Source organism: Bacillus cereus (genome assembly GCF_007678085.1).
GTDB lineage: Bacteria > Bacillota > Bacilli > Bacillales > Bacillaceae_G > Bacillus_A > Bacillus_A cereus_BE.
Genome location: NZ_VEDW01000001.1, coordinates 692,057 through 749,727, shown reverse-complemented (window position 1 = coordinate 749,727; position 57,671 = coordinate 692,057). Strand labels below are relative to the sequence as shown.

Genomic DNA, 57,671 nt, shown 5'->3' with positions numbered 1-57,671 from the left:
AATTTTTAATGTCTTTATTAATTGTTTAGATTGATACATTCCATTTTCCTTCCTTTCATTCAAAGTTTTTTACATTCAATGAGACTTTTTTTGCATCCTGCTTCATTCTTTCGTACAATAGAAAATGAAAGGTGTGAAAAATATGGTAAATAAAAATGTGGAAGATTATCTCCAAGAAGGCATTTACGGCCAAAAGCAGAACAAACCAGAAGAACGTAATATGTATTTAACTACATTACGTGAGCGTGTAGAAATCGCTTTAACTATCGGTCAAGTAATGCAAAGTAATGTATATTCTGAAGTAGCCAGTAGCATGCGCTCTTCTCAATCATTACAAATATTCCTAAATGGTGGCATTGCTTACCCACATTTATCAAAATACATTAAATTAGCAAATGAAAAAAATGTTCCTTTTACAATTGTTCAAAATAAAGGTATAGAAACACCAATCGGTTTAGTATTATCTCATAGCACTGCTGTTGACAAAGAACAAATTTATGTAGAAGATGCTATTTTCAAACAAGAAATGAAGTAAAAGGTACACTTCATTAAATGAAATCGTTCCGAGAAACGTAAAACAAACAATAAAAAAACGAGTATGGAATCGTAAACATTTCCTACTCGTTTTTTTATTGGAATGTTTTAGCTCGATCTACTTTATTTTTTAATACACACTAATTTCATTTCTGTCATTTCTTCTATTGCATATTTAATTCCTTCACGCCCCGTACCACTTTCCTTCACACCACCGTAAGGCATATGATCTACCCTAAACGTTGGAATATCATTAATCATGACACCACCAACCTCTAGCTCATCAATTGCACGCATTGCTTTAAACAAATTATTTGTAAACACACCTGCTTGTAGACCGTAACGTGAATCATTTACTTGCTCTATCGCCTCATCAAATTCTTTAAATGTATTTACTGTCATGAGTGGACCGAATACTTCTTGGCACTGAACAGATACATACTCTGGAACATTTGTTAATATGGTTGGTTCAAAAATCCTTGTATCACGTTTCTTACCACCGTATAAAACATCTGCACCTTCCTTAATAGCTTCTTGCACCCACATGTCTATTCGCTCTACATCTTTTTTCGAAATTAAAGCCGATACATCCGTTTCTTCAAGCAGTGGATCACCAACAACAACTGTTTCCATCGCTTTATTTAGCTTTGATAGAAATTCATCCATTCTCTTTTCATGTACAAAAACACGTTGTACAGAAATACAAACTTGTCCATTGTTTACAAATGCTCCCCATTTTACACGTTCAATTAATTCATCTGTTAATTCTACATCTTCATCAATGATAACAGCAGCATTTGATCCAAGTTCCAACGTAACTCGCTTTAACCCAGCCTTTGCCTTTATTCCAATTCCAACTTTCGGACTTCCCGTAAAAGTAATGGAAGCAACATCATCATTTGTAACTATCGCCTCACCTACAATTGAACCAAGACCAGAAATAATATTTAAAGCTCCTTTTGGCAATCCTGCCTCTTCAAATAATTCAACTAATGCGTAAGACGATAATGGCGTTTGATCAGCTGGTTTTAACACAACTGTATTTCCGGCAGCAATTGCAGGGCCGACTTTATGTGCTACTAAATTTAATGGGAAATTAAATGGTGTAATAGCTCCTATAACCCCAATCGGTTTACGTATTGTATAAGCAATACGCCCATCTGCACCAGGTGCTGCATCAAGTGGTAGTGTCTCGCCATATATACGTTTCGCTTCTTCCGCTGCAAATTTGTATGTCTGAACGGTACGATCTACTTCTCCTCTCGCAGCACGTATTGGTTTTGCAGCCTCTTTTGCAATAATCTGTGCAAACTCTTCTCTTCTTTCATCCATTTTTTGTGCAACCTTCTCTAAAATGGTCGCACGATCATATGCAGATAATGTATTCATTTCTTTCATTGCATTTTTTGCAGCAGTAACAGCCTCTTGTACATCTTCTTCCGTTCCCTGTGCAATTTCCGCTAACGTTTCTTCAGAATATGGTGCGTATAATGGTTTATACGTGTTTACCGACTTCCAATCTCCATTTATATATAAATGCTTTTTCATAATTCTTCCCCTTCCAAATATATGCATACAACAATACTTAACCTAGTGAAAGGTCTGACTTATGTCATTGTATCATAGCCCTTATTCTGCCAAAAACATTATGCTCAAAAAAACTCTGCCATATAGCAGAGTCTACGAACTAATTTGTTCTTGTAATGAAATTTGCTTTTCATCTTCTAATACAATAATGGATTCTACACTTTTTGTAACTTCTAATCTCTTTATATAGTGTCCATCTAATTCTTTCACGCAAAACTTATAATTTTCAATTTCAATGAAATCCTCTTCAGCAATTTCTATATTCTTCGTTAAAATCCATCCACCTATTGTATCAACACCATTATCATCAATCGTTAATCCTAATAACGTATTCACTTCACTTACGAGCACTTTTCCCTCTAATATCGTTTTCGTTTCACTAATTTGTTGAATTTCTGGCTGTTCATCTGTATCAAACTCATCTTGAATATCTCCAACTATTTCTTCTAAAATGTCTTCAACAGTAACAAGTCCAGACGTACCACCATATTCATCTATCAATATAGCAATATGCGTTCTTTCTTTTTGCATTTTTAAAAATAAGTCGTGTATTGGGATAGAATCGATAACTAAAATGATCGGCCTCATATATTGCTCTACTTTCTTATTACTTACTGCACTATGCTGCACAAAATCTGTGAAAATATCTTTAAAGTTTACAAAGCCTATTACGTGGTCTTTGTCCCCATCAACAACTGGATATCTCGTATATTTTTCCCGAGACATTTTTTGCAAAGCTTCTTCAGCAGGCATTTCTTTACTTATAATATGCATTTCAGTTCGGGGTACCATTATTTCTTTTGCTATGCGATCATCAAATTCAAAAATTTTATTTACATATTTATATTCAGACTGATTAATCTCTCCGTTTTTGTAACTTTCTGAAACTAATAACCGTAATTCTTCTTCTGAATGAACTTCATCGTGTCCTTTCGGTGGTTTCAGCCCTAACAACTTCGTGATAATTCGGGCTGATCCATTTAATAGCCAAATAAATGGAAACGCCATACGATAAAAGGAAATTAACGGTTTAGCAACAAATAAACTCACTTGTTCAGCTTTTTGAATCGCTAATGTTTTTGGGGACAATTCCCCTATTACTACATGTAAAAATGTAATAAACAAAAACACTAAAATTACAGCAAAAATGTCCGCTAGTTGAGTAGAAATGTTCAAATTTACAAAAAGAGTGTCGAACATTTGCTTTAACGCAGGTTTACCAAACCACCCAATCCCCAGAGCTGTAACTGTTATTCCTAGCTGACAAGCAGATAAATATTCGTCTAAGTTTGTAATGACTGTTTTGACAGATGTTGCACGATTATTTCCTTCTGCAATTAAATAGTCAATTCGTGAACTTCGTACTTTAACAATTGCAAATTCTGCTGCAACGAAAAATGCCGTTAAGGCAATTAAAACAATCACTATACTTATACTATATATGTCCAAATACTTTTCCTTACTTACATTGTAAGCAAGGAAGCCACCTCCTACTTAATTTTATTCAAGTGAAGTAAGCATTCTAATACTCTAACAAAATTCTACATTAGCAACCACCTTTTTATATATTATATGCATACATAAAAAAGATATTTATCATTATGATAATCTAATTCATTTCCCTCAGTCAAATGATTCTAAATCTTAAGATAAAATATTTTTATATACACGATATATTCTTCATAGTTTCATTTCGTGAAAAAACACTTTCTTTGCCGATTCCACACTTCTTTTGTCACACTAGAAGGGAACTTACTTCATAGATCGAAATCATTCAACAGGATATATATAGGAGGGATTATTTTGGAATATAAAACACCATTTATCGCAAAAAAATTAGGTGTTAGCCCAAAGGCTGTTGTCCGGATTGCACAACAATTAAATCTTTCGATAGAAAAAAATAAATATGGTCACTTTATTTTTACACAAGACGATTTAGATCAAATGCTAGAATACCACCTTTCACAAATAGAGCAGTCTCAAAATTCTCACCCTACTCAAAAAACATCATCAAACGATGTTGAAGAATTAAAAACTCAAGTAAATACAATTGTTCAAAACATATCATCGCATGATTTGGAACAATTAGCCGATCAATTAAACACAATTACGAGAAGGCTAGATCGAATGGAAGAACAAATGCAAGATAAGGCGAATGATGTTGTTACGTACCAACTTTTACAACATCGCCGTGAAATGGAGGAAATGTTAGAGAGAATTCAAAAGCTAGAAGCTGCCCTCAAGAAGGAAGAACCAATATATATTACTCCTGATTCAAAACCAACGTATGAACGAGAAAAGAAGCCGAAGCGCCGCAAAATGATTTTTAGTATATTTGGATTATAATTTTTAGACCCTTATTAAAATAATAAGGGTCTTTTTTTCTTGAAGAATGATTTCACATTAATATAGCATTCTCTTTATTATACATATTCATTTCGCTTTATTTGGTTAACATAATATTCTTACTGTATTCTGCAATTAATGACTGTGCATGAGCATTCCCTTGAATCACATCTCGAAATTCTTTTAAAGAATACAAATGCGTAGCCCCTTTTCGAGCGTGTATTCGTACTGGTACACCTTGTAAAGTATCATGAAACTGAAATGGCTTATCTATCGGTTCAATTGGGAAACCGAGTGTTAATAAATACATATACATTCTTTTTGTAACTGCTGCAATATACCATTCTGCTTTCGTTTCTAATGCATGCATAAATAAAATAGCTGTTAGTCTTTTGAAGTGTCCTCTCCCACGAGACGTTTTCGCAATACTTAACTTGCCTATTTCATATACATTTTTCAAATCTTTCACTAAGTCATTTTTAGAAAACGGATAGAAAAACTCAGAATTCGATTGCTCTGGTTTCGTATATTTAATACATTCTACTGTACCAATATGATGTTCATCTTCTATTAATAAAAATCGTGATGGATTTAAATTACGTTCTACGAACATTAAGTTTCTTTCTTCACAAAAATCTCCCCATAGTTGCTCGAACCAAAAATGTTCTTCCTTTGTTTGAACACGCTGGAACATATTTACCCGCCTTTCCCATCGCCGCTCTGTTTTTGTTAACGCTTTCACTATCTATCATATAAGAACAAATCTTCGTATGCAACTAAAAATATTTATGACTTATTATATTCTGCAAAACGAATTAAATTCCAACTTACTCGTCTTTTATCCCTCATGTCCCGTTCTTCTAACAACATATTTATATTACTTTCAAATTCAAATTGTATGAAGTTGTTTTCCATACAGCATATATTTCTTCTTAATCTAAAAAAACCCTTTATAAAAAAGGATTTTTTTACTTCTTCATGCTTTTTAACCACTTCTCAAAAATTTGTACCATTCCATGCTTTCCGGCTAATTTCTCTTCTCCTTGTTTCGTTTTATATGGATATAATTGCAAGAACACACCACATCCAGACTCAATTTTTTTACTGTGCATATGGCTTCCAGGATATACACAAATAACTTCATAAATGGCCCTTCGATAATAGACTCTCTTTCCATCCTGTTCTTCTACATATTTTATAGACCAGTACTTATACATTTGCTCAGTTGCTTTCGTATTTCCAACGTGCTGAAAAATATTGTACATTGGACTATACTTCACTTCAATAATAATAGAAGATTGGTATACGTATTTCCCTTCTTCCTTTACATAACAGTCTAAGCGAATGTCTGGCTTCTTCGTATCTTCTCCATTATAAAAATTACTCCCTTTACTTAATGCAATAAGAGGATGTGTTTCAATTAAATCATTAAATGCGACATGTACCCTAATATCATCTCGATGTAAAACTACTGTCGTTCCATCCTGTAATCCATCTACATAAAAATGTTCTTGTATTTGTTCACGAATGGAATTTCTAGCCTCAAAACCAATTTGCTCTAACATGGAAATAACGATAAAAAAAGCGTAATATTCATACACTAAAAATGTTGGTTTATAAACAAATAATAAAGATGGAGATTGATTTGTATATTGTGGAAGTAACTCAAAATGCTGTAGTAGTTGTTGATGTGGTATCGGTAAATTATGTGAGTTCATCTTACCCGTTTCAGAAACTTCTCTCCAAAATGGAGAATGCATTAAAGTTTGAAAGTATTGTACACTTTCATGTACAAAATGCGCTAATATTTTATATTCTTGTATCTTCATAGAACTTTTTCGTAAATCCGCCTCTTTTAGTAAATGTATATTTTTATATTTTTGTTTTTCTCTATCGGTCACTGATCCATTACGCTCAATTGTTTGTATAATCGTTTTTACAGCTTGAAATTCTTCTGATTTCTTCTTCTTCGCTCTTTCTAATATTTCAATTGTTTGACGTAAAAAACTTTCAGCTTCAAGTAAATAGAGATAAAATTGCATCGCTTTAAATTTAAGAAACGCATTTTCCTTACTATTTTTTTGTTCTATACACTTACGGTTATAATATTTTGCATACGGTTTTCTTTCCGCCACTACGGCTCCTTTTCTCGTTGATTTCCGCTCTTTTTCTTCCCACTTATATTCGTGTATAAACTTTGAACTCGATTCTATTTTCTTAAAAATTTGCTTTATCTTTTTCATTTTTTGCGGCAACTTTCTAAGTAACACTAAATATGAAGAATCTTCAATATCACTGAGCGCAGAGAAAGTCTTTTTATAATAACCTCTATCTAAAATCAACTCATTTAAAATTGACTTTACATAGTTTTGAATCATTTCAAATTGATCATCAAAAAAATTTTTCGGAACGACTTGAAAAGCACCATAATACGTTCTATCTTCTATATTCACTTCAAAATGATATAATCCACAACGCCATGGATAAAAGAATTCCGTTTTTCCATGTTCATATATTAATACCTTTTGTTTTTTTTCATTTATTTCATATTTTGACTCTTTTATATTTTTCTGTCCCTCATATACTTTATTCCATATAAAAGTAATATTCATTGGACTTTCATAATGATAATGCAATCTAATTGGTTTTAATTCTTGCACTTTATAAATACATTGAACTAATGCTGTAGTAGATGTACAAAGACGATTTAATAAAACATATTCCCCTTTTGCCTCAGATCCAATGATTAACTTTAATACAAAAGGGAGTGTTTCTCTCGTATCAACGATTTCTGTTTCATATCGCCCTTCATTTTGCATAACCATACAACTCCAGTTCTCTACGCTTTTCTCTTATATATGCTAAAGAGTGTTCAAATGTAGATACTCTGTTTGCAAGTGGCGATTGCAAAAGAGGTACTAATGTCGCCCCCCTTTTTACTTCTTCAGAAAGTAAAGACCCCACCATCATTTCAGTCCCTCTTATTTTCGTCAATACACGTTGCTTGATTTGTAAATCAAATCCCTCTTCTCTACTGATCATATAGGAATGATTATTTTGGAACGGTATATTTTGCAAATAAACAGCTATTGCGTTTGCACATCGAAAAGAAATTCCCTTTGACGAATCGTGTGATGATAATACAGCATGTAACTTATCTAATAGTTCTAACTCTTCTTCAGAAAACACCTCAATCATCGCTTTATTCCTAACCCAACTTATTCGGAATTCTCCTGCAGTTACTTTCAATGGTGGCTGTAATACAACTTTCTCTTGTTCCATACACATCTCACAAAACGGAATCTTTTGTAACGATATTAAATTCGTCCGATCTAATAGTCGATCTGAGAGCTCTTTCGTTGTTTCATCAAAATTTACAGTACCTACAAATATAATATTTTCTCCAATTTCAATTGTTGATGGAATTGGATTTTCTTTTTCTTGTACACCCTCATACAAATTTAAAATACGATTTTGCTTTTCAAGTTGAAGAACAGATAGAAATGGAGTAAACCAATGCTCAATATGTGACATATTCATTTCATCAAAAACGATTATATATAGCTGATTTTGATTTTCTTTTGCCTTCATTAACGCCCTAACTAATTTTGTTTCACTTTCAATAAAAGTACCATTTGGGTGAAGGTAACCAAGTAAATCATGTGGTTCTTGATACGATGGTGAAATCGGAATCCAAACTAATTCTTCCCCATACTGCAATCCAAGTGATTCTGCATAAGCTTGCACAAAACGAGATTTCCCAGCACCTGGTATACCACCAAGAATCGTCAACATATTTGTTTTGGCACTTATATGAAAATTGTAAATGTCCGTTTCATCCAAATATAGTCCTTTATTACGCACAAAACTTTTTACATACTGTAAAAAGACGGATTCACGCTCATCCCACTCCCATTCATCCTTTTGCACTTTTATTTCCTCTACCTCTACAAGCTTACCTTCTTCATTCATTCGTTTTTTTAATTGCTCATACACATGATTACTTACAAAATACAATTGATCTTCTACCGCTATTTCTACATGCTTCATCCAGTCATTAAAGTCTATATACTTACATTCCCGCTGCTGTTCAAAATATGCGATTGAACTAATTGATGATGATTTTAAAGATATATTTCCGTATAACCTTCCATCGTGCCACAATAATTCAGGAGACTCAAAGTCTTTCGGATATTTTGGCATTAAAAATGACAAATAGCCATTTCCAAGTTTTCTTTCTAAAGACTCTCCTTTTTTATAATCGGAAACTTTAGGTACTGGAATCATTTTATAGCCATTTGCCATTTCTCGCGGTTCTTCTGCACAAATTAACTCCACATATATATTTCCTCTCTCGTAATAGAGACGAAACATAACCAGTTGCTTTTCTAATTTTCTTTTCTTTAATTCCGAAAAGATTTTTTCATTCTTTTTATTGCTACATAAACCTTCAAATACGTATGGTTCATTTTTTAATTGCTCTTGTAACATGAATGGCATTGGCGATAGGCATTGTACAAAGAAGTTCTCTCCATTCTTCTCTCTCTCTGCTTTTGTAAACTTTCCGATAAACCTCATATAGTACATTCGTTTTATAAAACTTGGCTGAAGAGCTTTATGTAATTTCACCTTCGTCACCTTCTTTTTTCATACTATTCTTAGTGTATGAAAGAAAAGAAAAACTAGAAACAAAAAACCTGACTTTATCTGCCAGGTTCAAAATGAAAACGTATATTAATGAGATGGAAATGCTTTTTTCTCTTGTAAAATGGCATTATGTGCAATTTTCATTTTAGCAAGTACATATCGTAATCGATCTTCAGCGTTTTCATCTGTATTTTGCTGTAATTCCGCCAAATTCTCTACAGCACTCGCTAAATTTTCAATCACTCCTCGTAGTTCAGGATGATGATTAAAAAAGGATTCTTGCACTAATACTTTCCTTACTTCACTCGCTAAATCAACAATTCTGGTTAACTGTTCTTTTTCTTCCATTTTCATCCCTCCTGAATATCTTATGTATTAAATATTCTCTAGACAAAGAAAAAAGCCCTTTATTTAAAAGGACTTTTACATTTTTATATTTCCAGTCAATAACATATAGATTGATGTGATAGCTGCAATAACAATTGCCCACATTACATATCTCTCAATACCTCTAAAACAACGATTTCCCTTTTCTTTTCTTGCATACATGTAAACAATAATCCCGATTCCATATACGATTGAAACAAGTAATAAATTTTTCAAACCTGCTGCATATAGAAGCCATATAGAATAAATAGAAGCAATTAAAGCTAACGAGCCGTTTTTTACTTTTGCATCTTTTAGTTCGTTTGTAATAACTAATTTGAATTGGAATAACGCTGATAATAAATATGGTACTAAAATTGATGTTGACGCTATGAAATACATAATTTGATATGTTGATTCTGAAAACAGAACGATTATAAATATAATTTGGGCAACGCCATTTGAGATCCATAATGCCATATGTGGCGTTTGTTTTTTATTTGTTTTCGTAAAGACCTTCGGAAACACGCCATCTTTTCCTGCTACGTGGGAAATTTCAGAAACAAGTAAAAACCAGCCTATTAATGTACCTACAAGTGAAGCAACTAACCCGATGTTAATCGCAACTGCGCCCCATGTCCCAACAACATGTTCTAATACATGTCCCATCGACGGGGTTTCTAACACGGAAAGCTCTCCTCTTGTCATCGCTCCCATTGACAAGACAGAAATTAAAATATAAATAGACATTACTAAAATAAGTCCAAGTACTGTCGCTTTACCAACATCTCGGCTATTTTTCGCTCTACCAGATAATACAACCGCTCCTTCAACCCCAATGAAAACCCAAAGAGTTACAAGCATTGTATTTTTCACTTGTCCAAGAATAGAGGAAACTGAGATTGTTCCTTCTCCCCAAAAATCATGTGTAAATGTATCCCAACGAAACGCTGTTACCATTACAACAATAAATAATACGATTGGAACTAATTTCCCTATTGTTGCAATAACATTCATAATAGATGCTTCACGAATTCCAAATAAAATTAGAAAATGAAGTGTCCATAATAAAAGTGATGCTCCAATGATAGACGCAACATTATTCCCACCTTTAAAAATTGGGAAGAAATAACCTAACGTACTAAACAGTAACATGATTGTTGCAACGTTTCCTAAAATTCCTGCTAACCAGTATCCCCAAGCACTGTTAAATCCAATATATTCACCGAAACCAGCACGTGCATAACTATAAATTCCGCCCTCAAGCTCTGGTTTTTGTCTTGCTAACGTTTGATATACGAGCGCGAGTGGGATCATTCCCATCGCTGTAATACACCAGCCAATTATTATAGAGCCGCTATTTGCTCCTACTGCTAAATCATGCGGTAAACTAAATACACCGCCACCAACCATTGTTCCGACTACTAATGCAATTAATGGAAAAAATCCTAACTTCTTTTCTATTTGTACCACCCCATCTGTCATTCTAGGTGTTATGTTCGTTCAACTATTAAAGTCACCTTTTTCTCTAATAGACGTTTCTTTTATATTTTTTCAGGAAAACATTACTTATTCTAAAAGAAAATGAACAAAAATGGAATACTTTTTTGAAAAAATGTATAAGTATGCACAAAAAAACCGTTCATTTTGTAATGAACGGTCATTTCATACATATAAATTTGTATATTTCTTGTAAAATTAACGAAGTAAATTCTCTTTTTGTAAAAATTGTTTCGCTACTTCTTCACTACCTTTTCCATTCACATTTACTTCATAATTCATTTTTCGCATTTCTTCATCTGTAATCTTTCTAGATAATTTATTTAATACTTTTTCAAGTTCAGGATATTTTTCTAATGTCTCTTTTCTTAATAACGGTGCACCTTGGTATGGTGGGAATAATCCTTTATCATCTTTTAGCACTTTAAGTCCGTATTGCTCAAGTTCACTATCTGTTGAATATGCATCGATTACGTTAACATCCCCTGATTGAATAGCACTATAACGTAGTTTCGGTTCCATCGTTTTCACATTTGAAAACTTATAGTTATATACTTTTTGCATTCCTTTATAACCGTCTTCACGATCAGCAAATTCTAATGTGAATCCTACTTTAGCATCTTGTGCCATTTTTCCTAAATCAGAAATTGTATTTATATTATTTTGATCTGCTATTTTTTTCGGCATAGCTAGTGCATATGTATTGTTATACTCCATCGGCTTCAACATCACCATATTATACTTCTTGTCCATTCCAACGCGGGCTTGCTCATATACTTCATCCCGATTTGTGCTTTTTGGCTCTTCTTTCACGAAAGTAGATAAAGCTGTTCCTGAAAATTCTGGGTAAATATCTACTTCTCCTGATTTCAATGCTTCAAATACAAATGCTGTTTTTCCAAGACCTGGTTTTAATTCTACGTGTAAATCGGTATCTTGTTCAATAAGTTGCTTATACATTTGAATTAAAATTTCAGGTTCTGACCCAAGTTTGCCGGCAATAACAATATCTTTCTTTTGTGTGTTCCAAAGAAAGGGAGAAGCAATCATGATACAAATAATACTTATCGTCAATATAACACGCTTAGAAGAGCGTTTTGGACTCTCAAGCACTCGAAGTACTACATCAAAGAATAAAGCGAGTAACGCGGCTGGTACGGCCCCTAAAATGATAAGTGCATGATCATTTCGATCGATACCTAGTAATATGAGTTTACCGAGCCCACCAGCACCTATAAGAGCTGCTAATGTAGCTGTTCCAACAATTAATACCATCGCCGTTCGAATACCGGCCATAATAATTGGTAGTGCAAGAGGAAGCTCTACCTTCCACAGTCTTCTCCAACTATTCATCCCCATAGCTCTCGCTGCTTCAATTAAAGATTCATCTAACTCCCTTATGCCTGTGTATGTATTGCGTAAAATAGGTAATAGTGCATACACAACTAACGCAATTATGGCTGGAAGTTTTCCAATTCCTACTAACGGAATTAAAAGTCCGAGTAATGCAAGTGATGGCACTGTTTGCATTACTGCAGAAGTGCCTATAATAAACTCAGCCACTCGTTCTTTTCTCGTTAATAAAATGCCAAGCGGTACTGCAATAATTACTGCAAAAAATAGTGAAATAAGTGATATTTGTAAATGCTCACTTAATGCAGCTAATAATTCTATTTTTCGTTCTTGGAACGTTTGTATAAAATCAGTCACTGTTTAGCCTCTTTCCTTCATTTGTTCAACAATGTAATTGACAATATGACGGCTTGTTAAAGCTCCAACATATTGTCCATTTTCTTCAACTGGAACGACTTCGTCAGCTCGTACACGAACTAGAGCTTCTTGTAAAGAAGAATGTAATGATAGCGTATCTCCTTCTACCCGCATACTTTCATCAAGTGGCAATACATCTTCTATACTTTTCCCTTCATACCATGGTCGTCCACGATTTCCAATGAACTCTTCTACAAATTCATTTTTCGGATTATGTATAATTCCTTCTGGTGTATCTAATTGAACAACTTTCCCTTCTTTCATAATACAAATACGATCTCCAAGTGATAATGCTTCTTGCATATCATGTGTTACGAATACAATTGTTTTTTGAATCTTCTTTTGCAATTGTACAATATCCTTTTGAAGCTGCTCTCTACTTAACGGATCTAATGCACTAAATGGTTCGTCCATAAGAACGATTTTCGGATTTGCGGCTAATGCCCTTACGACACCAACGCGCTGCTTTTGGCCTCCTGACAATTCATCAGGCATACGATCGCGATATACGTCTGGATCTAGCCCGACCATCTGTAGCAATTCATCGACACGGGCTTTTGTTTTTTCTTTGCTCCATCTTCTCATTTCAGGAACAACTGCAATATTTTCTGCAATTGTCATATGCGGGAACAAAGCGATTTGCTGCAACACGTATCCTATATTCCAACGTAATTCGTTTATATTATATTGTTGAATATCTTTTCCATCGATTAAAATCGATCCTTCAGTCGTTTCAATTAAACGATTAATCATTTTCATTGTCGTTGTTTTCCCGCAACCACTCGGACCAATAAGGACAAAAAACTCTCCCTTTTTAATTTCTAAATGCAATGAATCCACTGCTTTCGTGCCATCTTCATACGCTTTTGACACATGATTAAATTGAATCACAAATACAACTCCTTTAATGTTGTTTCTTTTATTTTGATGGAAGATGGCATTCATTTCAAATGATACGCTTTATTCTACAAAAAAAGAGCTCTCTTATGAGCTCTAACGGTCGAACAATATTGTTTTCATTATTGCAGCATATTCACGTACATACATTTTCCTCTTAGAACGCATTGGTGTTTCAGCAGCTAGCGCCTCCATCTTCATGCCTAAACGCTTTGCAATTATTTTCGTTCTATACAAATGATACGTATTACTTACAACTACCGCATGTTTCACATCATATAAATCCATACTAAACTTTACATTCTCATACGTATTTGTAGATTGATCTTCTATTAAAATACGACTCTCATCTATACCATGTACCATTAAATAGTTTCTCATACTATGAGCTTCCGGTATATCTTCATCTTCCCCTTGACCTCCTGAAACAATTACTTTCGCTTCAGGATGGAAATATAAATATTCCAACGCTACATCCAAACGGTTTTGAAGAGATAAAGATGGTCTATCTCCAAATAACTTTGCACCTAATATAAGAACGTACGGAGAGTGATAGCTCAATTTTTCACGAGCAACTTCCTTCATTCGAAAGGTCATATAAAGGATGTATAGCGGAGGTAATAATACGATTATAAGTAAGATCCATTTGTTCATATATACGTTTGCACTCCCTTTCTTTTTATTATATGAACACTCCCCCACTTAGCAAAGCTTGAAGTGGGGGTCTCTAACGTTTTGACCTAACGGACGATTAACGTCAGGGGAGTTAACACATTAGCGAGCTGTTTCACGCCTAACCCCTCTATCCCATTTGTCCATGCATTTGGGATTACTTTTCGTAAAATGTTAGCCGCAGCATTTACATCTGCATTAATTAAAGTTTTATTTGCTGAACGATATATGCCGCGCTTTATTCGTTTTCCTGAAAAAGTTGTATTTTGGTCATTTTCTCCATACGTTGGAATGAAGTCGTTATCCAGAAAACTTGCTTTCGATGTATATGATTCTTCAGTTACAACAACTTGAATGCCTACAGTATTTGCTTTGTATGTAATCATTTGAATCAGTAAATTATGCGGGATATGACAAAACGATTGGTTATTTCTTTTTCCCATATCCGTTTCTTGTTTCCAACTTTTGTTTTGACCAATAACGATTTTACAAACTTCTTCTTCTTGAGCTAGTTTTACGATATGGTGACTAACTTTATGGAAGACGTCTTTTATTTTCAAGTAACGTTTTTGATGAAGTTTTTCTATCCTTTTAGAAGTAAAAGGTCCTTCATTAGTTTGTTTTCCATTTCTAAGAATGCTTGTAAAATGACTCTTCATTTTGTTGTAATATTGATTTATGCTTTTGACATGTTTGCCCTTAACAAGGACAGGTTTCATACCTGTGTTTGTTACGATGGTTGCAAGGTTATCAATCCCTAAATCAATACTCATATAACGAGCATTCTCTTCAATCATTTGTTGTTCAGAAGGAACATCAATTACCAATTCCACTACATATTCATTGTATTTTGGAATCACACGAACTTGTTTCAGTTTACCTTCAGTGAAACCTAGTTTCCCAATATTTAATTGCAATTTCGTCTTTGGAAACTTTAAAAATCTACCGTTTTTAATGATGCAATCTTGGTTTGTATACAGAATCTCTTTTTCAGAAGAACGAATATACTTTGGAATCCTAGGCATTCCATCATATTTGTTTGGATTCTTTTTATAGTCTTTTAAACTAGCAAAAAAAGATTTCCAATTTTGGAACAAACCTTTCATGATTGACTGGCTACATTGCGTAGGCAAAGCTCGATAATCATTTTGAATCATAGCCTTAAATAGTGCATCTAGAAAGTTGTAATCTACATAAGGTTTTTCAAAATTAGGTTCTGAAAACAAATTACATTTAATCTCTTTCTGTTCTTCTTTAGGCTTTAATTTCTCTTTTTCCAATTTCTTCTGATAGGCAAGAAGTTGTGTGTCATTCATCTTACCAATATTTTTATGAATATTTTCCAGAACTTCTTTTTGCAAAGGCTGCAACTCTTTTTCTTGTGTTAATCCAGTGTACACCTGGCGTATATAAAAGTTTGTGGTGTTGTACATGTTCTTAGCGTTATGACAACATTCTTGAAAATAAGAATACATACGATGCCCTTTTTTAATCCAAATTTGAAGAGTTTTATAGTTTGATGGATTTTCCTTTGTCATTTTATTCACCTCCTTGTTAAGGATATTATAGCAAAAAAGAACATACGTTTCCGTTTTTTCTCGAAAATAAAATATTTCTTTCGATTCACCTCACCACCTTCACTTACGTTTAGAGGTGGGAGTCCTCTCGAAAGGAATGATAGAAAAAGATTGGAAGGCAGAAGGTTTTTTAAACGATTGATTTATTAGAAACATTCGTCCCTACTTTACGTTGTGAATATACATAATAAAGAGCAATTCCTAATGATAGAATCAATATACAGCTAAGTACGTAAAACGGGAGCATTACCCCAGCTTTAGATACACCAACTGTAAACAGCATTAATAATACAATTCTTATTCCTGTACCAATTAATCGAAATAAGCTATCCACTCTTCCCATTACTTCGTTTGGAATTTCCTCCATCATCAATACATTTCTCGCCACTCTTGTACCCGCATTTCCAATTGCATGAAAAATTGCAAGTCCATATAAGAACATTACGGAAGGTTCAAAAATCATTACGGTAATTGAAATTACATATAGGAACATCGTCATGACGATTGAAATTTCTATTTTGACATATTTCATCATAATTGGAATACTTATTCCCGCAAGAACCGCTCCGACACCATACATCATACCTTCTATTGCGTAGACAGAGGCACTAGCTTTTAATATATCTGAAATATATACCGGGATTAAATAATTTGCCATCATAACACCGATAAACGGCATATAAGTCGCAAGTAAAAACCAAAAGAACTTCGGACGCTTTTGCATAAAGTGAATCCCTTCGAACAATTGCTTCTTAAATGTTACTTTCTTTTTCACTTCCTTTTTCTTTACGTACGGTATACATAAGAAAAGGACGAATGCTCCTATAAAAGTTAACATATCTACTAACAAAATCCATTTTAAAGAAATAATTTCAATAAGGAAGCTAGCAGCCGCTCCTGAAATAACTTGCGTTAACTGTCCTTGTATTTCCATTGTTCCACTTAAACTTTTATAATGTTCTGCTTGAAATATCTCTTGGTTGAACGCAAACATTGTAGGATAAAATAATAAATAGTAAAATGACCCTGCTATATATATAAGAATATAGTGAATAGAATGATAAGGTTGCCCAGTAAATCCCCATATAGCCATCATTCCTATAACGATTATCCCAATACCTTCATTACATAGTAATAAAGATTTTCTTGAAAAACGATCAATACTTTGCCCGATAAAAGGTGTTAATAAAAACATAATAAGAGTTGCGATGATGGAAACATAACCAAACGTTGTCTCTCCTCCGCTCTCTTTAATTAACAACCACGGAATCGTTATCATAACAATTCCGGAACCAATAGCTGATAAACTATTGGCCCCTAGAATGAAATACAAGCGTGAATCTTTATACAGAGATGGCATATCACTCCACTCCTAGTTGTTTTTTCACCTCTTTATATACGCCCATATATGCTTTTAATTCTTTAACTAAATCATGAATTAATGGTTTTGCATCTTCTCCCAGTTCACCGTCTTGTACATGAAGTCCATCAAGCACAACTTGTTTTGGGATTGCATTTGCGTATACTCCTCTAGCAACAATGCGCATACTGTTTAATGCGTTAATTCCACCTTTACCGCCTCCTGCAACTGCAAGTAAAGCGACAGGTTTATGAACAAATTCACTACTACTTAAGTAATCTAACGAATTTTTCAACGCTCCACTCATTGCATTATGATATTCAGGCGTACATAGTACTACACCGTCTGCAGTTTTCACTAACGCCTTTAATTTTTTTACCGCTTCTAATTCACGTTGTGATTCTTCCCCATTATATAAAGGCAGTTCCTCTGCTGCTAAATCGTATAACTCCCCTTCAAATTGATCAGCAATATATTTTGCCACTACACGAGTTCTACCGAATTTTCTTGGTGTACCATTAATAACGACTAGTTTCATAATTATTTCTCCCCTTTGTTTTCCAGTTATACTTATATATTATCAGAAATTTCTATACAAAACACAATATAAAGAGGGAACTAGCTTGATAAAATAGTATGATAGACGTAAAAAAGAACTCATACGAAAGTATGAGTTCTTCACAATTACTTTCCCTCCTCTTTATGACTCAGTATGCCTTTGCTTCCTTTTGCTTCAAAATGGGAATACGCTTTTTCTGCTAGTTTGATACGTTCTTCTGGTAAGGCTACATATTTCATAATATTTTCTATTATTTTTTCATACGGAGTAAACACAATTCCTGGCCACTCTATCTCGTCCTCTGGATTGCTATTTTCCGAAATAATAAATTTCTTATTTGCCACTGCATAAGAAACTCGAGGTGTTTCCAGAATGCCCGATAAGTAAAAGTGAATATTTAATATAATTTTAGACCTAGCAATTAACTCATTTCTGACAATTCCCCACGCATTATTTTTAAAAACGATATTTAAATGCGGGGCAATCGCTTTTAATTGATCAAAAATAGCTTGCCGCCTCGGGTTAAGAGCACCTATAAACAGTATATCAATGTCTTCAGTTATCCCATCTTCAAATGCATCCCTTTTTATTTCTAAAGTTGGAGCATAGTTCATTTCCACATGTTTTATTTCTTTTCCTACTCCTTTTTGTTTTAACCATTCTATATTTTGTTTGCTATAATCCCAAATTTCCTTATCTTTTAATAACATTAAATAAAGGGGATGCGCATAAGGACTTCCTTCATATAGCTGTTCTAAATTATAAATAATTGCATTTTTCGGAAGTAGATTCGGGTTATGTGCATATGTATGCGCTCCGAAAACAATTGTATTTTTCACATTTTCTAGTATTGTTTCAGATATAATTGCTGTATTTCCCTCCTGCTCCAATCGCCATTTCAAAGATCGTGCGACATCTATAAAACTACCATACGTCTTTGGGCATATAAAAAGACAATAATCATATTCTTTATTCAAATAAGCTTCCATTAGTCTTAAATTATTTTTATATAAATCCACATCCGGATATTTAAGTAAAAGCTCACTTGCATGTTTTTTTGCTACTTTATACATTCCAGCATAATAAGCAGCAATACACCTTCTTAATTCAATTTTTTGCCGATGCTCATCTGCTACGTCCATGTCTAAAAGAAGATTTGCGATACAATACGCTTTTAAATGATCTCGATCATAATAATAATCTAGTAGTGGTATCAATTCTTCATACGTATTTCCATGTACAGATTCCCCTAATTCTAGCGCCCATCGTATTAATTCCATTATTACTCCACTACTCCTTTAACCGAAATTGTATTTAATAAAATTTCGCATTACTTTCTACCATATTTGCTATATGCAACGGTAACTCTTCTTTTTTCGATTCCAAAAATTTTTGTGACACTGCACCTAAATGTTTTTTATGTGGTATATAAAAAGCACTTATAGAAATCTCATAGTCAAATAAGTAATCATACACATGATAATCTACAAATAGAAGATCATTATTCGGAAAAGGAACTTCCTTCCCTTGCAGGGCATACATCAAAGCAATATTATTTTGAGATTTTAATCGATACATTCTTGCAAGTTGGTATAATGGCTCAGCCCGGGTTGGTCTATATTCCCACGCTTTTTGAAAATAAAGAATTGCTAATGCTGTATATTGCTCTTCTTGCGTCTTAGCATTTTCTTTTTCATCCGCTTCTGTTACTTCATGTTGTTTATTTGCTGAACGGTTTGCTAATTGTTCATAACAAAATCCTATTCGCAACAACGAATAGAACACCTCTTCAACCCATCCTCCTGCTTCCACTCGTTTTTTATACCATTTAATCGAATCTTCAAATTGACTTAAATGAAAATAAGTTTGGGCTAAATAAAATAAATATCTTATATGCAAATCTGGCGTTGTTTCTGGATCACTCAATCCTTGTAACAACAACCTCTCATCTCTCTCAAATTTATCTGCTTTACTACCACCATCCCCAGGATCGTTAACGACAAGCGTCTCTAACCTAGCTACTCTCGTATTGTAATTCGCACCAACTTTGGAACGATCTATATCCCAATACTCATGAGTAACACCGACAGATTTCCATGGTAAAGAAGCTTTCAAAAGGCGTGTAAGCCAATACTTAATATGAATATCATATTGCAATGTAAGATAATGGTCTTCCGTTAAACTAGTCTTATCAAACCTCGGATCAACTTCTAATATCATATCTGCATCTAATATTAATAAATAATCTGCTTCTGGATATGTTTTTTGTGCCAATGAAACTGCTAAACTTCTGTTATAACCAAAGTTTTTAAATGGTTCATGATGAACTGTTCCAGGGATATCATTTTCTTTACACCAATTTTCAATAATTTCAGGTGTACTATCAGTTGATCCCGTATCACAAATTGAAACAAAATCTACAATTGATTTTGTAGCATTTAAACATCTTTCCATAATCCTTGACTCGTTTTTAACAATCATACAAAGACATAACTTTTTATCTTCCCCTGCATTCTTCACTTGCTCATTTCCCATTTAACCACCTCATATTTTATTAACACGCTCTTTTCATATGTAACACCACTTCATAGCTACACTGATGACATAATCATCCTTTTACTATTTATGAAAAATTCATTTTATTTATTCTTATTTTTATGTTGGGACATCTTTCGTGCTTCAATATATATTTGATACAATCAGTACAAAATGAATATATAGTAATTAACAAGAAACTCAGTATATTACACATAGTTTACGAGGAGGTTTTATTTTGTTAGATTACATTTGGCTAGATGACAAATCACCCATTTTAGAACAACTACCAAGCGACTTTAAGTTTGCTGCTATATTACTTCATCCTTTTGTCCAAATGCCTTTAGGGTGGGAAAACTCCGTAAGAAAAAGACATTACGAGCACATATATCCAAGTGCTGAAGAAATCATTCAAAATGGGAAATCCGTTTCTTGGAAGGAAATGATGTCTTGTAGTGGACTAAATTCATATACAGAACTAGCAATAGCCATATTGACTTCCATTAATGCCTTTTCAGAAGAATTTAAAAGAGATGACTTAGCTAAAAAGCTACATTCAAACTTTAAACAAGACCTTTATTATCCAACGGAAGATTATACATCTATATTTTCATTACAGAATTTACTAAAACTCCTCGGTTCGAAAGGTGCAAAAAATCTATATTTCTCTGAACCAATCTTTGATACAAACGAATCATTACAGATAAATGATACAACCCCCTTAAATATTTGGGACCTTTTCTGTAGTGAGTTCATTATTACTGATGAAAACATGGATTATGCATTCATGAGTATGTTTGATTCCTTTACAACTTTTTTATTAGCAAAAGACGAAAATATAGAACATATTGTTCAATCAATACATGTTGAAGCTATCATATGTGATAATAAAACAATGATTGATTGGTATTTTTAAATTAGTAATTTCTTAAACTATAAAAAAAGAAACTTGCGCTTATACACAAGTTTCTTTTCAAAATCATTTCCTATTTTTTCACAACTTCATGTCCACCGAACTGATTACGAAGAGCTGAAACTACTTTTCCGTGGAATGTATCATCTTCTTGAGAACGGTAGCGCATAAATAATGACATTGCGATTACTGGTGCTGCCGCTTGAAGTTCAAGTGCGGTTTCCACAGTCCATTTCCCTTCTCCTGAAGAGTTCATTACACCTTTAATACCATCTAGTTTTGGATCATCTGCAAATGCCTTTTCAGTTAAGTCTATTAACCAACCGCGGATAACTGATCCATTTGCCCATACTTTTGCAACATCTTCATAATTGAAATCAAAATCACTTTTATCTAATACTTCAAATCCTTCAGCGATTGCTTGCATCATTCCGTATTCAATACCGTTATGAACCATTTTTAAGAAATGACCACTTCCGACGCGGCCTGCATAAGAATAGCCATTCTCTACTGCTAAATCTTTAAATAAAGGTTCTAATTGATCGTAAATTTCTTTTTCTCCACCAACCATTAAGCAAGCACCGTATCTTGCTCCTTCTACACCGCCTGATGTTCCGATATCTACGTAATGTAAACCAAAGCTTTTCGCTTCTTCCGCACGGCGTAACGTATCTTTATAGAATGAATTTCCGCCTTCAATAACGATATCGCCTTCCTCTAATAATGGATATACATCTTTTAGTACCGATTCAACAACTTCTCCCGCAGGTACCATTACCCAAATTGTACGAGGAGCTTCTAGTTCAACGATCATTTCTTTTAATGTATGACGAGCAGTAATCCCTAAAGCCCCTGCTTTTTCAACAAGTTCTTTATTTACGTCATATACAACTACTTCATGCTTGTCTTCATATAAATGTTCTGCTAATGGGAATCCCATTTTTCCTAATCCAATTAAACCTAGTTTCATATTAATCAATCTCCCATTCTATACAAATATATTTAATAACGAAATTAGTCCAAGTGCTACAACAGATAATATTGTTTCCATTGCCGTCCATGTTAATAATGTTTCTTTCACAGTCATTCCGAAATACTCTTTAATCATCCAAAATCCAGAATCATTTACATGTGATAAAATTAATGACCCTGCACCTGTTGCAAGTGCTAATAATTCAACGTTTACACCTGGTGTACTTGCTGCAATTGGTGCTACAATTCCAGCAGCTGTCATCATAGAAACTGTAGCAGATCCCGTCGCTATTCTGATAAGTGCCGCAATTCCCCAACCTAATAATATCGGTGAAATATGAGATTCTTTCGCCATTTCTGCAATTGTCGTCCCAATTCCAGAATCTAATAATACTTTATTAAATGCGCCGCCTGCACCGATAACTAACAGTATGTTCGCAATCGGCCCTAAACAATCATTTGTAAATTGTAATACTTTATCTTTTGAGAAACCTTTTGCATAACCAAGACTAAAGAAAGAGTAAATGGTTGCAATTAATAAAGCGACAATCGGATCTCCAATAAAGTGCAATACTTGTGCAAGTTGACTTGTTTTGCTTAGCGCGACTTCCGCAATCGATGCACCTAGCATTAGAAATACTGGAAGTAAAATAGTAAACAATGTATTTCCGAAACTAGGAAGTTCCTTCTTCTTATCTCTTTCAATAAATTGCTCTGCTATATCTAAAGGTACTTCTTTATGTATACGAGCACCAATCCACTTCCCGTAAAGCGGACCTGAAATGATTGCAGTTGGAAGTCCGACGATTAATGCATATAAAATTGTCTTCCCTACATCTGCTTTAAAAATACCTACCGCTGCCATCGCTGCTGGATGCGGCGGAACGAGTCCGTGTACAACAGATAGTCCTGCCACTAATGGAATACCGATTGTAATAAGTGATACCCCTGTTTCTAATGCAATTGTAAATACTAATGGAATTAATAGTACAAATCCGACTTGGAAAAACACTGGAATCCCTACTAAAAATGCAACGAACATCATGGCCCAGTGAACACGTTTTTTCCCAAAACGCCCAATTAATGTATTAGCAATTCGTTCTGCACCGCCAGATTCGGCCATCATTTTTCCAAGCATCGTTCCTAATGCTAAAACTATCGCTAAAAATCCTAACGTATTCCCAACCCCTAGTTTAATAGAATCGATAATGCCTGGATCTTTTGGTGAAGTTCCAATCAATGGCATTCCCATTGCTAGCCCTACACCAATTGCTGTTAATATTAACGCGACAAATGGATGCCATTTTACTACCGTAATAAGTAAAAGTAGTATGACAACTGCCGCTAGTACGATTCCAACTACCATTTCTCCCCATCCCCCTATTGTTTACGTTGGAAAGCAGCTATACAATCAAATTCTTCTTTCAAGCGATTGTAAAGTCGTTCATACATATAAAACATTTCTAAGTATATAGCCGTATTTTCTTTATTCGGTACATGATGATGAACAATATCAATCCAATCCTTTACCTCTTCAAGAGAATTAATTTTCCCTACAGCATATAAAGCAACTGCTGCTGCCCCAAGCGCAGATGCTTCATGACTTTCAGGAACTAGCAATTCTTTACCCATCATATCGGATAACATTTGTCTCCAAAATGCAGATTTCGCAAATCCTCCTGAAACACGTATTTCAGTAAGTGGCCCTGTACAATCCCTGATTGCAAGTGCAACAGAATATACGCTCATACAAACCCCTTCCATTACTGCGCGTATAAAATGTTCTCGTTTATGCTGAAGGTTTATTCCAAAGAATGTACCACGAGCATTTGCATTCCAGTAAGGTGCACGTTCTCCAGATAGAAACGGTAAAAATAGCAATCCACCCGCTCCAGCTGGTACACTTTCCGCATATTTAATTAATAAATCATACGGATCGATGCCAAGCTTCCTTGCAACTTCTTGCTCTGGGCTACCAAATTCATCACGTAACCATCTCAGTAATATTCCGTCGTTATTTGTTGGACCGCCGATCACCCAGTGCTCGTCTGTTAATGCATAACAGAACGTTCTACCTTTTTCATCTGTATTAACACTAGAGGAAATTGTTCGTACTGCACCACTTGTTCCTATCGTAATTGCAGCTGAGCCAGGCGATATTGCCCCAACACCTACATTCGCAAGGACACCATCACTTGCACCAATAACAACTGGAGTATCTTCACGAATACCCATCTTTTGTGCTAATTCTGGCTTCATACCCGATAAAATATATGTAGTTGGCACAGGTGTTGATAATTGTTCTGGTGACATATGTAACATCGTTAAAACATCTTCATCCCAGTTTAATGTTTCTAAATTAAATAACCCAGTTGCAGATGCTATCGAATAATCAACTACGTAACGTGAAAACAATTGATAAATAACATACTCTTTAATGGAAATAAATTTATAAGCGCTCGCATATAATTCTGGCTCTTCCTCTTTCATCCACAATAATTTGGAAAGCGGCGACATCGGATGAATTGGTGTACCCGTTCGTCTATAAATGTCATGCCCATTCATATGTTGTAATAATTTTTCTGATTGTTTCGTACTTCGATTATCTGCCCAAATGATAGAACGCGTTAATGGTGCACCGTTTTCATCTACAGCAATTAATGCGTGCATTGCAGTACTAATACCGATTGAAGAAATATCTTCAGGTAACACATTACTCTTTTCCATGGCAACGCTTACAGTTTTATATACAGCAGCACATATTACATCAGGATCTTGCTCAGCCCATCCGACATTCGGTTGAATAATTGGATAATCAACTGCATGTGATGCACCGACTTTTCCTTTTTCAGTGAACACAACCGTTTTTGTACTTGTGGTACCGATATCAATCCCGATTACTCTCCCCCTTGTTTCCATGCGAATCTTCCCTTCGTTTCTAGCAAAATACGATCTAGTAAACCGTTTACATGAATTAGTATATAAAATATTTTTTCTTTAATAAAGTTTTAAAAAGAAAATTTTTTTCATAACAAAAAATATATCCCCCTCATTCCACTCCACTTACATACTAAATTTTAATTTTCAATGCGGTAAATTTGCGTTTTATTCGTTACGTAACACACTCTTTTTCTTTCATTAGGAATACATACATAGTCCTTCCATACGCTCTATTCATTTGGATGAAAAGAGTTAAGAAGCAATATTCATTTTTCGGGAGTACTTAATATCAATCTAAGAAAAACAACTACCCCTAAAATAAGAATTCTATATATTTTACTCTTTTAATTGTTTTAGGCTCACTCGTCCTATTATCTAAATAAACTTAGAGTGTGTATCCTACTATCACTTTATTAACTTGTAAATATATGTTCCATACTATAAAATCTAATAGTATTTATATTTTTCAGAAAAATAAAACAATTTTTTTATACTTTATTGTATAATGTTGTAAAAAGATGTCGGAGGGATTTAATGTTACATAAAATATCTCAATTCACCATTAAGCTTTCATCAATTCTTTTATCACTGTTACTATTATTAAATTTACCTTATTTATTTATTACTCAACAAGGATTTACCTTTCAACCAGTTTATTTTTTTAACCAGATCATTACTATGTTAAAACAGGTTTTCTCTCCTGAATCATTAGTGGTTATAGGGGCAGACCCGAAATTTGGTAGTTTCAAAAAAACACCATTATTCCCAACTGTTTTAGAACCTTACCTATATTCATTTACTGTATTATTTTTAGCCTTTTTGCTTGCGCTCTTTCTATCATCTAGCATGGCATTTTTTTATTTTTTAGCAAAAGATTATATAAAAAAATGGATAAACCGAATTGTGTTCATATTAGAAGCTGTCCCTGATATGATGATGATGATTTGTTTACAAATATTTTTCATATGGGTACTTCAGAAATTCGGGGAAGCTCCTTTCACCATTATTTCTTTTAATGAAAATCGAGCTTATTTACTCCCTATTTTATCTTTAGCTGTCTTACCCACATTACAAATGTTTCGGATGATGGTGTTATACCTAAAAGAAGAACATGGAAAACATTACGTAGAGGTTGCATATGGAAAAGGCCTTTCATCAAGTTATATACTATGCATTCACTTGTTCAAAAATATATCTATCCACTTCTTCCATCATTTAAAAACGATTTTTGTTTTCTTACTGTCTAACTTATTCATTTTAGAATTTGTTTTTAATATGCTAGGCATTATTCAATTTTTATTTAAAAAAGCGTTTATTTCACCTCCAGCTGCATTTATCATACTTGTCATGATTATTTTACCGTTTTACGCCATTTTTCAAATAATCTCTCTCATGATGAATAGATGGCAAAAGCAATTGAAAGGAGCAGCTCTATGAAATCTATTTGGAAATCAAAACGCTTTTTAATCGGCTTTGCTTATTTATTCATACTTGTTTCAGCTAGTTTTATTTATAGCTGGTTCTTTAAAGATAACATCCCAAAACCTCCTCAGTTACTTTACAATGACAATAACGAATTACTTGGAAAGGCCCCCTTTTCGCCATCGTTAATACCGCCTTTTGGATCTGATCGTTTTGGAGAGTCTGTTTTCTTACAAATTATAGAAGGAGCAAAATTCACTATCTTATTAGCTGTGGCAATTAGCTTCTTTCGAATTTTATTCGGAACATGTATAGGAATCCTCTTAAGTTTATATGCTCCAAAATTCAAGAGATTTTTCCGAGCATGCTCAGAAGTTTTTTATTATATTCCTACTTTATTTATCGCATTTATACTCATCACGCCCGTTAATATTGTAACCATATCAAATGCTGATAGATTAGATCCAAATATTTCATTTGCGTTTTATCAAGTAGTCGTACTTATTTTCGTCGCTCTGCCTACACTTTCTTTATATATATCCTCAGAGGTTGATGAATTTATGAAACAAGATTACATTTTAAGTTCCCAATTACTAGGAGCTAGCCGCTTTCATATTATCAAAAAACACTTACGAGTCTTATTACTTGACCGCTTATTTGTGTTATTTATGGAACATATCGTCCAAACTCTCATACTCGTTATCCATTTAGCGTTGCTTGACATTGTAATTGGCGGGATTCAAATGCGAGAACTTTATGATGGAGTGCTCAAACCTGTTTCTCTATCTAACGATTGGGCAGGCCTTATTGGGTTAAATCGTAATGAAATGAATCTTTCATGGTGGATTATTTTTTATACTCTCGTTTCATTCTTTATTACGATTCTATTTATTAAGCTTATGACAATCGGGATTCAAGATGCACTGAAAGCAAGAGATTCGCAAGCGGTAGCAATTCAAACCGTTCCAGATCATAAAAAATTTGTTAAAAGTAAAGATTCTTTTTCGTTTGCAGATAAAGTGAACCTTTAATCATTTCGCATTAAACGGTATTGATATAAAAAGAGCTGATCCCTGTTGAATGCAGGGATCAGCTCTTTTCTGCCGTCTAACTTTTTTACATGTCTTTAGCTAGACTCATGCTTTTTATATTTAAAGTGAATTATTTACAATCACAATTATGCTGTTTAAAATCGATTACCATACGTCCTTGAATTCTACCTTGTTCCATTTCTTCGAATACATTTTGTACTTTATCTAGAGAACAAGTTTGAACAACCGGCACTACTTTTCCTTCTGCACCGAACATGAACGCCTCCTCTAAGTCCTTACGAGTACCAACTAGAGAACCAACTACTTCAATTCCATCTAGTACAAGTCGTGGAATGTTTAAATCCATAGTTTCTACTGGTAAACCGACTGCAACGACTTTACCACAAGCACGTACTGCATCAACTGCTGAATTGAATGCTACTTTAGAAACGGCTGTTACTACAGCAGCATAAGCACCACCAAACTCCTCTTGAACAATCTTATCAGCAGGACCTTGAGAAATTGGATTGATAGTCATATCCGCACCAACCTCTTTTGCTAAGGCTAATTTATCGTCATTAATATCTACTGCAATTACCTTTGCACCAAATACGTTTTTAGCATATTGAATGGCTAGGTTACCTAATCCACCACAACCATAGATGACGATAGGTTGACCAGGTTTAATATCTGATACTTTTATTGCTTTATATGTAGTTACGCCCGCACATGTAATTGATGATGCTTGAGCAGGATCTAATCCTTCTGGTACTTTCACCGCATAATCAGCTGTAACAATACATTGTTCAGCCATACCACCATCTACTGAATAACCAGCATTCTTAACTTCACGGCAAAATGTTTCTCTACCAGTTACGCAATATTCACAGCGTCCACAAGATTGGAACATCCATGCAATACTTACACGGTCACCTATCTTTAGTGAAGTAACATCATCAGCAATTTTCGTAACAATCCCTACACCCTCATGACCAAGAATGCGGCCATCTGTGTTTCCAAAATCATGATTTGCAACGTGTAAATCAGTATGACAAACTCCACAATACTCTACATCTACAAGCGCTTCACCTGAGTGTAACGGACGTAATTCCTTTTCAATAACTTCAATGTTTGCTTTACTATTTTTATTAACTACTACTGCTTTCATATGTGATCTCCCCTTTAGTGTTTTAGAATTTTAATGAGTACATCTCAAAACTTCCGTCTTCACTGATTTGGCTAATCATTATGCCAAATTTAAATGTTCAATCATCATTACACGTTCATCATAACATGTAATTTTAAAAGCCTATTGTTAAATATTGAACAATATTTGAATTATTAACCAAATGTTTTTTGATGTATTCGAAGAAAAACCTTGAATCCTCTTCATTTTGCTATTTGTTTCATTGAGAATGTTTATGGCGGGGCGATTACCTGATATTTAAAATATGTTCAAGATGGAGTCGCTTATTACGAAGTGAATTTAGAGTAGTAGATTTTTTGAACCTCATTTATTGAGTTTTTTTATTTTTAGTTTTCAAACTGATTATCCATAAAGAAAAGACACTCTAAGGTGCCTTCTTGCGACTTGAACCATTTTAATAATACATATTGAACTTCCATCCAAATATCATTTTACTACATATAACATTTATTATATTTTTTTATAAAATGCATAAGGTTTATAAAAAAGAAAGCCCACCTACGGAAATAGGTGGACCTTCAACATACAAAGATTCTCTTGTTATATGTATATTTCTATATTTAAAAAATTCTTGGTTTTAACAGTCTAATTGAATCAAAAATTAAAAATGTTCACTTTATATAGAACTAGTTTAAACATGTTTAGCGGCGTTGTAAGCCCATTGATTTAATTATAATTTGATGTTATGTTTAATTTTCCTAATATAGTATTTTATGTAATCAGGAGGAGAATTATTTGAAGAAATTAATCTCATTCCTTTTATTAGCTACGTTCTGTTTCAGTATTGCAGGGTGTTCTAATGATAAGGTTGAAGAACAAGATGAAGGTACATATAGCGAGACGATTATATTAAAAGATGGACAGGCTAGAGACGAACGTATAACCTTCTTTCCGTATTGGAAACATACAACAAACGAATTTACAAATGAAATATCATTGATAAGTTTTACAAATCGTAAGATTCGTCCTAATAATAAATCGGTGGTTATGGTATCAGTAGATATCAAAAGTATTAATAAATCCGATAAAGGTGTGTATCATAGCTTAGATAAACTTAGAATGATTGATGATAAGGGGCATATAGCAAACTCAATTACATCGTCATGGATACAATATGAGAAGCCAGAGAGACGAAATGATATAGTAGATGTTGTACACGCTGGTAAAATAAATAAAGAAACATTATATTTTAGATTTGATGATGTAGAAGATTATAAATTTATAAAGTCTGTGACATTGAAATATCCAATAAATTTTGGAGCAGATGATGATGCAAATCAAGAGAACAAATATAATGAAATTACATTTAAGCTTAATTAACTAAAAAATAAAAAGGATCTGTATCTAGATCCTTTTTATTTTTTCATAAAGATAAAACAACCAAAGGTGCCTCCCTCTAACTTGAACCATCTGGATGGCAATGTAGTAAGCCTCACATTCATCAATTTAATATTTTTTAACACCCCTATACCCAATAGAGGGAAAGCTTTTCTTTTACCAATTTTTATTTCTTTAACTCTCATTCAAACACTCTCCGAGGCTCTGTCCTCTACATTCAGCCAAGCAAACAGTTCAAATTTCATATCTACATCGTACTAATAAAAAAGGATAATTAGTCGCATAACGGACTAACTATCCTATAAAGTATTATCTAAATTTAAAATTTGAAGAGCTTTTTTATATTCGTTTCATCGAAATTGTTTCACGTATACTTTGTAAATTTTGCAAAGTTTCTTCTTGGCGTTGTAACGATAACCCAACGTATAAAGTATCTAACAAACTTAACTGTGCTAATCTTGATGAACTTGCTTCTGTACGGAATTCTGTCTCACGTGTTGAAGTATATAATGTAATATCAGCAAGTTGACTTAATGCTGATTTCTGATAGCTCGTAATTGCAATAATGTGAGCTCCCCTTGCTTTCGCTACTTCTAACGCTTCCAGTAACCCTTTATTGCTACCAGAATGAGAAATTGCAATAACCACGGCTTCTTTAGTAAGTAAACCCGCACCCATAATTTGAAAATGTGAATCTGTATGAGCAATACAAGAAATACCCGTTCTCATAAATTTATGATATGCATCCATCGCAATAATACCAGAACCACCATTTCCATAAAACTCAATACGGCTTGCGTCTTGCAATACCTTTACAGCTTGCTCTAGCGCTGTATCATTTAACAAATGCAATGTATCTTGCAGTCCTGTAATATGCGAATGAAAAACTTTTTTAGCAACAGTTACCATACTATCTTCTGCAGATACTTCTTCATGAATATTTTGCATTGGAGTATGTACAATTTCACGAGCCAATGTAATCTTTAAATCTTGAAACCCTTGAAATCCAAGGTGCTTACATAAGCGGAATATCGTAGCTTCAGAACTATTCGTAACTTCAGCTAATTCTGTAATAGATTTATGTACAACATCTTGTGGATGTTTCAATATATGTTCGGCAATACTTCGTAATTTCGGTGATAAACCGTTTAACGAAGCCTGAATCTTTCCAATCCCACTTCTTGTTCCTGGCATAGCATATCTTCCCCTTCCATCGTAGCTTTATTGTACCTAATTATCGAAAGAAGAAAAACCTTTATTTGGCACTACTATAAATTGAAACTTTAATCAGTGAGAGCATTGTACATCTCCCACTGATTATAAACCCGCAAATAGCGGGATAAATTTTAAACACTCCTATGTATTCTGTCGTAACATGGTACATAATTATTCAAATTTATTATTTCCTCCATGTTTCACCGCATATAATGCAGCTTGCGTACGGTCATCTACTTCCAATTTAGCTAAAATATTTGAAACATGTGTTTTTACGGTTTGTTCTGTAATATGAAGCTCTGCTGCAATTTCCTTATTACTTCTCCCTTTCGCAATTTCACGAAGTACTTCTTGTTCTCTTTTCGTTAACATGGAAAAAGGGTTTTCTTTTTCTTTCTTGACTGCTGACCGTCCTAATAGTGCCGGTGTTACTTTCGGATGAAAATTCGCATTTCCTTCATGTACTGCAATGATAGAAGCGACAAGTTGCTCAGGCTGTACTTCTTTTAATTGATAACCATCTGCTCCAGCTTCCAGTGCTGGTAAAACATAATCTTGCTCTGAAAAACTACTTAATATAAGTATCTTTATTGTTCCATCATATTGTTTTATCCGTTTTGTTGCTTCAATACCATCCATCTTCGGCATTGATAAATCCATTAATACTACATCTGGTCTTTCCGTTCGGACGAATGTTAATGCCTCTTCACCATTTTCCGCTTCCCCAACTATTTCAAATTCTTCTCTCGTTTTCAAAAAGAATACAAGTCCTCTTCGAACGATATGATGATCCTCTACTAGTAGTAATTTTATCTTCAACCTTCTTCTCCCCTTCAAACTGGCAATTGAATTTCAATTTTCGTACCCTTTTTCAGCTCAGTTTTTATTTGAAATGATCCCCTCATTAACTGAATACGTTCCTTCATACTTTTTAAACCGAGCGCTGACTCTCTTACGTGATCTTGTATAAATCCTATCCCGTTATCCTCTATGTAAAAATACAACTGATTATTTTCTATTTTTAAAAGAACATTTACCTTTTCACATGAAGCGTGTTTTTTACAATTATGTATAGCTTCCTGGCTAATACGCCATAAAACTTCTTCTATTTCATCTCCAATTGAAACCATTCCATCAATTCGAACTTCCACTTGAATCCCTAACAACTTTCCGTAATTTTTAATTGCCTCTGCTAAACCTTTCTCTAATCCTTCCGGTCTTAATTGCCAAATTAAAAGTGTCATTTCTTGTAATGCTTCTTGTGATAACTCTCCAATATAACTCAACATGTCTTGCAAGTCCCTATCTTGCGTCATATTTAGAGTACCTTTTGCTGTTAGCATAATAGAAAATAACAATTGTTTTACTGAATCATGTAAATCACGAGCTAATCGATTTCTTTCAGCTACCACTACATATTTACGTTCTTTCTCTACTAACTGAATACGTTGTATTGTCGTTCCTATTTGAAATGCAATCGATTCTAATAATGCTAATTCTTCCTCTGAAAAATGTGTTTTTTGAGGCGAGGCCACATTTAATAGACCAAACTTCTCCGATCCAGACCTAAGGGGAATCGTCGCATGATGCGTTACATCTTCGGTCTCCCCCCAATTACATTCAATCGCATCCTCTATTCGCTTACATTCAATAATATTTGTCGCTTTTTCCAATCTGCCATTCACAAAACGCTCTACACACCAACAGTCTCCTTCACACATTGGCTTCTTCTCTTGCCACGTAAGAGCTGGCGGTAAGTTTTCATCTACAAGCAAACGGTGCTTTCCCCTTTCATCGATAAAGAATATCCACCCTGTTTGTAAATTCATAACTTGTAACAATGTATGTAACACTTTTTCTAACATATCCTGTAAGTCTGTTGCCTCATTTAATAATTCAGCAATTGCTTTTAATGCTTCTAAACGATGCATCTCTTTTTCTTCAAAGTTCATTTTCATCACCAACTACCATTATAACATTAAGAAATTTCTAAATTCTACAAACAAAAAAGAACTGAATTCCTTCAGTTCTTTTTTTAAACTAATCATTTTACTATTGTTTTTCCATCCAATGTTGGAAGCAGAATTTTCGTTACCAAACTATTCTACTTTAGCTGTCTGATAAAGATTCTCCACCATGGATATGCTGTAAGCTTTCAGTAGTAACGACCATATTTGTTGCTGGCATTTGCACTTGATTCTTATGGAACATAGACATTAATTCAAACCTTACTTGTCTAGAAGTTTCAAAATAATCTTCTGGCTTTATTAAACCTGTAATACAAAATTCATATCCAACATATTTAAGATTCGGATTTAAATCTGTAACACCAACGTATTTAAACGGTTCCACAGCTTCATCTTCTACTTTATATAGGTTTGGAGCGAATTTTTCATTGCAGTTCACACAAACTTCTTCTAACAATTTCTTAACTCTCGTAGGATCTTCCTGATAACTTACCGTAATTCGTTCAATTACGCGCATCCATCCTTTATTAAAATTTTGTATCGTTCTAATCTCTCCGTGTGGTATCGTAAGAAGTTTTCCTGACCATTCACGAATTTGCATAAAACGAATACTAATTTCCTCAATCGTTCCTGAGTTTGCTCCGTTAAAAGTAACAAAATCGCCAACGCGAAACTCTTTGTCCGCTAATCGTGCAAAGCCTAATATAACATCTTTTAACATCTGTTGTGCAGCGAAACCGATAACAACTCCCGCTATCCCTGCACCTGCAATGATACTTTTTATATCTACAAATTGGCTAATTAAATAAATGATTAGACTGATGATAATGATATATCTAAAAATAGATCGAATCACACTTTGAATCGTTTGCTCTACCTCTTCATCAAAAAAGCTTGATTTCCTAAAAAACCAATCAATAATGCGGTTGATTACAAAAGAGATAATGATTAAAACTAAAGCAAATAGTATAAATCTTAAAAGTAAAAACTCCCTTACATAATTAAAAAATTCTTCCGTATACGTTAATACACTCATCCATCCACACCCTTAACTAATGAAAATTTCATAAAAAATTGATTTATTGTTTTAATTTTTGATTTCCTTAAAACTTGTTACACTTTCTTCTATAAATATACCCTTTTTTATTATCTAAAGGGAGATAACAATAGAATTTTTTATAAATGACTTTATGTTAAGACCTCAATACTTACCTAAACAAAAAGGGGAATATTAACACAACGCCGAATTGTTCATTTGAAAATATTTTGACTCGCGGAGGTTAACTAACAATGGGCTATATCGAAGAACTAAGAGAAGTTATTGGATCAAGACCACTCAATCTAGCTGGCGTTGCTGTAGCTGTTTTCAATGAACAAGGACAAATATTACTACAACAAAGGCGAAATGGTGTTTGGGGTGTTCCCGGTGGATTTGTTGAACTTGGTGAATCAACAGAGGAAGCCGGAAGACGTGAAGTTCTTGAAGAAACAGGGATTGAAATAGGAACTTTACATTTAATACATGTATTTTCCGGAAAAGAATTTTTTGTGAAATTACCGAACGAAGATGAATTTTACCCTATAACAATCGCATACCTTTGCAAAAATATTACAGGTGGTACGTTAAAAGCTGATGGGTTTGAATCATTGCATGTACAATTTTTTAATTTAAACGGATTACCAGAAAAAATTAGTCCATTCATAAAAAAACTAATTGAGCAAAACCTCGTCTCAATTTAAACGTAAAAGAGACCTTTTTAAAGGTCTCTTTTTTCACTTCACTTCTGCATGTAAGCATGACTTAAAATGTCCAAGTGCAAATTCATGTCCTTGCGCATTAAAAGATGCAACCGCCTTTTCAAATACTACAATTTTAAATCCTTTATTATAAGCGTCTACTGCTGTGTGGAGAACACAAATATCAGTACAAACACCTACAAGATGAACTTCTTCTACTCCTCTTTCTCTTAACTTCATCTCTAAGTCTGTTCCTGCAAATGCACTATATCGCGTTTTATCCATATAATATACATTCTCTGCATTTTTATATGTTTCGTACACATCCTGTAATTCACCAAACAAATCTCTTCCATTTGTACCAGCTATGTTATGAGGTGGGAATAATTTTGATTCTGGATGATATACATCATTTTCTTCATGTTTATCGATCGCAAAGACAACGTAATCTCCATTTTCAATATATTCTTTCGTTATATGGACAATTTCCTTTTCAATTTTTTGTCCGGGTTTCCCGCATGTTAAAGCACCTTTTTCCGCTACAAAATCATATGTATAATCAATATTAATAAGAGCTCGTTTCATAACTACTATCTCCCCTTCTTCTGTTTCACAGTAAACAATAGAAAATTTGTTATTACGACATCGTATGTACTATTCGACATTTCAAATGAAATACCTACATTTTTCTTGTAAAACTTACATTAGTCCGAGTTTACCATATAATAGATAAACTATGGCAAAACAAATAGCTCCTATTAACAAATCATGAATTTGATAATGAAGCGTAATTTGAATTATTTCTTGTATCGTAAACCAAATTACTGACATTATAATACTAATCATGAAGAGTCGAGCACAACGATTCATATCTTCAGCCTCTTTCTCTGTCATAGTAGTAACAATTGAGTTCTTCCTATGTAATCGTATTAGAAAACGAAACAAGTTATTCACTATTTCATCCTCTAGTCCAAACAAAAAAGCACATTACTTTTTGAGTAATGTACTTTTTATTCTTATTAAGACGCAGGTTTTGTTTCAAATGTTGCTTGATTAAAACTAATAACCTTTCCTTTCGGGTCATTATTTTCATACTGAACTGCAGTAATCGTATGACTACCTGTCTCAAGCGTCTTTTCTTTTAATTGTACTGTTGTCTGTGTTGTACTAGTTACTTGATGTTTATCTGTATACACTTGATCTACAAATATAAATGTTTCTTTATCATTTTGAAAATTAGAAAGCTCTAATTCAACATGTTGAATTAAAGTATCCTTTTTGATGAATACAGCTGGTACATTGCCATTTTCAGAAGTTCCATCTGGTGTAATAACTTTTACTTTTCCTTCACCAACTGGCACTGCTCCTTCAGGAAATAAAACTATATTCTCATTACTAGCGTTTACAACTTTTTCTTCTTGCTTTGATTGCGTATCCTCTTTTTCCTGTGGAGCACCGCAACCGGCTAATAACAATACAGACAATCCAGTGATTATGAATTTTTTCAAAATTCATCCCCCCTGTCATTTCATTATAATTTATTATACAAAAATAACTTTTAAATTTTAAGACTACTTTTAACACTTTCATGAACAAATAGAATCTTGCTCACGATTAATGTATCATACTTTCCTTAATAGAACATTAATTTTTTTTATGAAATAAATAGTAATTCCCTCTTATCTATCATTTTACCCCAACAGATGAATTACATACCTGTCCAAAATAAAAAGACATTGTTCATTCAATGTCTTTTTATTTTAAGCTTTAAAAAACAAATGTTGTAATCTCATCTACTTCTTTTCTTGGAAGTTTCTTCGGCTTATCTTTCGGAAAACCGAGTGAAATAACCATATTTATTTGTTTTTCAGGCTCAATTTGTAAATATTGTCGTAGTTCATCTTGAGCTAACAATACCGGCCCTGTCATTGGGCAAGTGCCAAGTCCCTTCGCATGTGCAGCCAACATTAAGTTTTGTGCCGCTAAACAGCTACTCTTAATTCCTTCTTCTTCCCAAACTGAATCTGGAACAAAAGCAATTGGATCAAATATTTTTTCACGAAACTTTGATTCGTATGGTGTTGCCAAACATACGATTAATACTGGCGCCTCTGAGAATGCTGTTGCATATGGTCCGAAAGAACGTGTAAGTAATTTCCCTGCTTTCTCTTCTCCGTTTTCTGCCGCTTTTGCCGCAAGTTTATGTAATGCATCCCATGTCATTTGCTCAATTTCTTTGATTTTCTCTCGGTTCATAATGACCAAGAACTCCCAAGTTTGTGAGTTTGTATCACTCGGTGCATAACGCGCACAATCAATAATTTCTTTTATATCACTCGTAGATACTTCTTGTTCTGTGAACTTCCTAACACTTCGTCTACCGTGAATTACTTTTTTAAAATCTTCATATTTCATACATTAAATCCCCTTTTTACAGCGTTTTCAAATCTTGTCCTATGCTTGAATTATATCATGAAAAAAAGCTGGCGGAATACCAGCTTTTTTCTTCAATATTAGTTCGTAACTTTAAACAAACTAATACTTTCTTCATATGCAACTTGGAGTTTCTTTGTAATTGGTCCTCTTTCGCCAGTTCCAAATTGCTCATCACCTATTTGAACGACAGGGAATATTTCAAGTGGTGTCGCTGTAAAGAAGCACTCATCTGCCTCATATACTTCTTGTAGTGAAAATTCTCGTTCTTCTACTTCAATATGTAACTCTTTCGCTAATGTAATAACGTAATAACGTGTAATGCCATGTAAAATGAAATTATCAGCCGGATGTGTAATCAATTTATCATTTTTCACCATAAAGAAATTTGAATGACACCCTTCAGTTACAATTCCATCTCGTAATAATATCGCTTCTTGATAACCTTGTTCGTTTATTTTATTTTTAATCATAATATTAGGTAGCAAGTTTAAAGATTTTATATGGCAAAACTTCCAGCGTATATCCTCTTCTACAGTAACTTTTATTCCTCGTTCCATAGCAGCAATTGGTCGTGGAAACGAAACAATATTTGCAAAATACGTTGGTTCCATATTTGATTCATACACATGATTACGTGCTTGAGCACCTCTTGATATTTGCAAATAAACATTTCCATCTTCTTGAAATTGATTTTTTTCAATCATTTGATGTAACTCTGCTACTAACTCCTCCTTAGTAAACGGTGGAATTAGTTTTATTTCTTCCATAGAATTAAAGAATCGTTCTAAATGTAAATCTAATAAATGTGGCTTCCCATCATATAGTCTGAATACCTCGTATATACCATCACCAAACTGAAAGCCTCTCTCCTCTAATGGAATCATCGGCTGTTCTTCCTTCGTATTTACAATTCTTCCGTTAAACAAAATCCAATCTTTATGAGTAGCTTTCATTTAATTCCACTCCTTTATTCCATGATTGGTTTAATTGTACAACTTATCCTCAATCAAAAGAAGGAATTTTCTGTATTTTCGCAAATAAAAAAGTACATCACCCATTAAAGTGATGTACTCGATCATTCATTTACTTTAGAAAATATTTTTCAACATCATCTAGCATAAGGTTTGCAGCTACAATACCACCTGCTGTATTCCAAATCACTTCATCTACTTGGAATACTTTATTATCTTTAGAAGCCTGTAACTGTTTAAAGAGCGGATCTTCTGTCCATTCTTTCGCTAACGTGTTTCCTTCATTATTCTTATCCGCATCTTTATCAGATGTAAAATAGAATAAATAGTCCCCGTCCATATTTGGAATTTGTTCTTTTGTAATTCCTTTTATCGCAAATTCATCTTTATCTTGTAGTGGTGGTCGTTTAAATCCAATATCATTTAATACAACACCTGAGAATGAATTTTTTTGATAAATACGAACATCACCTGGGACGAAGCGAATAATTGAAACTTTAGAGTTAATTTTATCACCTAATTGTTCTTTTATTCCTGCAATACGCTTTTTATAATCATTAAGAGCATTTTGCCCTTCTTTTTCTTTATTTACAGCTTTTGTATAAAGCGTAAAGTTTTCTTTCCAATCACCGCGCAATGTTTCAGTATATACAGTTGGCGCGATTTCTTTTAACTGCTCATATATTTTTTCGTGACGCATTTTATTTCCGATAATTAAATCAGGCTGAAGCTTCATTACTGCCTCTAAATTAATATCACGCTCAGTTCCTACTACTTTCGTATCTTTTAACTCTTTCGCTAAATGAGGATACCATTCATCACCAGCTCTTGGCTTTGTAGTTCCAACTGGCGTTACTCCAACAGTTAAAAGTGCCTCAGCACCCTCATTTGTTAAAACAACAACTCTTTTTGGCGTACCATTTACTGTCGTTTCGCCCATCGCATGTTTTATCGTATATGAATCTTTTGCTTTAGCTGATGTATCTTTATCTTTCTTCTCTTCTTCTTTACCGCACCCTGCGATTATGACCATTAGTAACATAACGCAAAGTAAAAGAATATTTTTAGTACGTGTCATAAATCCTCCTAGTTGAAAATGATTTTCAATTACATTCACAAGAATAATGTATCTATCATACATTGTCAATAGATATATCAGAAAACTTTTTCAATATATATAATTTAGATCTTATTTTTATTCAAACTACTACTTATTTGCTACTCACATTTTTTAACCGTAACATATGAAAAATAAACGGACATATGAAAGTAATTGTAATTCCAGTCAATACATAACGTAAATAATACATATCAGGTATTACTTTTTTTAATATGAGCTGTATCATGAACATGAAACTAAGACCTAATACTGTTTTTACTATTTGTATTTTAAAATTATTATTTTCATTCATTTTAATAAAGCAATTATCTAACATGATACCAATCGTAGAACCTGTCAAAACTCCAAGTAATTTTAAATTATCTATTTGGTCTGTCATAAAATACATTATAAGTGAAACGGCCAATACAATTTGTTGTAACAATATCAATCTCTTATCACTTAACCCCACTGTTACTTTCGTATATAAATAAACAACGATGACACTAATTAAAATGGCACCCATTATATCACTGATCCAATGTACACGTAAATATAAACGAGAAGTAGCAACCAATATAATAAAAACAATACCAACAATCCAAATGATTCTCTTTTTACATAAAATCATGAATGAGCCCCAAAACGTTGCAGCTAACTGGACGTGTGTACTTGGAAAAGAATAACCTGCGGCTGATTTTTCATATAAAGCTTGAACTCCATCGTATGTATACGGCCGCGGGATTTTCATACATTCTTTTATCACTATCCCTACATACCCAGAGAAACTAAGCATAACAATCATATGAAATGCTTTTCTTTTAGAAATGCACCAATATAAAATCGAAATAATAACTAAATACAGTGTTTCATTTGCAATACTAGATACAAATTTTAAAAATGTTGTGAGTACACTTCCCTCCAAAGTTGTCACCCATTCAAGAAATAAAAGATCAATATTAAACATACAAAAACGATACCTCCTAAAAAATTCCCTTCTGCTATTTGTCATCACTTAAGATAAACTAGTTGATTAGCATTTCAAATGTATACACCTACTCACGTTATAGATTAAGAATATATAGTACCACATACCAATAACAGATAATATGTTAATTCCTCTAATCATTTTTATAAATTTTGATGAAATTTTGAGCTTTATATACGAAACCATTACAATTACAAATAAAAAAACCGCCTTATGTAAGGCGGTTTCTATCATTTTGCATTAACCAATTTAAAATAAATATATACGATTGATAGTGGATATAACGTATGCAAAATAAAAGAAATAAAAGGGCTATTCCAGTGCTACTATACAGCAAACCAAACTTTAAAAAAATATTTAAAAGCGGCGGAAAGTTCGTTATGTTTTGTAATGTAATAAGCATACTAAACAAAAGGAAAAACACTGGAGCATATTGTAATTCATACGGTTTTCTCTTCTTATTCATTCTTTTCCGAATAAACATATGGATTAGCTCTGCTACTAAAAAACACCCTCCAATTAATACAAGACCAGAAGTCATCGTCATACATCCACCTGCCTTATATTTATCCCGCATAACTACTCATCGTTATATTTTCTTCACATATATTCCGTCTTCCACATTAAATCCAAAGCTCTCTATGAAAGATTTCGCTTGTTCTGTTAATTCCGTTTGTAATACCTTTATCTCTTTCACATTTCTTTCTTTCATCATCGTTTCAAATGTGAAATACGTATTTGTCCCGTAACCGTAACTTTGATAATCAAAGTGAATAATTAACTGAGATAAAATCGCACTCTCCTCTTGTACACTATAGTCTATTACACCGATATATGTATCATCAACTTTCACACAATACTGTACTTGATTCTCAGTTAAACTATGTGAGCGAAACATTTCTTTAACAACGTTTTCATTTTCTACAGTTACTTTTTCAAACGTAATCATATGTTGTCCATCCTTTTACTATTATTGTATCAATAATACGTCCTATTTATGAAAAAAACCTTAAGACCATATGCGATCTTAAGGTTTTTCTAATTAAACTAAGCTATACGCACGTTTCGTTTCTTCGTGGAACTGATTCGTATCGTATTTATGCTCAACATAAATTTGATGCCATACCATAAACGCAAGTACAGTCCAAATTTTACGGCTATAATCGCCTTTATCTGCACAATGTGCTTCCAGTAAGTTTAATACATACTGTTTGTCGATTAAATGCTCTGTTTTACTCTCGTTTATAATATTGATAGCCCAATCATGCATTTCGTCTTTTAACCAGTGACGAATTGGTACTGGGAATCCAAGTTTTTTACGATCTAATACGTGATCTGGAACGATTCCGCGTGCTGCTTCACGTAAAATAGCTTTCGTAGTTCCGTTAGCAATCTTAAATTCAGTTGGAATTTTAGATGCAACATCGAATACTTCTTTATCTAAGAACGGTACACGAAGTTCTAATGAGTTTGCCATTGTCATTTTATCAGCTTTTAATAAAATGTCACCGCGTAACCATGTGAACATGTCAATGTACTGCATTTTGCTTACATCATCATAATCTTTAATTTCGTTATACAATGGTTTCGTGATATCCATATAGTTAACACTTTCATTGTAATACTTCATTAATTCAACTTTCTCTTCTTCACGGAAGATTTTCGCGTTTCCATAGTAACGCTCTTCAATTGGCGTACATCCACGCTCTAGGAAGCTCTTTCCTTTAAAGCCTTCTTTAAGAGCACCACTTAATGCTTTTAGAACGCTCTTACCTGGGCTAGGAATATAAGAGAACATTTTTAGTGAGTTTGGCTCACGATAAATGTTATAACCACCAAATAGCTCGTCTGCACCTTCACCTGAAAGAACAACTGTTACATGCTTACGTGCTTCTTTTGCAACGAAGTACAATGGCACAGCTGCTGGATCTGCTAAAGGATCATCCATATGCCAAATGATTTTTGGGAACTCATCCATAAACTCTTTCGCAGAAATGAATACGTTATGGTTTTTAACGCCTAATTTCTCAGCAGTTTCTTTGGCAACATCAACTTCACTGAAACCACGTTGTTCAAAACCAATAGAGAATGTTAAAAGATTTGGATTCATTTCTCTTGCGATAGAAGCGATAATAGATGAATCGATACCACCAGATAAGAATGAACCTACTGGTACATCACTGCGCATATGCACTTTTACTGAATCATATAACACATCACGAATTGCTTGGATATGCTCCTCTTTCGTTGCGCTTGAAGCATTGAAATAAGGTTTCCAGTAGCGATGGATTTCCATCTCTTTACCGACTTCTTTTACGAAATAATGACCAGGCTCGATTTTATTAACATCAATTGTTAATGTTTCTGGCTCTGGACCATATTGGTACGTAAAGTAATGTTGTAGTGACGTTGGATTAACGCCTTTATCTTCCATCACATGCATAATACTTTTCTTCTCAGATGCGAAGAATGTAGTATCACCTTGTTGTGCGATGTATAAAGGTTTAATACCAAAGTGGTCACGTGCACCGAAAAGTTTCTTCTCTTCACGATCCCAAATCATAAATGCAAACATACCACGAAGATAGTCTACACATTTTTCTTTCATATGTGCATACAATGCAATGATAACTTCTGTATCAGATTGCGTTGCAAACGTTGCACCTTTTTCAAGTAACATTTCACGTAATTCTACATAGTTGTAAATTTCACCATTAAAAATAATTACATATCGATCATTTTCATAAGTTAGCGGCTGATGTCCTGCCTCTAAGTCAATGATGCTTAAACGGCGGAAGCCAAATTGTACATGTTCATCACGAAAATATCCTTCGTCATCTGGACCGCGGTGGAAAATCATCGTGTTCATATTTTCAAATTGATGTTTTTCTGTTTCTGAAAACTCTCTAGGGTTTTCACATAAACATCCTACAAAACCACACATACTTCTTACCCTCTTTCAGTTTTCATTCTGTCTCTATACTACTATATCAACCCTATTTATACTAGCATAATCAACTGAATATGGCGACCAAAAACTATAAAAAAATCACTCCATTTCACATTTTTAACATTTTTTTATGAAAACATGAAAACTAGGCAATCACCTTTCTCCGCTTTTGTCATATGATATTGCAAATTGATTTCTAGGAGGGAATACCATGAGTGAAGAAAAAAAAGACTCTTCTCGCCCACCGGTTCGCAATTATTTAAAGCAAATTGATGATTTCTTCGAGCAAACACCTCTTCGCAATGTAATCGCTGATTTAAATCATTTTTTCCAAAAAGGAAACCGTTTATTAACATTCCCTGTTGATTTATATGAAGTTGGTGAAGAACTCGTTGTTACAGCTGAACTACCAGGTATACAAAAAGAACAAATTCAAATTGAAATACAAAGTGAATACTTAAAAGTCTCTGTAAAAGAAGAAATACTTGAAGAGGCTGAAGAAGAAACATCTCATAACTATTATCGCCGAGAACGTTCCATTTCAGAAGCAACAAGATTGATTAAATTACCGTACTCAATTAATAAAAAAGCAGCGAAAGCTTCGTATCAAAACGGCGTGTTAGAAATTCGGGCACCAAAACTTCCACAACAGCATGACATTTTATCCATAGACTAATGTAAAAAAAAGAAGGGTGCTTTAATTTGCACCCTTCTTTTTAATCCGCTAATCGCTTCATATCACGTATAATGTCTTCATACGGCGTATTACTAATACCACTATACTTTTTCATTACTTTTCCGTTTTGATCAATTAAATAGAATGATGTACCGTGTATAACTTGACCATTTTCCGGTTTATCTACAAGTGATTGGAAATTATCTTTTGAAAACTTTGTAATATCTTCTAACGAATAACCCGTTAATAAATTCCAGTTACTAGTATCCTCTGTAAACTTTTGAATGAAAGCCTTCAGGTTCTCCGGCTTATCAAGGTCTGGATCTACACTAAACGAAACAAACTGAACGTCTAATTTCTCTTCTTTTGCCATCTTTTGCAGCTTTGCCATATTAGCAGTCATTGGTGGACAAACTGTTTGGCAATTTGTGAACATAAAGTCAGCAACCCAAACTTTTCCTTTTAAATCTTTTGTACCAAATGGCTTTCCATCTTGATTTGTAAATTGGAAAGTTTCTAAATCCCAATTCAATGGTTTACGAAGCTTTGAACCTGATCCACTACATCCAGCAAGTACAAAGAGACAAAATACAACCATAAGACCAATTATTTTTTGATAACGCTTCATTTATAAACCTCTTTTCTCTATCCTAAATTTAAATAGGTTATGTTTATCATAACAAAAGTTAACACTACGAGAAAATTGTTTACTACATTTGTTCACGAAATCGTACGAATTTACGTATGTAACTTCTTTATTTCAAGCGAATTACTAGACAAAATATATTTTTTTACTATTATTTCTCTAAATAGAAGTTGCAAAACTAATTTTATTGTTACTTTTGTAAACCAATCCCCCTATTTTTTAACAATTCCTTAAACATTCATCCATGTTATACACTGTATTCCTTAACAACATTTCGGTACAATACAATTACAACGATTTTAAATGAGGTGATGTTCATGACAAAACGTTATGAAAACATGGATAATGTGAGCACAAAAAAATCAATTCGTTCCTTTATACGTTGGCGAAAAGAACGAAAACAAAATAAAAAGGATTTTTCTTTTTTAGTAGAACAATCACCTGTCAAACAAAGTAAATTCCTACAAAACAACTTTGAAAAGACGACTGTAACTTGGATTGGTCATTCCACATTCCTTATCCAAACGAATGGGCTTAATATATTAACAGATCCAGTGTGGGCTACTAAATTAAAATTAGTTCCAAGGCTTACTGAACCTGGTCTTTCTATACAAGAACTACCTAAAATTGATATTGTCCTCATTTCGCACGGTCATTATGACCATTTAGACTTTTCAACGATTCGCCAGCTAAATGATGATGTTTTATACCTTGTACCTATTGGATTGAAAAAACTATTTACTCGCAAAAAATTTACTCATGTAGAAGAGTATAATTGGTGGGAAAATACAATCATTAATGATGTTTCCTTTCACTTCGTACCCGCTCAGCACTGGACGAGAAGATCATTATTTGATATGAATACATCTCACTGGGGTGGTTGGATTATTAATAATGAACCAACGAAAGAAACCATTTATTTTTGTGGTGACAGTGGCTATTTCCAAGGCTTCAAAGAAATTGGCAGACGCTTTTCAATTGATATTGCCCTTATGCCAATTGGAGCTTATGAACCAGAGTGGTTTATGAAAGTATCTCATGTTTCACCTGAAGAGGCAGTGCAAGGTTATTTAGATTTAAACGCTACACACTTTATACCGATGCATTACGGAGCTTTTGCCCTCGCCGATGAAACACCCCGCGAGGCAGTAACAAGGCTTCGAAATAATTGGAATTTACGTATGTTACCGTGGGAACAACTGCATGTACTCTTTTTAGGCCAAACTTTCACTTATAATAGCGTAACAAACGATAGGCAAGTGAATGAAAAAGTTGAAACGTTACACGTATAACGTAACTACTTATTTTCTATATCCAACATATACTATAGAAAATCATAAAATGAAACTGTAATCAGTGGGTGTTTTCTATGAATGAATATTTACAGAATCGCTATATCATTAGCGGGAGTGCCTGTATAGCCCTTCTTATTTCTTACTTTCTATTCACATAAAATGATGTGGGCTACATCCCTATTGATTATTAGCCCTTTACGGGCTTTCTGAATCCCACCTAACATCTTAGCTTTCACTAAATTTTAAGGTAGAGGGTTTTACTGCCCGCAAAAATAGGCATAAAAAAGCTACTTGAAAATATATTTCAAGTAGCTTTTTTATTACTCTGCTAAATACATAAATCCGATTGCACCCGGACCTGTATGAGTACTAATAATAGGCGTTGTAAAGAAAATTTCTGATTGAGCAAATCCACTCACTTTTTCAACAGCCGCTTTTACATTTTCAGCTAAAGGAATTGCTTTCGCATGTGGAATCGCAACAGCTTTTACAACTTTTCCAGCTGTATCTTCCTCAAATAACTTAGCTAATGTTTTTACAATTTGACCTTGGCTACGTACTTTCGTTACAGGGTTATAGACACCATCTTCAAGACTAGCAATTGGCTTTATATTAAGTAGCGAACCGATAAACGCTTTTCCTTTACCGATGCGCCCACCCTTCACTAAGTTTTCTAATGTATCTACTACTACATATAAACGAGTATTCTTTCTTACTTCATCTACACGTTTTAAAATTTCTTCTAGTGAGCGTCCTTCATTTGCCATTTTCGCAGCTTCAACTACTTGATATGCTAAAGCATGTGTAATAAATTGCGAATCAACAACTGTCACTTTTGTGTCGGTCATTGATGCAGCACTATTTGCAGTTGCTACAGTACCACTCATTCCACTTGTCATATGAATGGAAAGTACTTCACTTCCATCTTTCCCTAACTTGTCATACATTTCTACAAATGTACCCATTGCTGGTTGTGATGTTTTTGGTAGTTCCTCTGATTTAATCATTTCTTCAATAAATTCATCCGGTTGTAGATCAACGCGATCTAAATATGTTTGTCCATTTACAGAAATTGATAATGGTAGAACATGAATGTCATACTTCTCAATTACCTCTTGTGATAAATCTGCCGTTGAATCTGTTACAATTTTAATTTTTTGCATATTATATTCTTCCCTTTCCAATACGCTCTCCTTGTTATTATACTAGCATTCCCTGTGCTTTCAACAATTTGGAACGAAATTTAATCAAATTAATTATATTTGTATACCTAAAATGAAAAAGACAGAGCTCCTAACCCTGTCCACACTCTATATCATGCATTTTTTTCAAGAGTATTTGTTTTATATACATTTAAATAATCATTCCACTTCAAACAATTTTGTAAATATTCACGGAAAGAATACGAAAATCTTGGGTGTTTTTGTTTTTGAATTTTTGCAATAAATAATTGAAGACGAGACTGAATTAGAAACGATAATGGATGCTGTGCCTGTAGGACAGGGATTTCAAATATTTTAATACAATCCCCTGTTGAATGAGTGAAATAAAAACTTTTCGTAATCACAATATCAATCCTCTTTTTCATTGGATTTTTGAACTTCTTCTACTTTACGCTGTAACACGTTGTTTAAAGTGGCGACTCCTATGAATACAAAAGTATCCTTAGACAATCTCTGTAGTCCTTATGGTTAGAAGATTTATACTCTATTCATCTCCACCTAATCCATCCCCCATCCTAAATTTCTGATAAGACGAGGACTCGTTATCCGTATATTGCTTAATATATTCAGTATAAACTTATAAAAGCGCAAAGTTTGTCTAAATTTTGGAGATTCTATAATTTTTTTCTTCTCTATATTGTATACGTTTATAGCTAGAGTATAACAAATAAATAAAAAAAGTGCCTTTATAACGAGGCACTTTTCGACTGCATTTCTTCTTCTCTTTTCTTTTTTCGCTTACTAACAATCTTTGATAAAGCAATACTAATTTCATAAATACAAATAAGCGGTACCGCAACTAAACTATGAGATAAAAAATCTGGCGGTGATATACACGATGCAATGATAATCAATGCTACGTAAGCATACCTTCTTATTTTAATTAGAAGTTCCGCCGTCAATAGTCCAATACTCGTTAAAAACATGACTACTACAGGCAATTCAAAAATCACAGCAAATGGAACTGTTAAATTAAGAACAAAATGAAAATACTTTTCTGTCGTAAACATCGTATTAAACATTTCATTACCTATCGTAGTTAAAAAATGAAATAAAAACGGCATTACAACGAAATATCCAAAGCATAAACCTGCAATAAATAATATAGACAATACCGGTATATACATTACTGTCATCTTTTGTTCATTTGGATGTAAACCCGGTTTTACAAATAACCAAATTTGTATAGCAGCAAAAGGAATTGTACAAACGATAGCAAATACTGTAGCAATCGAGAAAAAAATCCACAATACATCACTTGGACCGAGAACAGTTAATTTCATTGGTAAATCTTTTACAAGCCAAAAATAAATATCCTTCGTAAAAGTAAACCCAACAATTAAAAATAGTACAAAGGATAACACTGTATATATTACTCGTTTGCGAAGCTCAACTATATGTTCTACTACACTCATTTCCCGATCTTCCATCTCGTTCACCACACTTTATTTATCCATTTCGAAGAAAATTCATTACATTTTTTCTTTCTTTTCCTTCTCTTGAAATGCATCATCAGTCAATTCTTTCGTTGATTTTTTGAATTCTTTTAACGTTTCCCCTAAAGCCTTTCCGATTTCCGGCAATTTTTTCGGCCCAAATAAAATAAGTACAGCTACTAAAATTAAAATTAATCCTGGAAAGCCAATATTTGAAAACATTTCTCCATCCCCTTTATTAGTAGATTCCTTGTCCTACTATTGCATAATTTTATTTTGTCAAAAAAGTTTGAAAACGTCAACAAAACCATTGCCTTTTGTCAAAAAAATTCAAAAATATAATCAATTATACAAATTTCATTTTCTATTGCTCTTGTGTATGATATGGTAAGGGAAACGACATATTATTTTATCCCGCTTTAACGGGCAGTAAGAACCACCACCTCAAAATTCAGTGCAAGCAAAGAATTTACGTGGGGGCTCAACTGCCCGTAAAAGCCCGATTGGTTCAACTAATAATCAGTGGGGGATAACCCCCCCACTGATTAAAGTTTCACTTTATGATAGTAGAAAGGATTTGCATTATGACTGAAAAAATGACACGAATGACGCAATTTGTGAAAGAAGAAATTGCAAATGCAATCACACATGGTATCGGTGCCATTTTAAGCATCCCTGCCTTGATCATATTGATTATTCATGCCTCTAAGCATGGTACCGCATCTGCTGTTGTTGCATTTACGGTTTATGGTGTAAGCATGTTTTTACTGTACTTGTTTTCGACATTGTTACATAGCATTCACCATCCAAAAGTAGAAAAATTATTTACTATACTAGATCACTCAGCCATTTATTTATTAATCGCTGGCACATATACCCCTTTTTTACTGATTACGCTTCGCGGACCATTAGGTTGGACGTTACTCGCTATAATATGGACACTAGCAATCGGGGGTATCATCTTCAAAATTTTCTTTGTACGTCGCTTTATTAAAGCATCAACATTATGTTATATCATTATGGGATGGCTCATAATCGTTGCTATTAAACCACTTTATGAAAATCTAACTGGGCACGGTTTTTCACTACTGTTAGCGGGCGGAATTTTATATTCTGTAGGGGCTATATTCTTCCTTTGGGAAAAGTTACCTTTCAACCATGCCATTTGGCATCTTTTCGTTTTAGGTGGTAGTGCGATGATGTTTTTCTGCGTACTCTTTTACGTCTTACCAACAGCATAATAAAAAAGGTTTCAGCTTATATAAGCTGAAACCTTTTTTATTATTTATGTAATTGTGATGCGATAACATCTTGTGTATGCTTCGTTAACTCTTTAATATCCATATTCGCATACTCTTCAGGTGTAATCGGCTTAGAAATTGTTACTGTTGCATGAGCTCGTTTCATACGGTTTCCATTCGCTTCAAACATCTTATATGTCCCATCTAATGTTACAGGTAAGATTGCTACACCAGATTTTACTGCAAGGTGAAAACTCCCAGCCTTAAACTCTCCAATTTCGCCACCTTTACTTCTCGTCCCTTCTGGGAAGATCACGATAGAATGTCCATTCTTTAACAGCTCAATTCCATCTTTAATCGCTTGAAGAGATTGACGGCGATCATTACGATTCATAAATACACAATTCATAAGTTCCATCCATGTTGGTACAACTGGGAACTTTTTAATCTCTGCTTTTGAAACGAATCCAATTGGTTTATTTAAGTAACCTAGTAAAACAGGGATATCCATATTACTCTGGTGATTACTTACAACTAGTACCGGCTTGTCTTTCGGAACATTTTCAAGTCCCTTTACTTCTACCGTTCCTCCAGCTACACGTACCATTTTCTTACCGAACCAATTTGTCGTTTTATACACAACATTATCTTTCTCTTGTGGTGACATCGTATTTACTTGTCTTTTCAGACGCCACATTCTCGGTGTAATCGCAATTACAATTAAAATTAAATAAAAGATTTTAAAAAACGTTTGAATCATACAGAACCCCCACCTATTATCATTCCGACCTTCATTATACTAGACAAACGAAGGAAAAAGAAGAAAAAATGTCCAAACAACAAGTGCTTGGACATTTTTAAGTATTCTATATTAGAAACGTTTTGCTAATTCACGAGCATTAGCAATTGCTGCTTCTTTAATTTCTTGTGCTTTTTCAGGATTTGCATTCATACCTTCAACTGCAATATATTCAGTTTCATTTACACCGATGAATCCTAATACTGTTTTTAAGTGATTGCGACCGAAGTCTACAGATGCGTATGCTCCTTCAGAATAAACGCCACCTGTTGCTTGAATGTGAAGTGCTTTTTTGCCTTCTAATAAGCCAACTGGTCCATTTTCAGTATATTTGAATGTTTTACCTGCGATTGCTACGTTATCTAAGTATGCTTTTACTACTGGTGGATAGCTAAAGTTCCACATTGGAGTTACGAATACATAACGATCTGCATGCATAAATGTTTCTAAGTTTGTGTTCATTGCTGCAACTTTTTGTTGTTGAACTTCAGTTAAAGTTTCAAAGCCTTCACCTGCTGCAAATTTACCCCAAGCAGCAAATACATCTGCATCGATTGCTGGTACTGTAGTGTTGAATAAATCAATTGTTACCACTTCATCTTGTGGATGTTCGTTTTTGTAAGTTTCGATGAAAGCTTCCCCTACTGCCATTCCGAAAGAACCTTCTGCTGAATTTGGATTTGCTGTAATAAATAGTACTTTTGTCATTGTATTCTCTCCCTTTTATTCATTTTATCTTTAATTTGAGATTTATAATTTGAAAGTAAATAACTTACCTTATGTAAGTATAATACAAAAAGTTATGTGTGATGTCAATAAAAAATAGCTACTTTTTTTTCGTAAGTTAATGATTTATTTTATTTCTTTAAAATTAGGTATAAAGATATTAAGAATTATTTCATACAAAAAGGCTATCTCTATAAATTATAGAGATAGCCTTTTATTACATATTATTTTTGAAAAACATGTTTCACTTTTTCAGCAGGAATGTTACTACCGCCTCTACCTTTTACATCTTCAATCATCATCGTAATGACCATATCTGGTGAATTTAAATCAAATGCAGCGAACCAGCCTAGTTCTTTTCCTTCGGCCTCTTTTGATACTTTTAATTCCGCTGTACCTGTTTTTCCAGCAAGAGTCATTCCATCAATTTTAGCAATTTTTCCAGTACCATCTGGATCATTAATTACTTTCGTCATAGCAGTTTTTAATATATCCTGATTGCCTTTTGAAATTACATTCTCTTTCCAAACTTTTGGTTGCTTATCTGTTTTAATAATATATGGAGAAGGTATGTTTCCATCATTAACAATTGGTGCGTACGTTAATGCTAGATGGAGTGGCGTCATTAATACTTGCCCTTGTCCATAACCTGTGTCTGCCATTTGAATATCATTTTTAATTCCATCATTTGCGATTTTAGAAGCGGGGAATCCATATTCAATTGGTAGTTTCTCATCGAATCCGAACTTTTTCGCTTCACTCATAAATTTATCTTTTCCGATTTTCAAAGCTTCTTGTGCAAAATAAATATTATCCGAGTATTTCATTGCCTTATCAAAATCAATCGGATTTGCATCTTTTACACGTGTTACATAATAATTACCCCAAGAAGAATCTTTTGTCCATTTTAATCCTTCAATTTTCAACTCTTCTTTTGGATCAATTGTTTTCGTTTCAAGACCGATTGCAGCTGTAATCGGCTTAAATACAGATCCTGGCACTGATAATTGTGTAAATCGATTCGTCATCGGTTTTTTTGGATCATTATTTACCGCATCACGTTGCGCTTTTGACGCCCCTCTTGTAAGGGTATTTGGGTTATAAGCCGGTGTGCTCACAAGTGCAAGTGTTTCTCCAGTCTTTGGATTAATGGCTGCACTTGACCCTACTTCATTTTTCATTTCATTATAAATTTCGCTTTGAACTGCACTGTCAATCGTTAAAGTTACATTTTCTCCATCAACAGCATCTGTTTTTGCTAAATTTTTCATTTCTTTTCCTTGTGCATCTTCTACGAAGACACGACCACCTTTTTTACCGCGTAGCTTTTCTTCCAGTACTTGCTCTAAACCAGCTTTACCTACTGGATCATCAGCTTGATAGCCTTTCTTTTGTAGCGTTTTCAAATCTTCAGCATTCACTTTTCCAATATAGCCAGTAAGATGTGCTGCTTCTTCTCCTAATGGATATGAGCGAACATTTACTGGCTTTGTTGCAACACCCGGTAAATCTATGTACGTATTTTGAGTTGCTCCTTCAGGCAATATTCCCATTGGTACAAGGTAATTTGGTTTTACCCATTTAGCTGCTAGTTTTTGATCAATTTCTTCAACAGACATATTTAGTAACTTCGCTACCGTTTCTTTCGTTTGCGGAGCAGCATCACCTAACTGTTCAGGAATCATTCCGATTTCAGAGGCTTTACCATTTACTGCAAGATATTTACCATTACGGTCATATATTTCTCCACGTTTCGGCTGCGTCGTTTGCATACGCACTTTACTATCTTTCGTCATACCTGGGAATATAAAATCAGGAGTCCAATCTACTTTCCAAGATTCTTTATCTCCATCTTTTTCTTTCACCATTTTTGCTTCATGACCAAAAGTGATTTTACCGCCAACTGTATCCATACTTACTTTAAAAGGAACAGGGCCTTCATCTTTTTTATCTTCTTTTACTTCCCCTGTTTCTACTTTTAAATCTTTCACTTCAATGCCAGAATAAATTTTTTCATATTTCTCAGTGAATTCTTTCTTTGAAATATCTTTTTTTGCCTTTTCTGATAATTGATCATACATTTCTGCAAATTTTTGTTTATTCCATGCTTTTGCATATGTATCAAATGCTTCTTGTGGTTTTTCTTCTTTACCACATCCAACTAACATGAATGTTAAGCAAAGAAAAAGAATCCCCCATATCTTTCTCAATCGATTCTCCTCCTCTTTCTATATGAATACTCTTGAAAATTTTAGCATTTTTCATGCTACCTTTTATTATAGCACTATCGAATACCATCTATAAACTTATATTGATGAATACAAATAAAAAGATTGATGCGAATTTTCACATCAACCTTTATTATTATTGTTGCTTCTCATATACATGGTAATAGTACGTATACGGATTTTTTTCATCTGTTAAACCTTTTTCTACAAAAACTTCTTTCCAATTTGTCATATCGATTTCTGGGAAGAATGTATCTCCTTCAAATGCATGATGGATTTTTGTTATATATAACTTGTCTACGTAAGGTAAAAAGAGATCATAAATTTGCGCTCCGCCAAAAATAAAAATTTCCTCTTCATTTTTGCATAGCTCAAACACTTCTTCTACAGAATGTGCTACTTCACAGCCTTCAACTTGATACCCTTCATTACGAGTTACAATGATATTACGTCTTCCAGGCAGTGGTCTACCAATCGCTTCATAGTTTTTTCTTCCCATAATAAGCGAATGACCCATCGTTGTTTTTTTTACATACTGTAATTCACTCGGTAAACGCCAAGGTAAATTATTATCTTTACCAATTACTCTATTCTCGTCCATTGCAACCATAAATGAAACAATCATCTTTTCATCTCCTCTACAATTATACTGCAACCGGTGCTTTAATTGCTGGGTGTGGATCATATCCTTCAATCGTTAAATCTTCCATTTCAAAATCAAATACAGATTTCACATCTGGATTTAATGTAAGTTTCGGGAATGGACGTGGTTCACGTGCCAATTGCTTTTCTACTTGCTCAAAATGATTCGTATAAATGTGAGCATCTCCAATTGTATGAACAAATTCTCCTACTTCAAGTCCGCATTCATTTGCAATTAAATGTGTTAGTAGCGAGTAGCTTGCAATGTTAAATGGAATTCCAAGGAATATGTCACCACTTCTTTGATATAGCTGACAAGAAAGTTTACCGTCTGCTACATAAAATTGGAATAACGTATGACATGGTGGTAATGCCATACTTGGTACATCTTCAGGGTTCCAAGCAGAAACAATTAGGCGACGTGAGTCTGGTGTTTTTTTAATCATTTCAATTACATCTTTTAATTGATCAAGCGTCTCACCAGCTGTCGTTTTCCAAGCACGCCACTGTTTACCGTATACATCTCCTAAATAACCAAATTTATTTGAGAAGTCATCATCTTCTAAAACGTTCTTTTTAAACAATTCCATTTGCTCATCGTACTGTACTTTAAAGTCCTCATCTTGTTGTGAGCGAAGACCGAAATCGGTCATATCAGGACCAGTATACTCATCGCTTTCTACCCAGCTCTTAAATGCCCATTCATTCCAAATGTTATTATTATGCTGCAATAAATAGCGAATATTTGTATCACCTTTCATAAACCAAAGCAGTTCACTCGCTACAAGGCGAAATGGCACTCTCTTTGTCGTTAATAAAGGAAAACCTTTACTTAGATCAAAACGCATTTGATATCCAAATACAGATACAGTGCCTGTCCCTGTACGATCTTCTTTCTTCGTACCATGCTCCATTACATGGCGGCATAAATTTAAGTATTCATTTTCAGCATGTTTCATATGTAGAAAAACCTTCTTTCAAATCTCTAGTCTATATGGATTTTATCATAAATTTAATGCTAACAGATTGAACAAACTAAATTTATAAAAAAACATTTCTATACTTAACAAAATTCTACTTCTGTATGTTCTTACAAAATCTAAATTCATATGCGCCTGAACCTAATTTCATTTCAGGCATATCACTTGCCTTCCAATCATCTTCCACTATTCGTAATGTGGCAGATGTATTTGTTGGCACATCAACGTTTAATACTGCTTGTCCATGTTCTACACGCCAATCAATTTTAATTTCTCCATATGTTGTTTCACGCTTTATACAAACCCAGTTTAAATTAGAATTAAAATGAGGCTGAATATAAAAATGTTTATATGCAGGTTTCGTTGCATCCACTTCTAATCCAATAATATATCGGTATATCCATTCAACGATAGAGCCATATGCGTAATGATTGTACGAATTCATACTATCATTCCAAAGTGTTCCATCCTCTTTCACGCCATCCCAATGTTCCCAAATCGTTGTGGCACCTTGTTTCACTTGGTATAACCATGATGGATAATCTTCATGAAATAGAAGCTTACAAGCAAGGTCATGACGGTTAAACTTGCTTAATATTAAATTTAAATACGGTGTTCCTATAAAACCTGTTGTTAAATGATTTTTATTTTCTTTTAAAAGCTCAATTAAGCGATTAAATACTTTCTCCTTCACATTATCTTTCACTAGTTCAAAAAGTAGTACTAATATGTGGGCTGTTTGGGTATTTGAAATTAACCTACCATTCGGTGTAACGAATTCATTTTGAAACGCTTGAACAATATTTCCATGTAGCTCCGCATAAAACTTAGCATCTGTATTTTCACCTAAAATCTCAGCAACCTTTCGTAAAAGCGATGTAGAATATGCATAATAAGCTGTCGCAATAAAATGCTTGTCTGTTCCGCCTTCATATACATCAGGTTTCGTATCTAATGCGAGCCAATCCCCTAAATGATAGCCTGTATCCCATAAATACTCATTTTCACCTTGTGAACGTATATAATCTATATACTTCTTCATACTGTCATATTGTTCTTTTAAAATCGATACATCTCCGTAATGTAAATAATGAACCCATGGACATATAATTGCTGCATCGCCCCAACCACCAGAAGTATCTAAATCAAAATCTTCTCTTTTCCCAAAAGCATCTGGAATAACTAAAGGCACAGCTCCATTAACATTTTGATCTAATGATAAATCTTGGAGCCACTTTTTAAAGAACAATTGTACATTCATAATTTGCGTAGCTGTCCCAATGAACATTTGTGCATCTCCGGTCCATCCGAGTCGATCATCTCGCTGCGGACAATCTGTTGGCACATCAAAAAAGTTCCCTCTTTGAGACCATTCCACATTATGGTGAAGTTGATTGATTAATGGATTCGACGTTTCAAATTCAGTCGCTTTTTCCACATCTGTATGTAATACAATCCCTTCAAAATCTGCTTTTTGAGGCGGCTGGGTTAATCCACTTATTTTCACATACCTAAAGCCTTGATATGTAAAATGAGGTTCAAACGTTTCCTCTTCCTCTCCTTTTGCTATATACACTATTTTTTGTTTTGCCTTTCGGAGATTTCCAGCGTAAAAACTACCGTCTTTATCCAATATTTCAGCGTGATGCAATTCTATCTTTTGACCACTATAAACATGACGGACTATAAATTGAACCCAACCTACCATATTTTGTCCCATATCAATAAGCCATTCGTGATTCGGTAGTTTTGAAATAGAAATTGGTTTTATAATTTTCATTTTACGAATTGATTTATTTTCTTGCGCAACAACTATTTGTTTAGAATGCTCAAGTACTTCAACATCTTCTAGCTCTTGCACACTTTCTTCTAGTCTAGCATCGTATACTTCACCTTCATAAATTTCTGAGTACAAAATTGGGCTTGAAGTTACCTTCCATGTTTCATCCGTTACAATTTTTTCTTTCGTTCCATCTTCATATGTTATATGTAATTGAGCAATTATTGCACGTCTTTTCCCGTAATAATTACTCACATGATGCATAGTAATCGGCCCTTTATACCAGCCGTTGCCTAACAGAGTAGAAATATCATTATGCCCAATCTTTAATACATGCTTTATATCATATGTTTGATACAATACCCTTTTATCATAACTTGTCCATCCGGGAGTAAAATAACAATCTCCAATACGCTCTCCATTTATAGAAGCCTCGTATAATCCTAAACTAGTAATATATAAA

Annotated in this window: 55 protein-coding genes (1 of these 55 cut by a window edge); 10 read left to right on the top strand and 45 right to left on the bottom strand. The window is 33.9% G+C overall.

Annotated features, from left to right (window positions below; translation table 11 throughout):
• Nucleotides 1–142 precede the first annotated feature (142 nt).
• Entirely contained in the window at nucleotides 143–535 is a 393-nt protein-coding gene (locus tag FS742_RS03730) for a YueI family protein (RefSeq protein ID WP_000247570.1), read from the top strand.
• 122 nt (nucleotides 536–657) lie between these two features.
• On the opposite strand, the gene FS742_RS03725 is transcribed toward FS742_RS03730, so the two are convergent.
• Together FS742_RS03725 and FS742_RS03720 are read right to left on the bottom strand one after the other, a co-directional pair.
• Nucleotides 658–2,082, bottom strand: coding sequence for an aldehyde dehydrogenase family protein (locus tag FS742_RS03725; protein ID WP_144611257.1), 1,425 nt, complete (start codon nucleotides 2,080–2,082; stop codon nucleotides 658–660).
• A gap of 132 nt (nucleotides 2,083–2,214) precedes the next feature.
• Nucleotides 2,215–3,570, bottom strand: coding sequence for a hemolysin family protein (locus tag FS742_RS03720; protein ID WP_144611256.1), 1,356 nt, complete (start codon nucleotides 3,568–3,570; stop codon nucleotides 2,215–2,217).
• 354 nt (nucleotides 3,571–3,924) lie between these two features.
• On the opposite strand from FS742_RS03720, the gene racA reads away from it, so the two are divergent.
• Nucleotides 3,925–4,467, top strand: coding sequence for a chromosome-anchoring protein RacA (gene racA / locus FS742_RS03715; RefSeq protein ID WP_144611255.1), 543 nt, complete (start codon nucleotides 3,925–3,927; stop codon nucleotides 4,465–4,467).
• A 97-nt stretch (nucleotides 4,468–4,564) separates the two neighbouring features.
• Here racA and FS742_RS03710 read toward each other — a convergent pair whose 3' ends face one another.
• The 13 genes from FS742_RS03710 to FS742_RS03650 all read right to left on the bottom strand — a co-directional run bounded on the left by FS742_RS03710 (nucleotide 4,565) and on the right by FS742_RS03650 (nucleotide 20,350).
• Nucleotides 4,565–5,161, bottom strand: a complete 597-nt coding sequence (locus FS742_RS03710) for a hypothetical protein (RefSeq protein WP_144611254.1) — start codon at nucleotides 5,159–5,161, stop codon at nucleotides 4,565–4,567.
• Between the two features lie 274 nt (nucleotides 5,162–5,435).
• Nucleotides 5,436–7,286 (bottom strand): hypothetical protein, encoded by a 1,851-nt coding sequence (locus tag FS742_RS03705; protein WP_144611253.1) that lies wholly within the window; start codon nucleotides 7,284–7,286, stop codon nucleotides 5,436–5,438.
• The gene (locus FS742_RS03700; protein WP_144611252.1) at nucleotides 7,276–9,096 is read right to left on the bottom strand and encodes an AAA family ATPase; all 1,821 of its coding nucleotides are present in this window, start codon (nucleotides 9,094–9,096) and stop codon (nucleotides 7,276–7,278) included. The genes FS742_RS03705 and FS742_RS03700 overlap by 11 nt, the downstream gene beginning before the upstream one ends.
• Before the next feature lie 105 nt (nucleotides 9,097–9,201).
• Complete coding sequence (locus FS742_RS03695) at nucleotides 9,202–9,462, bottom strand: hypothetical protein (RefSeq protein WP_000391452.1); 261 nt, start codon at nucleotides 9,460–9,462, stop codon at nucleotides 9,202–9,204.
• A 75-nt stretch (nucleotides 9,463–9,537) separates the two neighbouring features.
• A complete protein-coding gene (gene arcD / locus FS742_RS03690; RefSeq protein WP_144611251.1) occupies nucleotides 9,538–10,965 on the bottom strand; it encodes an arginine-ornithine antiporter in 1,428 nt (475 codons plus the stop codon).
• A 213-nt stretch (nucleotides 10,966–11,178) separates the two neighbouring features.
• A complete protein-coding gene (locus FS742_RS03685) occupies nucleotides 11,179–12,690 on the bottom strand; it encodes an ABC transporter permease/substrate-binding protein (protein ID WP_144611250.1) in 1,512 nt (503 codons plus the stop codon).
• 3 nt (nucleotides 12,691–12,693) lie between these two features.
• Complete coding sequence (locus FS742_RS03680) at nucleotides 12,694–13,641, bottom strand: ABC transporter ATP-binding protein (protein WP_144611249.1); 948 nt, start codon at nucleotides 13,639–13,641, stop codon at nucleotides 12,694–12,696.
• A 102-nt stretch (nucleotides 13,642–13,743) separates the two neighbouring features.
• Nucleotides 13,744–14,301: a YdcF family protein gene (locus FS742_RS03675; RefSeq protein ID WP_144611248.1), complete on the bottom strand. Its 558-nt coding sequence runs from the start codon at nucleotides 14,299–14,301 to the stop codon at nucleotides 13,744–13,746.
• Nucleotides 14,302–14,387: 86 nt separating this feature from the next.
• Entirely contained in the window at nucleotides 14,388–15,857 is a 1,470-nt protein-coding gene (locus FS742_RS03670; protein WP_144611247.1) for an RNA-guided endonuclease InsQ/TnpB family protein, read from the bottom strand.
• 169 nt (nucleotides 15,858–16,026) lie between these two features.
• The gene (locus FS742_RS03665; protein WP_144611246.1) at nucleotides 16,027–17,256 is read right to left on the bottom strand and encodes an MFS transporter; all 1,230 of its coding nucleotides are present in this window, start codon (nucleotides 17,254–17,256) and stop codon (nucleotides 16,027–16,029) included.
• A gap of 1 nt (nucleotide 17,257) precedes the next feature.
• Nucleotides 17,258–17,794: an NADPH-dependent FMN reductase gene (locus FS742_RS03660; RefSeq protein WP_087956346.1), complete on the bottom strand. Its 537-nt coding sequence runs from the start codon at nucleotides 17,792–17,794 to the stop codon at nucleotides 17,258–17,260.
• 146 nt (nucleotides 17,795–17,940) lie between these two features.
• The gene (locus FS742_RS03655) at nucleotides 17,941–19,095 is read right to left on the bottom strand and encodes a CgeB family protein (RefSeq protein ID WP_144611245.1); all 1,155 of its coding nucleotides are present in this window, start codon (nucleotides 19,093–19,095) and stop codon (nucleotides 17,941–17,943) included.
• 34 nt (nucleotides 19,096–19,129) lie between these two features.
• Nucleotides 19,130–20,350, bottom strand: coding sequence for a tetratricopeptide repeat-containing glycosyltransferase (locus FS742_RS03650; RefSeq protein WP_144611244.1), 1,221 nt, complete (start codon nucleotides 20,348–20,350; stop codon nucleotides 19,130–19,132).
• A gap of 208 nt (nucleotides 20,351–20,558) precedes the next feature.
• Between FS742_RS03650 and FS742_RS03645 the strand changes: the two genes are divergently transcribed.
• Nucleotides 20,559–21,266, top strand: coding sequence for a DUF2711 family protein (locus tag FS742_RS03645; RefSeq protein ID WP_260869644.1), 708 nt, complete (start codon nucleotides 20,559–20,561; stop codon nucleotides 21,264–21,266).
• 70 nt (nucleotides 21,267–21,336) lie between these two features.
• On the opposite strand, the gene gnd is transcribed toward FS742_RS03645, so the two are convergent.
• The 3 genes from gnd to gntK are packed head-to-tail and all read right to left on the bottom strand — an operon-like array spanning nucleotide 21,337 to nucleotide 25,154.
• Nucleotides 21,337–22,233 (bottom strand): phosphogluconate dehydrogenase (NAD(+)-dependent, decarboxylating), encoded by an 897-nt coding sequence (gnd, locus tag FS742_RS03640; protein WP_144611242.1) that lies wholly within the window; start codon nucleotides 22,231–22,233, stop codon nucleotides 21,337–21,339.
• Between the two features lie 18 nt (nucleotides 22,234–22,251).
• Entirely contained in the window at nucleotides 22,252–23,601 is a 1,350-nt protein-coding gene (locus FS742_RS03635; protein ID WP_144611241.1) for a GntP family permease, read from the bottom strand.
• A gap of 14 nt (nucleotides 23,602–23,615) precedes the next feature.
• On the bottom strand, nucleotides 23,616–25,154 hold the full coding sequence (gene gntK, locus FS742_RS03630) for a gluconokinase (RefSeq protein ID WP_144611240.1): 1,539 nt from the start codon (nucleotides 25,152–25,154) through the stop codon (nucleotides 23,616–23,618).
• 555 nt (nucleotides 25,155–25,709) lie between these two features.
• On the opposite strand from gntK, the gene FS742_RS03625 reads away from it, so the two are divergent.
• Together FS742_RS03625 and FS742_RS03620 are read left to right on the top strand one after the other, a co-directional pair.
• The gene (locus FS742_RS03625) at nucleotides 25,710–26,612 is read left to right on the top strand and encodes an ABC transporter permease subunit (RefSeq protein ID WP_144611239.1); all 903 of its coding nucleotides are present in this window, start codon (nucleotides 25,710–25,712) and stop codon (nucleotides 26,610–26,612) included.
• Nucleotides 26,609–27,628, top strand: a complete 1,020-nt coding sequence (locus FS742_RS03620) for an ABC transporter permease (protein ID WP_144611238.1) — start codon at nucleotides 26,609–26,611, stop codon at nucleotides 27,626–27,628. Before FS742_RS03625 ends, FS742_RS03620 begins: the two co-directional genes overlap by 4 nt.
• Nucleotides 27,629–27,758: 130 nt before the next feature.
• Here the strand turns inward: FS742_RS03620 and adhP are convergent, their stop codons facing one another.
• A complete protein-coding gene (adhP, locus tag FS742_RS03615) occupies nucleotides 27,759–28,796 on the bottom strand; it encodes an alcohol dehydrogenase AdhP (protein ID WP_002012687.1) in 1,038 nt (345 codons plus the stop codon).
• Nucleotides 28,797–29,570: 774 nt separating this feature from the next.
• On the opposite strand from adhP, the gene FS742_RS27440 reads away from it, so the two are divergent.
• On the top strand, nucleotides 29,571–30,155 hold the full coding sequence (locus tag FS742_RS27440) for a hypothetical protein (protein WP_186327138.1): 585 nt from the start codon (nucleotides 29,571–29,573) through the stop codon (nucleotides 30,153–30,155).
• Nucleotides 30,156–30,190: 35 nt separating this feature from the next.
• Here FS742_RS27440 and FS742_RS27435 read toward each other — a convergent pair whose 3' ends face one another.
• The 5 genes from FS742_RS27435 to FS742_RS03585 all read right to left on the bottom strand — a co-directional run bounded on the left by FS742_RS27435 (nucleotide 30,191) and on the right by FS742_RS03585 (nucleotide 34,391).
• Nucleotides 30,191–30,358: a hypothetical protein gene (locus FS742_RS27435; RefSeq protein WP_186327137.1), complete on the bottom strand. Its 168-nt coding sequence runs from the start codon at nucleotides 30,356–30,358 to the stop codon at nucleotides 30,191–30,193.
• Nucleotides 30,359–30,512: 154 nt separating this feature from the next.
• Nucleotides 30,513–31,367 (bottom strand): MurR/RpiR family transcriptional regulator, encoded by an 855-nt coding sequence (locus FS742_RS03600; protein WP_001119633.1) that lies wholly within the window; start codon nucleotides 31,365–31,367, stop codon nucleotides 30,513–30,515.
• A gap of 192 nt (nucleotides 31,368–31,559) precedes the next feature.
• On the bottom strand, nucleotides 31,560–32,207 hold the full coding sequence (locus FS742_RS03595) for a response regulator (RefSeq protein ID WP_144611235.1): 648 nt from the start codon (nucleotides 32,205–32,207) through the stop codon (nucleotides 31,560–31,562).
• A gap of 14 nt (nucleotides 32,208–32,221) precedes the next feature.
• Nucleotides 32,222–33,340, bottom strand: coding sequence for a GAF domain-containing sensor histidine kinase (locus tag FS742_RS03590; RefSeq protein WP_144611234.1), 1,119 nt, complete (start codon nucleotides 33,338–33,340; stop codon nucleotides 32,222–32,224).
• 157 nt (nucleotides 33,341–33,497) lie between these two features.
• On the bottom strand, nucleotides 33,498–34,391 hold the full coding sequence (locus tag FS742_RS03585) for a mechanosensitive ion channel family protein (protein WP_144611233.1): 894 nt from the start codon (nucleotides 34,389–34,391) through the stop codon (nucleotides 33,498–33,500).
• A 254-nt stretch (nucleotides 34,392–34,645) separates the two neighbouring features.
• Between FS742_RS03585 and FS742_RS03580 the strand changes: the two genes are divergently transcribed.
• Nucleotides 34,646–35,095, top strand: a complete 450-nt coding sequence (locus tag FS742_RS03580) for an NUDIX hydrolase (protein ID WP_144611232.1) — start codon at nucleotides 34,646–34,648, stop codon at nucleotides 35,093–35,095.
• 33 nt (nucleotides 35,096–35,128) lie between these two features.
• Here the strand turns inward: FS742_RS03580 and FS742_RS03575 are convergent, their stop codons facing one another.
• The 10 genes from FS742_RS03575 to asnB all read right to left on the bottom strand — a co-directional run bounded on the left by FS742_RS03575 (nucleotide 35,129) and on the right by asnB (nucleotide 43,530).
• Entirely contained in the window at nucleotides 35,129–35,677 is a 549-nt protein-coding gene (locus FS742_RS03575; protein ID WP_144611231.1) for a cysteine hydrolase family protein, read from the bottom strand.
• Nucleotides 35,678–35,791: 114 nt separating this feature from the next.
• Entirely contained in the window at nucleotides 35,792–36,046 is a 255-nt protein-coding gene (locus FS742_RS28175; protein WP_313956656.1) for a hypothetical protein, read from the bottom strand.
• Nucleotides 36,047–36,111: 65 nt separating this feature from the next.
• Nucleotides 36,112–36,600 carry a putative periplasmic lipoprotein gene (locus FS742_RS03565; RefSeq protein ID WP_144611229.1) on the bottom strand — a complete coding sequence of 163 codons (489 nt, stop codon included), beginning with the start codon at nucleotides 36,598–36,600 and terminating at the stop codon, nucleotides 36,112–36,114.
• Between the two features lie 259 nt (nucleotides 36,601–36,859).
• Nucleotides 36,860–37,507 carry a nitroreductase family protein gene (locus tag FS742_RS03560; RefSeq protein ID WP_144611228.1) on the bottom strand — a complete coding sequence of 216 codons (648 nt, stop codon included), beginning with the start codon at nucleotides 37,505–37,507 and terminating at the stop codon, nucleotides 36,860–36,862.
• Between the two features lie 98 nt (nucleotides 37,508–37,605).
• Entirely contained in the window at nucleotides 37,606–38,481 is an 876-nt protein-coding gene (gene dat / locus FS742_RS03555) for a D-amino-acid transaminase (RefSeq protein ID WP_144611227.1), read from the bottom strand.
• 130 nt (nucleotides 38,482–38,611) lie between these two features.
• Nucleotides 38,612–39,577 (bottom strand): ABC transporter substrate-binding protein, encoded by a 966-nt coding sequence (locus FS742_RS03550; RefSeq protein ID WP_144611226.1) that lies wholly within the window; start codon nucleotides 39,575–39,577, stop codon nucleotides 38,612–38,614.
• A gap of 133 nt (nucleotides 39,578–39,710) precedes the next feature.
• Complete coding sequence (locus FS742_RS03545) at nucleotides 39,711–40,565, bottom strand: phosphatase PAP2 family protein (protein WP_144611225.1); 855 nt, start codon at nucleotides 40,563–40,565, stop codon at nucleotides 39,711–39,713.
• Between the two features lie 232 nt (nucleotides 40,566–40,797).
• Nucleotides 40,798–41,127, bottom strand: coding sequence for a hypothetical protein (locus FS742_RS03540; protein ID WP_144612053.1), 330 nt, complete (start codon nucleotides 41,125–41,127; stop codon nucleotides 40,798–40,800).
• Nucleotides 41,128–41,175: 48 nt separating this feature from the next.
• The gene (locus FS742_RS03535; protein WP_144611224.1) at nucleotides 41,176–41,535 is read right to left on the bottom strand and encodes a GNAT family N-acetyltransferase; all 360 of its coding nucleotides are present in this window, start codon (nucleotides 41,533–41,535) and stop codon (nucleotides 41,176–41,178) included.
• A gap of 93 nt (nucleotides 41,536–41,628) precedes the next feature.
• Nucleotides 41,629–43,530, bottom strand: a complete 1,902-nt coding sequence (gene asnB, locus FS742_RS03530) for an asparagine synthase (glutamine-hydrolyzing) (protein ID WP_144611223.1) — start codon at nucleotides 43,528–43,530, stop codon at nucleotides 41,629–41,631.
• A gap of 217 nt (nucleotides 43,531–43,747) precedes the next feature.
• Here asnB and FS742_RS03525 point away from each other — a divergent pair, with 217 nt between their 5' ends.
• On the top strand, nucleotides 43,748–44,212 hold the full coding sequence (locus FS742_RS03525; RefSeq protein ID WP_144611222.1) for an Hsp20/alpha crystallin family protein: 465 nt from the start codon (nucleotides 43,748–43,750) through the stop codon (nucleotides 44,210–44,212).
• A 40-nt stretch (nucleotides 44,213–44,252) separates the two neighbouring features.
• Here the strand turns inward: FS742_RS03525 and FS742_RS03520 are convergent, their stop codons facing one another.
• Nucleotides 44,253–44,840, bottom strand: coding sequence for an SCO family protein (locus FS742_RS03520; RefSeq protein WP_048528837.1), 588 nt, complete (start codon nucleotides 44,838–44,840; stop codon nucleotides 44,253–44,255).
• Nucleotides 44,841–45,175: 335 nt separating this feature from the next.
• On the opposite strand from FS742_RS03520, the gene FS742_RS03515 reads away from it, so the two are divergent.
• A complete protein-coding gene (locus FS742_RS03515) occupies nucleotides 45,176–46,150 on the top strand; it encodes an MBL fold metallo-hydrolase (protein ID WP_144611221.1) in 975 nt (324 codons plus the stop codon).
• Nucleotides 46,151–46,473: 323 nt separating this feature from the next.
• On the opposite strand, the gene FS742_RS03510 is transcribed toward FS742_RS03515, so the two are convergent.
• From FS742_RS03510 to FS742_RS03495, 4 genes are all read right to left on the bottom strand, one after another.
• Complete coding sequence (locus FS742_RS03510) at nucleotides 46,474–47,316, bottom strand: DegV family protein (protein ID WP_144611220.1); 843 nt, start codon at nucleotides 47,314–47,316, stop codon at nucleotides 46,474–46,476.
• A 152-nt stretch (nucleotides 47,317–47,468) separates the two neighbouring features.
• Nucleotides 47,469–47,720: a DUF2535 family protein gene (locus FS742_RS03505; RefSeq protein ID WP_000629012.1), complete on the bottom strand. Its 252-nt coding sequence runs from the start codon at nucleotides 47,718–47,720 to the stop codon at nucleotides 47,469–47,471.
• Nucleotides 47,721–48,062: 342 nt separating this feature from the next.
• Nucleotides 48,063–48,806: a twin-arginine translocase subunit TatC gene (gene tatC / locus FS742_RS03500; RefSeq protein ID WP_144611219.1), complete on the bottom strand. Its 744-nt coding sequence runs from the start codon at nucleotides 48,804–48,806 to the stop codon at nucleotides 48,063–48,065.
• A 42-nt stretch (nucleotides 48,807–48,848) separates the two neighbouring features.
• Nucleotides 48,849–49,034, bottom strand: a complete 186-nt coding sequence (locus FS742_RS03495) for a twin-arginine translocase TatA/TatE family subunit (RefSeq protein ID WP_000492443.1) — start codon at nucleotides 49,032–49,034, stop codon at nucleotides 48,849–48,851.
• A gap of 362 nt (nucleotides 49,035–49,396) precedes the next feature.
• Here FS742_RS03495 and trhA point away from each other — a divergent pair, with 362 nt between their 5' ends.
• Nucleotides 49,397–50,053, top strand: coding sequence for a PAQR family membrane homeostasis protein TrhA (gene trhA, locus FS742_RS03490; protein WP_000136894.1), 657 nt, complete (start codon nucleotides 49,397–49,399; stop codon nucleotides 50,051–50,053).
• A gap of 40 nt (nucleotides 50,054–50,093) precedes the next feature.
• Here trhA and FS742_RS03485 read toward each other — a convergent pair whose 3' ends face one another.
• The 6 genes from FS742_RS03485 to FS742_RS03460 form a co-directional block, all read right to left on the bottom strand.
• The gene (locus FS742_RS03485) at nucleotides 50,094–50,813 is read right to left on the bottom strand and encodes a lysophospholipid acyltransferase family protein (RefSeq protein ID WP_098259051.1); all 720 of its coding nucleotides are present in this window, start codon (nucleotides 50,811–50,813) and stop codon (nucleotides 50,094–50,096) included.
• A gap of 111 nt (nucleotides 50,814–50,924) precedes the next feature.
• On the bottom strand, nucleotides 50,925–51,560 hold the full coding sequence (locus tag FS742_RS03480; RefSeq protein WP_144611218.1) for an FMN-dependent NADH-azoreductase: 636 nt from the start codon (nucleotides 51,558–51,560) through the stop codon (nucleotides 50,925–50,927).
• 242 nt (nucleotides 51,561–51,802) lie between these two features.
• On the bottom strand, nucleotides 51,803–53,788 hold the full coding sequence (gene pbpC / locus FS742_RS03475; RefSeq protein WP_087956317.1) for a penicillin-binding protein 3: 1,986 nt from the start codon (nucleotides 53,786–53,788) through the stop codon (nucleotides 51,803–51,805).
• A gap of 154 nt (nucleotides 53,789–53,942) precedes the next feature.
• The gene (locus FS742_RS03470) at nucleotides 53,943–54,431 is read right to left on the bottom strand and encodes a dihydrofolate reductase (protein WP_144611217.1); all 489 of its coding nucleotides are present in this window, start codon (nucleotides 54,429–54,431) and stop codon (nucleotides 53,943–53,945) included.
• 19 nt (nucleotides 54,432–54,450) lie between these two features.
• A complete protein-coding gene (locus FS742_RS03465; protein ID WP_144611216.1) occupies nucleotides 54,451–55,407 on the bottom strand; it encodes a thymidylate synthase in 957 nt (318 codons plus the stop codon).
• Between the two features lie 115 nt (nucleotides 55,408–55,522).
• Nucleotides 55,523–57,671: the 3' portion of an alpha-L-rhamnosidase gene (locus FS742_RS03460; protein WP_144611215.1), read on the bottom strand. The gene runs 434 nt beyond the window's last position; only the last 2,149 of its 2,583 coding nucleotides appear in the window; its start codon lies off the right edge, out of view; the stop codon is at nucleotides 55,523–55,525.

What these genes read in the sequence shown, in the direction of transcription:
- FS742_RS27435 (WP_186327137.1), bottom strand. Translation starts at nt 30,358, where the DNA reads ATGAGAGTTAAAGAAATAAAAATTGGTAAAAGAAAAGCTTTCCCTCTA.
- tatC (WP_144611219.1), bottom strand. Translation starts at nt 48,806, where the DNA reads ATGGAAGATCGGGAAATGAGTGTAGTAGAACATATAGTTGAGCTTCGC.
- FS742_RS03510 (WP_144611220.1), bottom strand. Translation starts at nt 47,316, where the DNA reads ATGCAAAAAATTAAAATTGTAACAGATTCAACGGCAGATTTATCACAA.
- FS742_RS03705 (WP_144611253.1), bottom strand. Translation starts at nt 7,286, where the DNA reads ATGCAAAATGAAGGGCGATATGAAACAGAAATCGTTGATACGAGAGAA.
- FS742_RS03655 (WP_144611245.1), bottom strand. Translation starts at nt 19,095, where the DNA reads ATGGAATTAATACGATGGGCGCTAGAATTAGGGGAATCTGTACATGGA.
- gntK (WP_144611240.1), bottom strand. Translation starts at nt 25,154, where the DNA reads ATGGAAACAAGGGGGAGAGTAATCGGGATTGATATCGGTACCACAAGT.
- gnd (WP_144611242.1), bottom strand. Translation starts at nt 22,233, where the DNA reads ATGAAACTAGGTTTAATTGGATTAGGAAAAATGGGATTCCCATTAGCA.
- FS742_RS03625 (WP_144611239.1), top strand. Translation starts at nt 25,710, where the DNA reads ATGTTACATAAAATATCTCAATTCACCATTAAGCTTTCATCAATTCTT.
- adhP (WP_002012687.1), bottom strand. Translation starts at nt 28,796, where the DNA reads ATGAAAGCAGTAGTAGTTAATAAAAATAGTAAAGCAAACATTGAAGTT.
- FS742_RS03675 (WP_144611248.1), bottom strand. Translation starts at nt 14,301, where the DNA reads ATGAACAAATGGATCTTACTTATAATCGTATTATTACCTCCGCTATAC.
- FS742_RS03635 (WP_144611241.1), bottom strand. Translation starts at nt 23,601, where the DNA reads ATGGTAGTTGGAATCGTACTAGCGGCAGTTGTCATACTACTTTTACTT.
- FS742_RS03580 (WP_144611232.1), top strand. Translation starts at nt 34,646, where the DNA reads ATGGGCTATATCGAAGAACTAAGAGAAGTTATTGGATCAAGACCACTC.
- FS742_RS03665 (WP_144611246.1), bottom strand. Translation starts at nt 17,256, where the DNA reads ATGCCATCTCTGTATAAAGATTCACGCTTGTATTTCATTCTAGGGGCC.
- FS742_RS03480 (WP_144611218.1), bottom strand. Translation starts at nt 51,560, where the DNA reads ATGACAAAAGTACTATTTATTACAGCAAATCCAAATTCAGCAGAAGGT.
- trhA (WP_000136894.1), top strand. Translation starts at nt 49,397, where the DNA reads ATGACTGAAAAAATGACACGAATGACGCAATTTGTGAAAGAAGAAATT.
- FS742_RS03545 (WP_144611225.1), bottom strand. Translation starts at nt 40,565, where the DNA reads ATGTTTAATATTGATCTTTTATTTCTTGAATGGGTGACAACTTTGGAG.
- FS742_RS03650 (WP_144611244.1), bottom strand. Translation starts at nt 20,350, where the DNA reads ATGGGAAATGAGCAAGTGAAGAATGCAGGGGAAGATAAAAAGTTATGT.
- FS742_RS03710 (WP_144611254.1), bottom strand. Translation starts at nt 5,161, where the DNA reads ATGTTCCAGCGTGTTCAAACAAAGGAAGAACATTTTTGGTTCGAGCAA.
- FS742_RS03730 (WP_000247570.1), top strand. Translation starts at nt 143, where the DNA reads ATGGTAAATAAAAATGTGGAAGATTATCTCCAAGAAGGCATTTACGGC.
- asnB (WP_144611223.1), bottom strand. Translation starts at nt 43,530, where the DNA reads ATGTGTGGTTTTGTAGGATGTTTATGTGAAAACCCTAGAGAGTTTTCA.
- FS742_RS03535 (WP_144611224.1), bottom strand. Translation starts at nt 41,535, where the DNA reads ATGATTACGTTTGAAAAAGTAACTGTAGAAAATGAAAACGTTGTTAAA.
- FS742_RS03620 (WP_144611238.1), top strand. Translation starts at nt 26,609, where the DNA reads ATGAAATCTATTTGGAAATCAAAACGCTTTTTAATCGGCTTTGCTTAT.
- FS742_RS03575 (WP_144611231.1), bottom strand. Translation starts at nt 35,677, where the DNA reads ATGAAACGAGCTCTTATTAATATTGATTATACATATGATTTTGTAGCG.
- FS742_RS03495 (WP_000492443.1), bottom strand. Translation starts at nt 49,034, where the DNA reads ATGTTTTCAAATATTGGCTTTCCAGGATTAATTTTAATTTTAGTAGCT.
- FS742_RS03540 (WP_144612053.1), bottom strand. Translation starts at nt 41,127, where the DNA reads ATGACTTCTGGTCTTGTATTAATTGGAGGGTGTTTTTTAGTAGCAGAG.
- dat (WP_144611227.1), bottom strand. Translation starts at nt 38,481, where the DNA reads ATGAAAGCTACTCATAAAGATTGGATTTTGTTTAACGGAAGAATTGTA.
- FS742_RS03660 (WP_087956346.1), bottom strand. Translation starts at nt 17,794, where the DNA reads ATGAAACTAGTCGTTATTAATGGTACACCAAGAAAATTCGGTAGAACT.
- FS742_RS03520 (WP_048528837.1), bottom strand. Translation starts at nt 44,840, where the DNA reads ATGAAGCGTTATCAAAAAATAATTGGTCTTATGGTTGTATTTTGTCTC.
- FS742_RS03550 (WP_144611226.1), bottom strand. Translation starts at nt 39,577, where the DNA reads ATGACACGTACTAAAAATATTCTTTTACTTTGCGTTATGTTACTAATG.
- FS742_RS03485 (WP_098259051.1), bottom strand. Translation starts at nt 50,813, where the DNA reads ATGATTCAAACGTTTTTTAAAATCTTTTATTTAATTTTAATTGTAATT.
- FS742_RS03560 (WP_144611228.1), bottom strand. Translation starts at nt 37,507, where the DNA reads ATGAAATATGAAGATTTTAAAAAAGTAATTCACGGTAGACGAAGTGTT.
- FS742_RS03515 (WP_144611221.1), top strand. Translation starts at nt 45,176, where the DNA reads ATGACAAAACGTTATGAAAACATGGATAATGTGAGCACAAAAAAATCA.
- FS742_RS03590 (WP_144611234.1), bottom strand. Translation starts at nt 33,340, where the DNA reads ATGAACTTTGAAGAAAAAGAGATGCATCGTTTAGAAGCATTAAAAGCA.
- arcD (WP_144611251.1), bottom strand. Translation starts at nt 10,965, where the DNA reads ATGACAGATGGGGTGGTACAAATAGAAAAGAAGTTAGGATTTTTTCCA.
- FS742_RS03670 (WP_144611247.1), bottom strand. Translation starts at nt 15,857, where the DNA reads ATGACAAAGGAAAATCCATCAAACTATAAAACTCTTCAAATTTGGATT.
- FS742_RS03695 (WP_000391452.1), bottom strand. Translation starts at nt 9,462, where the DNA reads ATGGAAGAAAAAGAACAGTTAACCAGAATTGTTGATTTAGCGAGTGAA.
- FS742_RS03600 (WP_001119633.1), bottom strand. Translation starts at nt 31,367, where the DNA reads ATGCCAGGAACAAGAAGTGGGATTGGAAAGATTCAGGCTTCGTTAAAC.
- FS742_RS03465 (WP_144611216.1), bottom strand. Translation starts at nt 55,407, where the DNA reads ATGAAACATGCTGAAAATGAATACTTAAATTTATGCCGCCATGTAATG.
- FS742_RS03470 (WP_144611217.1), bottom strand. Translation starts at nt 54,431, where the DNA reads ATGATTGTTTCATTTATGGTTGCAATGGACGAGAATAGAGTAATTGGT.
- FS742_RS03725 (WP_144611257.1), bottom strand. Translation starts at nt 2,082, where the DNA reads ATGAAAAAGCATTTATATATAAATGGAGATTGGAAGTCGGTAAACACG.
- FS742_RS03585 (WP_144611233.1), bottom strand. Translation starts at nt 34,391, where the DNA reads ATGAGTGTATTAACGTATACGGAAGAATTTTTTAATTATGTAAGGGAG.
- FS742_RS03525 (WP_144611222.1), top strand. Translation starts at nt 43,748, where the DNA reads ATGAGTGAAGAAAAAAAAGACTCTTCTCGCCCACCGGTTCGCAATTAT.